This window comes from Pseudonocardia sp., assembly GCF_029263155.1.
Taxonomy (GTDB): Bacteria; Actinomycetota; Actinomycetes; order Mycobacteriales; family Pseudonocardiaceae; genus Pseudonocardia.
On record NZ_JAJCYB010000111.1, the window covers coordinates 109695 to 165463 of the forward strand.

At 74.6% G+C, this 55769-nt stretch carries 59 protein-coding genes and 1 pseudogene (1 of these 60 only partly in view); 51 read left to right on the forward strand and 9 right to left on the reverse strand.

All coding sequences use genetic code 11. The annotated features are described in order from the left end of the window. The 9 genes from rplO to Q1K26_RS23605 all read left to right on the forward strand — a co-directional run. A protein-coding gene (gene rplO / locus Q1K26_RS23565; RefSeq protein ID WP_300017147.1) for a 50S ribosomal protein L15 crosses the window boundary here: on the forward strand, positions 1-167 show its 3' end. The gene continues 289 nt to the left of window position 1, outside the view; the window shows 167 of its 456 coding nt (coding positions 290-456); its start codon lies off the left edge, out of view; the stop codon is at positions 165-167. Positions 168-314: 147 nt separating this feature from the next. Next, the gene (gene secY, locus Q1K26_RS23570; protein WP_300017150.1) at positions 315-1631 is read left to right on the forward strand and encodes a preprotein translocase subunit SecY; all 1317 of its coding nucleotides are present in this window, start codon (positions 315-317) and stop codon (positions 1629-1631) included. Positions 1632-1687: 56 nt separating this feature from the next. Further along, entirely contained in the window at positions 1688-2233 is a 546-nt protein-coding gene (locus tag Q1K26_RS23575; RefSeq protein WP_300017153.1) for an adenylate kinase, read from the forward strand. A gap of 13 nt (positions 2234-2246) precedes the next feature. Next, entirely contained in the window at positions 2247-3074 is an 828-nt protein-coding gene (map, locus tag Q1K26_RS23580; protein WP_300017156.1) for a type I methionyl aminopeptidase, read from the forward strand. 80 nt (positions 3075-3154) lie between these two features. Then, a complete protein-coding gene (locus tag Q1K26_RS23585) occupies positions 3155-4255 on the forward strand; it encodes a Re/Si-specific NAD(P)(+) transhydrogenase subunit alpha (protein ID WP_300017159.1) in 1101 nt (366 codons plus the stop codon). Then, a complete protein-coding gene (locus Q1K26_RS23590; protein ID WP_300017162.1) occupies positions 4252-4593 on the forward strand; it encodes an NAD(P) transhydrogenase subunit alpha in 342 nt (113 codons plus the stop codon). The genes Q1K26_RS23585 and Q1K26_RS23590 overlap by 4 nt, the downstream gene beginning before the upstream one ends. Continuing rightward, positions 4593-5975, forward strand: a complete 1383-nt coding sequence (locus tag Q1K26_RS23595; RefSeq protein ID WP_300017165.1) for an NAD(P)(+) transhydrogenase (Re/Si-specific) subunit beta — start codon at positions 4593-4595, stop codon at positions 5973-5975. The genes Q1K26_RS23590 and Q1K26_RS23595 overlap by 1 nt, the downstream gene beginning before the upstream one ends. 113 nt (positions 5976-6088) lie before the next feature. After that, positions 6089-7618 (forward strand): DUF4139 domain-containing protein, encoded by a 1530-nt coding sequence (locus Q1K26_RS23600; protein WP_300017168.1) that lies wholly within the window; start codon positions 6089-6091, stop codon positions 7616-7618. 95 nt (positions 7619-7713) lie between these two features. After that, positions 7714-8418 carry a class I SAM-dependent methyltransferase gene (locus Q1K26_RS23605; protein ID WP_300017171.1) on the forward strand — a complete coding sequence of 235 codons (705 nt, stop codon included), beginning with the start codon at positions 7714-7716 and terminating at the stop codon, positions 8416-8418. Here Q1K26_RS23605 and Q1K26_RS23610 read toward each other — a convergent pair. Beyond that, positions 8396-9694: an MFS transporter gene (locus Q1K26_RS23610; protein ID WP_300017173.1), complete on the reverse strand. Its 1299-nt coding sequence runs from the start codon at positions 9692-9694 to the stop codon at positions 8396-8398. The two genes, Q1K26_RS23605 and Q1K26_RS23610, sit on opposite strands and share 23 nt — an antisense overlap. Before the next feature lie 241 nt (positions 9695-9935). Here Q1K26_RS23610 and infA point away from each other — a divergent pair, with 241 nt between their 5' ends. The 10 genes and pseudogenes from infA to eccB all read left to right on the forward strand — a co-directional run bounded on the left by infA (position 9936) and on the right by eccB (position 16787). After that, a complete protein-coding gene (gene infA, locus Q1K26_RS23615; RefSeq protein ID WP_028929190.1) occupies positions 9936-10157 on the forward strand; it encodes a translation initiation factor IF-1 in 222 nt (73 codons plus the stop codon). Between the two features lie 25 nt (positions 10158-10182). Further along, positions 10183-10296 (forward strand): 50S ribosomal protein L36, encoded by a 114-nt coding sequence (gene rpmJ, locus Q1K26_RS23620; protein ID WP_214402186.1) that lies wholly within the window; start codon positions 10183-10185, stop codon positions 10294-10296. Positions 10297-10468: 172 nt separating this feature from the next. Then, entirely contained in the window at positions 10469-10849 is a 381-nt protein-coding gene (rpsM, locus tag Q1K26_RS23625; RefSeq protein ID WP_300017176.1) for a 30S ribosomal protein S13, read from the forward strand. Continuing rightward, entirely contained in the window at positions 10849-11256 is a 408-nt protein-coding gene (gene rpsK, locus Q1K26_RS23630) for a 30S ribosomal protein S11 (RefSeq protein ID WP_300017179.1), read from the forward strand. Before rpsM ends, rpsK begins: the two co-directional genes overlap by 1 nt. A gap of 15 nt (positions 11257-11271) precedes the next feature. Beyond that, positions 11272-11877 carry a 30S ribosomal protein S4 gene (gene rpsD, locus Q1K26_RS23635; RefSeq protein ID WP_300017182.1) on the forward strand — a complete coding sequence of 202 codons (606 nt, stop codon included), beginning with the start codon at positions 11272-11274 and terminating at the stop codon, positions 11875-11877. 93 nt (positions 11878-11970) lie between these two features. Continuing rightward, the gene (locus Q1K26_RS23640; RefSeq protein ID WP_300017185.1) at positions 11971-13014 is read left to right on the forward strand and encodes a DNA-directed RNA polymerase subunit alpha; all 1044 of its coding nucleotides are present in this window, start codon (positions 11971-11973) and stop codon (positions 13012-13014) included. Positions 13015-13016: 2 nt separating this feature from the next. After that, entirely contained in the window at positions 13017-13808 is a 792-nt protein-coding gene (gene rplQ / locus Q1K26_RS23645; RefSeq protein ID WP_363320528.1) for a 50S ribosomal protein L17, read from the forward strand. Positions 13809-13945: 137 nt separating this feature from the next. Further along, positions 13946-14737 (forward strand): annotated as a pseudogene (gene truA / locus Q1K26_RS23650) (tRNA pseudouridine(38-40) synthase TruA); the annotation flags it as partial. Between the two features lie 102 nt (positions 14738-14839). After that, positions 14840-15277, forward strand: a complete 438-nt coding sequence (locus Q1K26_RS23655; RefSeq protein ID WP_300017351.1) for a nucleoside deaminase — start codon at positions 14840-14842, stop codon at positions 15275-15277. Positions 15278-15326: 49 nt separating this feature from the next. Beyond that, on the forward strand, positions 15327-16787 hold the full coding sequence (gene eccB / locus Q1K26_RS23660) for a type VII secretion protein EccB (protein ID WP_300017188.1): 1461 nt from the start codon (positions 15327-15329) through the stop codon (positions 16785-16787). A 9-nt stretch (positions 16788-16796) separates the two neighbouring features. On the opposite strand, the gene mycP is transcribed toward eccB, so the two are convergent. Together mycP and eccD are read right to left on the reverse strand one after the other, a co-directional pair. Next, a complete protein-coding gene (gene mycP / locus Q1K26_RS23665) occupies positions 16797-18179 on the reverse strand; it encodes a type VII secretion-associated serine protease mycosin (protein WP_300017191.1) in 1383 nt (460 codons plus the stop codon). After that, positions 18176-19558 carry a type VII secretion integral membrane protein EccD gene (eccD, locus tag Q1K26_RS23670; protein ID WP_300017194.1) on the reverse strand — a complete coding sequence of 461 codons (1383 nt, stop codon included), beginning with the start codon at positions 19556-19558 and terminating at the stop codon, positions 18176-18178. Before eccD ends, mycP begins: the two co-directional genes overlap by 4 nt. 118 nt (positions 19559-19676) lie before the next feature. Here eccD and eccCa point away from each other — a divergent pair, with 118 nt between their 5' ends. The 9 genes from eccCa to Q1K26_RS23715 all read left to right on the forward strand — a co-directional run bounded on the left by eccCa (position 19677) and on the right by Q1K26_RS23715 (position 29083). Beyond that, on the forward strand, positions 19677-23687 hold the full coding sequence (gene eccCa, locus Q1K26_RS23675) for a type VII secretion protein EccCa (protein ID WP_300017197.1): 4011 nt from the start codon (positions 19677-19679) through the stop codon (positions 23685-23687). Next, entirely contained in the window at positions 23684-24916 is a 1233-nt protein-coding gene (locus Q1K26_RS23680; RefSeq protein WP_300017200.1) for a type VII secretion-associated protein, read from the forward strand. The genes eccCa and Q1K26_RS23680 overlap by 4 nt, the downstream gene beginning before the upstream one ends. A gap of 135 nt (positions 24917-25051) precedes the next feature. Beyond that, positions 25052-25363 (forward strand): WXG100 family type VII secretion target, encoded by a 312-nt coding sequence (locus Q1K26_RS23685; RefSeq protein WP_300017203.1) that lies wholly within the window; start codon positions 25052-25054, stop codon positions 25361-25363. 13 nt (positions 25364-25376) lie between these two features. Then, complete coding sequence (locus Q1K26_RS23690; protein ID WP_300017206.1) at positions 25377-25664, forward strand: WXG100 family type VII secretion target; 288 nt, start codon at positions 25377-25379, stop codon at positions 25662-25664. A 213-nt stretch (positions 25665-25877) separates the two neighbouring features. Further along, positions 25878-26321, forward strand: a complete 444-nt coding sequence (gene rplM, locus Q1K26_RS23695) for a 50S ribosomal protein L13 (RefSeq protein ID WP_300017209.1) — start codon at positions 25878-25880, stop codon at positions 26319-26321. A 68-nt stretch (positions 26322-26389) separates the two neighbouring features. Next, the gene (gene rpsI / locus Q1K26_RS23700; RefSeq protein ID WP_300017212.1) at positions 26390-26959 is read left to right on the forward strand and encodes a 30S ribosomal protein S9; all 570 of its coding nucleotides are present in this window, start codon (positions 26390-26392) and stop codon (positions 26957-26959) included. A gap of 3 nt (positions 26960-26962) precedes the next feature. Then, positions 26963-28309, forward strand: a complete 1347-nt coding sequence (gene glmM, locus Q1K26_RS23705) for a phosphoglucosamine mutase (RefSeq protein WP_300017215.1) — start codon at positions 26963-26965, stop codon at positions 28307-28309. Between the two features lie 79 nt (positions 28310-28388). Beyond that, on the forward strand, positions 28389-28691 hold the full coding sequence (locus tag Q1K26_RS23710; RefSeq protein ID WP_300017218.1) for a hypothetical protein: 303 nt from the start codon (positions 28389-28391) through the stop codon (positions 28689-28691). Further along, a complete protein-coding gene (locus Q1K26_RS23715; RefSeq protein ID WP_300017221.1) occupies positions 28688-29083 on the forward strand; it encodes a hypothetical protein in 396 nt (131 codons plus the stop codon). The genes Q1K26_RS23710 and Q1K26_RS23715 overlap by 4 nt, the downstream gene beginning before the upstream one ends. Positions 29084-29143: 60 nt before the next feature. On the opposite strand, the gene Q1K26_RS23720 is transcribed toward Q1K26_RS23715, so the two are convergent. After that, positions 29144-29989: an alpha/beta hydrolase gene (locus tag Q1K26_RS23720; RefSeq protein WP_300017224.1), complete on the reverse strand. Its 846-nt coding sequence runs from the start codon at positions 29987-29989 to the stop codon at positions 29144-29146. Between the two features lie 69 nt (positions 29990-30058). Here Q1K26_RS23720 and Q1K26_RS23725 point away from each other — a divergent pair, with 69 nt between their 5' ends. The 11 genes from Q1K26_RS23725 to groL all read left to right on the forward strand — a co-directional run bounded on the left by Q1K26_RS23725 (position 30059) and on the right by groL (position 39482). Next, entirely contained in the window at positions 30059-31558 is a 1500-nt protein-coding gene (locus Q1K26_RS23725; protein WP_300017226.1) for an NAD(P)H-hydrate dehydratase, read from the forward strand. A gap of 16 nt (positions 31559-31574) precedes the next feature. Further along, positions 31575-31796 carry a type II toxin-antitoxin system Phd/YefM family antitoxin gene (locus Q1K26_RS23730; RefSeq protein WP_300017229.1) on the forward strand — a complete coding sequence of 74 codons (222 nt, stop codon included), beginning with the start codon at positions 31575-31577 and terminating at the stop codon, positions 31794-31796. Then, positions 31793-32185: a type II toxin-antitoxin system VapC family toxin gene (locus Q1K26_RS23735; protein WP_300017232.1), complete on the forward strand. Its 393-nt coding sequence runs from the start codon at positions 31793-31795 to the stop codon at positions 32183-32185. Before Q1K26_RS23730 ends, Q1K26_RS23735 begins: the two co-directional genes overlap by 4 nt. A gap of 36 nt (positions 32186-32221) precedes the next feature. After that, complete coding sequence (gene alr / locus Q1K26_RS23740) at positions 32222-33364, forward strand: alanine racemase (RefSeq protein ID WP_300017236.1); 1143 nt, start codon at positions 32222-32224, stop codon at positions 33362-33364. Next, the gene (locus Q1K26_RS23745; RefSeq protein ID WP_300017239.1) at positions 33361-34497 is read left to right on the forward strand and encodes an alpha/beta hydrolase; all 1137 of its coding nucleotides are present in this window, start codon (positions 33361-33363) and stop codon (positions 34495-34497) included. Before alr ends, Q1K26_RS23745 begins: the two co-directional genes overlap by 4 nt. Positions 34498-34553: 56 nt before the next feature. Continuing rightward, a complete protein-coding gene (gene tsaE / locus Q1K26_RS23750) occupies positions 34554-34982 on the forward strand; it encodes a tRNA (adenosine(37)-N6)-threonylcarbamoyltransferase complex ATPase subunit type 1 TsaE (RefSeq protein ID WP_300017353.1) in 429 nt (142 codons plus the stop codon). A gap of 80 nt (positions 34983-35062) precedes the next feature. After that, positions 35063-35734 (forward strand): tRNA (adenosine(37)-N6)-threonylcarbamoyltransferase complex dimerization subunit type 1 TsaB, encoded by a 672-nt coding sequence (gene tsaB / locus Q1K26_RS23755; protein WP_300017242.1) that lies wholly within the window; start codon positions 35063-35065, stop codon positions 35732-35734. Positions 35735-35736: 2 nt separating this feature from the next. Then, positions 35737-36204: a ribosomal protein S18-alanine N-acetyltransferase gene (rimI, locus tag Q1K26_RS23760; protein WP_300017355.1), complete on the forward strand. Its 468-nt coding sequence runs from the start codon at positions 35737-35739 to the stop codon at positions 36202-36204. Continuing rightward, entirely contained in the window at positions 36198-37250 is a 1053-nt protein-coding gene (gene tsaD, locus Q1K26_RS23765; RefSeq protein WP_300017357.1) for a tRNA (adenosine(37)-N6)-threonylcarbamoyltransferase complex transferase subunit TsaD, read from the forward strand. Before rimI ends, tsaD begins: the two co-directional genes overlap by 7 nt. 177 nt (positions 37251-37427) lie before the next feature. Further along, positions 37428-37724, forward strand: a complete 297-nt coding sequence (gene groES, locus Q1K26_RS23770) for a co-chaperone GroES (protein WP_205347287.1) — start codon at positions 37428-37430, stop codon at positions 37722-37724. Between the two features lie 132 nt (positions 37725-37856). Then, entirely contained in the window at positions 37857-39482 is a 1626-nt protein-coding gene (gene groL / locus Q1K26_RS23775) for a chaperonin GroEL (RefSeq protein WP_300017245.1), read from the forward strand. A 130-nt stretch (positions 39483-39612) separates the two neighbouring features. Here the strand turns inward: groL and Q1K26_RS23780 are convergent, their stop codons facing one another. Further along, the gene (locus tag Q1K26_RS23780) at positions 39613-39936 is read right to left on the reverse strand and encodes a WhiB family transcriptional regulator (RefSeq protein WP_300017248.1); all 324 of its coding nucleotides are present in this window, start codon (positions 39934-39936) and stop codon (positions 39613-39615) included. A gap of 138 nt (positions 39937-40074) precedes the next feature. Here Q1K26_RS23780 and Q1K26_RS23785 point away from each other — a divergent pair, with 138 nt between their 5' ends. From Q1K26_RS23785 to Q1K26_RS23805, 5 genes are all read left to right on the forward strand, one after another. Further along, complete coding sequence (locus Q1K26_RS23785; protein ID WP_300017251.1) at positions 40075-41130, forward strand: MerR family transcriptional regulator; 1056 nt, start codon at positions 40075-40077, stop codon at positions 41128-41130. Between the two features lie 101 nt (positions 41131-41231). Next, the gene (locus Q1K26_RS23790) at positions 41232-42110 is read left to right on the forward strand and encodes a hypothetical protein (RefSeq protein ID WP_300017254.1); all 879 of its coding nucleotides are present in this window, start codon (positions 41232-41234) and stop codon (positions 42108-42110) included. Between the two features lie 165 nt (positions 42111-42275). After that, entirely contained in the window at positions 42276-42872 is a 597-nt protein-coding gene (locus Q1K26_RS23795) for a response regulator transcription factor (protein ID WP_300017257.1), read from the forward strand. 250 nt (positions 42873-43122) lie between these two features. Further along, positions 43123-43689 (forward strand): sigma-70 family RNA polymerase sigma factor, encoded by a 567-nt coding sequence (locus Q1K26_RS23800; protein ID WP_300017261.1) that lies wholly within the window; start codon positions 43123-43125, stop codon positions 43687-43689. Further along, positions 43690-44784: an anti-sigma-D factor RsdA gene (locus Q1K26_RS23805; RefSeq protein ID WP_300017264.1), complete on the forward strand. Its 1095-nt coding sequence runs from the start codon at positions 43690-43692 to the stop codon at positions 44782-44784. Positions 44785-44848: 64 nt separating this feature from the next. Here Q1K26_RS23805 and Q1K26_RS23810 read toward each other — a convergent pair whose 3' ends face one another. Beyond that, positions 44849-45235, reverse strand: a complete 387-nt coding sequence (locus Q1K26_RS23810) for a DUF5319 domain-containing protein (protein WP_300017359.1) — start codon at positions 45233-45235, stop codon at positions 44849-44851. Between the two features lie 173 nt (positions 45236-45408). Here Q1K26_RS23810 and guaB point away from each other — a divergent pair, with 173 nt between their 5' ends. The 5 genes from guaB (at position 45409) to Q1K26_RS23835 (ending at position 51302) form a co-directional block, all read left to right on the forward strand. Beyond that, positions 45409-46911, forward strand: a complete 1503-nt coding sequence (gene guaB / locus Q1K26_RS23815) for an IMP dehydrogenase (RefSeq protein ID WP_300017267.1) — start codon at positions 45409-45411, stop codon at positions 46909-46911. Between the two features lie 44 nt (positions 46912-46955). After that, positions 46956-48080, forward strand: coding sequence for a GuaB3 family IMP dehydrogenase-related protein (locus Q1K26_RS23820; RefSeq protein WP_300017270.1), 1125 nt, complete (start codon positions 46956-46958; stop codon positions 48078-48080). Positions 48081-48307: 227 nt separating this feature from the next. Continuing rightward, positions 48308-48466 (forward strand): hypothetical protein, encoded by a 159-nt coding sequence (locus tag Q1K26_RS23825; protein WP_300017273.1) that lies wholly within the window; start codon positions 48308-48310, stop codon positions 48464-48466. Positions 48467-48743: 277 nt separating this feature from the next. Then, positions 48744-50291: a glutamine-hydrolyzing GMP synthase gene (gene guaA / locus Q1K26_RS23830; RefSeq protein WP_300017276.1), complete on the forward strand. Its 1548-nt coding sequence runs from the start codon at positions 48744-48746 to the stop codon at positions 50289-50291. Between the two features lie 81 nt (positions 50292-50372). Continuing rightward, positions 50373-51302 carry a methylenetetrahydrofolate reductase gene (locus tag Q1K26_RS23835; protein ID WP_300017279.1) on the forward strand — a complete coding sequence of 310 codons (930 nt, stop codon included), beginning with the start codon at positions 50373-50375 and terminating at the stop codon, positions 51300-51302. Between the two features lie 123 nt (positions 51303-51425). On the opposite strand, the gene Q1K26_RS23840 is transcribed toward Q1K26_RS23835, so the two are convergent. Together Q1K26_RS23840 and Q1K26_RS23845 are read right to left on the reverse strand one after the other, a co-directional pair. Beyond that, positions 51426-51617 carry a hypothetical protein gene (locus tag Q1K26_RS23840; RefSeq protein WP_300017282.1) on the reverse strand — a complete coding sequence of 64 codons (192 nt, stop codon included), beginning with the start codon at positions 51615-51617 and terminating at the stop codon, positions 51426-51428. After that, positions 51610-52779: a PspC domain-containing protein gene (locus Q1K26_RS23845; RefSeq protein WP_300017285.1), complete on the reverse strand. Its 1170-nt coding sequence runs from the start codon at positions 52777-52779 to the stop codon at positions 51610-51612. Before Q1K26_RS23845 ends, Q1K26_RS23840 begins: the two co-directional genes overlap by 8 nt. A 108-nt stretch (positions 52780-52887) precedes the next feature. On the opposite strand from Q1K26_RS23845, the gene Q1K26_RS23850 reads away from it, so the two are divergent. Both Q1K26_RS23850 and Q1K26_RS23855 read left to right on the forward strand, forming a co-directional pair. After that, complete coding sequence (locus tag Q1K26_RS23850; RefSeq protein ID WP_300017288.1) at positions 52888-54102, forward strand: ATP-binding protein; 1215 nt, start codon at positions 52888-52890, stop codon at positions 54100-54102. Further along, positions 54099-54767: a response regulator transcription factor gene (locus Q1K26_RS23855; protein WP_300017291.1), complete on the forward strand. Its 669-nt coding sequence runs from the start codon at positions 54099-54101 to the stop codon at positions 54765-54767. Before Q1K26_RS23850 ends, Q1K26_RS23855 begins: the two co-directional genes overlap by 4 nt. A gap of 67 nt (positions 54768-54834) precedes the next feature. On the opposite strand, the gene Q1K26_RS23860 is transcribed toward Q1K26_RS23855, so the two are convergent. Then, positions 54835-55692, reverse strand: coding sequence for a hypothetical protein (locus Q1K26_RS23860; protein WP_300017294.1), 858 nt, complete (start codon positions 55690-55692; stop codon positions 54835-54837). Between the last annotated feature and the right edge of the window lie 77 nt (positions 55693-55769).

Below are 55769 nucleotides of genomic sequence, written 5' to 3' on the forward strand. Positions count from 1 at the left end.
GCCCCGACGAGCTCGTCGCGATCGGCGCCGTCCGGCGCAACCAGCCGGTCAAGGTGCTGGGCAACGGCGACCTCGACGGCGTCACGCTCACCGTGAGCGCGCACGCCTTCTCCGGCAGCGCCCGTGACAAGATCACGGCCGCGGGCGGGACCGTCACCGAGCTGTAGGGCGTCCGCTCGGTGCGGACCGGTGGTAGAGCACCGGTCCGTGCCGTGTGGGCGTCCACGCCGCTGTTAGAGTCGTCCCGCTCGCCTGCGCCGCCGGATCGGCGGGGCCCGATGCGGGAGGGCCACCAGTACAGGAGGGTCACACCAGTGCTCAGCGCTTTCCGGTCGGCACTCACCACGCCGGATCTCCGGAAGAAGATCCTCTTCACGCTCGGGATCGTCGCGGTCTACCGCCTCGGTGCCACCATCCCGTCGCCGGGGGTGTCCTACCCGGCCATCCAGCAGTGCATCGACCAGGCGGCGGGCGGGGCCAACTCCAGCGTCTACTCGCTGATCAACCTGTTCTCCGGTGGCGCGCTCCTGCAGCTGTCGATCTTCGCGCTGGGCATCATGCCCTACATCACGTCGAGCATCATCGTGCAGCTGCTCACCGTGGTCATCCCGCGGTTCGAGCAGCTGAAGAAGGAGGGGCAGTCGGGTCAGGCCAAGCTGACCCAGTACACCCGCTACCTCACGATCGCGCTCGCGGTCCTGCAGGCCACCGGAATCGTGGCGCTGGCCGACCGCGGCCAGCTGTTCCCGGGCTGCCCGCAGGACGTCATCCCCGGCAGCAACATCTTCGACCTCTCCCTCATCGTCGTCGTCATGACGGCGGGCACGGCCATGATCATGTGGCTGGGCGAGCAGGTCACCGAGCGCGGCGTCGGCAACGGCATGTCCCTGCTGATCTTCGCCTCGATCGCGGCCCGGATCCCGGCCGAGGGCGCCAACATCCTGAACAACCCCGAGGGCGGGCCGCTGATCTTCGCGGGCGTCTGCTTCTTCGGGCTCGCCATCATCGCGAGCGTCGTGTTCGTGGAGCAGGGGCAGCGCCGCATCCCGGTGCAGTACGCCAAGCGGATGGTCGGCCGTCGCATGTACGGCGGCACGTCGACCTACCTGCCGTTGAAGGTCAACCAGGCGGGCGTCATCCCGGTCATCTTCGGGTCGTCGCTGCTGTACCTGCCCGACCTGATCTCCCGGCTCGCCGGCACGGAATCGGGCTGGTTCCAGCAGTTCGTGCAGACCTACCTGGTCGACCAGTCCAACCCGGTGCACATCCTGCTGTACATGGCGTTGATCATCTTCTTCACGTACTTCTACGTCGGCATCACGTTCAATCCCGACGAGCGGGCCGACGAGATGAAGAAGTTCGGCGGGTTCATCCCCGGCATCCGGCCCGGACGGCCCACGGCGGAGTACCTGAACTACGTGCTCTCCCGCATCACGCTGCCGGGATCGCTGTACCTCGGCATCATCGCCGTGCTGCCCAACTTCTTCCTCGGCATCACCGGCTCGGGGCAGAACCAGAACTTCCCGTTCGGCGGCACCGCGGTGCTGATCATGGTCGGCGTCGGGCTGGACACGGTCAAGCAGATCGAGAGCCAGCTCATGCAGCGCAACTACGAAGGGTTCCTGCGCTAGCGTCCACTGCGGGGCAGCGTTGTCGTGTCACAACAGATCTGGGAAGGCGGGGTCGCGTGCGACTCGTTCTGGTCGGACCGCCGGGCGCGGGCAAGGGCACACAGGCGGAGCGGATGGCCGAGCGCCTCGACGTCCCGCACATCTCCACCGGCGACCTGTTCCGGGCCAATCTCGGCCAGGAGACGCCGCTGGGCGTCGAGGCCAAGAAGTACATGGACGCAGGTGAGTTGGTCCCCGACGAGGTGACGGTGGGGATGGTGCGTGAGCGTCTCGCCGAGCCCGACGCCGTCAAGGGCTTCATCCTCGACGGCTTCCCCCGCACCGCCCCGCAGGCGGAGGCCCTCACGGGCATCCTCACCGACCAGGGCCGCGAGCTGGACGCGGTCGTCGAGTTCGCGGTCGCCGACGAGGTGGTCGTGCAGCGGCTGCTCGGGCGCGGGCGCAGCGACGACACCGAGGACGTGATCCGTCGCCGCCAGCAGGTCTACCGCGACGACACGGCCCCGCTACTCGAGTTCTACGCCGACCGCATCGTCAGCGTAGACGCCGTGGGGTCGGTCGAGGAGATCACGGCCCGGGTGTTCGACGCCCTGGGTCGCTGAGCAGGGATCCGACGTGACACGGGTGAGGAGCGGGGTCCGCGGGCTGGTCGCCCGGCTGCGGGGCCGCGACATCGAGCTGAAGACGCCCGGCGAGCTGGAGGCGATGCGCGCCGCCGGTGCGCTGGTCGCGGCGACGCTGGCGGCGGTAACCGAGCTGGCGAAACCGGGCGTGAGCACCGGCGAGCTCGACGCCCTCGCGGAGCAGACCATCCGCGACGCCGGCGCCGTCCCCTCGTTCCTCGGCTACCACGGCTTCCCGGCGTCGATCTGCTCGTCGGTCAACGAGCAGATCGTGCACGGCATACCCGCGCCGTCGGTGGTGCTGCGGGACGGGGACCTCGTGTCCGTGGACTGCGGGGCGATCCTGGAGGGCTGGCACGGCGACGCGGCCGTCACGATCCCGATCGGGGCCGTGAGCGAGGCCGACCGCAAGCTGTCCGCGGCCTGCGAGGCGGCCCTGCACGCCGGGATCGCCGCGGTGCTGCCCGGAGGCCGGCTCTCCGACGTGTCGCACGCCGTGCAGTCGGCCTGTGAAGCGGCGGGGACCCGCGACGGCGTCGAGTACGGGATCGTCGCGGAGTACGGCGGGCACGGCATCGGCACCGAGATGCACATGGACCCGTTCCTGCCCAACCACGGCGCGCCCGGCCAGGGCCCGCGGCTGCGGCCGGGCATGGCGCTCGCGGTGGAGCCGATGCTGACCGGGGGCGACCCGGAGACGCTGGAGCTGGCCGACGGCTGGACGGTCGTCACCGCCGACGGGAGCCGGGCGGTGCACTGGGAGCACAGCGTGGCCGTCACCGAGGACGGGCCGCGGATCCTCACGCTCCCGGCACGCTGAATCGGTTGAGCCCGGGGTCGTTACCCGACACTGATCACACGGTGGGTCCGGGTGTCGGGGGGCTGGACTAGGTTCCTGCCATGACTTCAGCAACCGGGGGCACCACCGTGGGTGTGCCCCGCGAGTCCGGGGCGGGGGAGCGCCGGGTCGCGCTGGTCCCCAAGGTCGTCGAGAAGCTCTCCACGCGCGGGGTGAAGGTCGTGGTGGAGTCCGGGGCCGGGCTCGGTGCCCTGATCCCGGACGAGCTCTACACGGCGGCCGGGGCCACGATCGGCGACCCGTGGTCGGCCGACGTCGTCGCGAAGGTGGCGCCGCCGACGGCCGAGGAGATCGGGAAGCTCCGGTCGGGCAGCACGCTCATCGGGTTCCTCGCCCCGCGCACCTCGCCCGAGACCGTCGCCGAGCTGCGCTCAGCGGGTGTGCAGGCGTTCGCGATGGAGGCGATCCCGCGGATCTCGCGCGCGCAGTCGATGGACGCGCTGTCGTCGCAGGGCAACGTGGCCGGCTACAAGGCGGTGCTGCTGGCGGCCGAGCGCTCCACCCGCTTCTTCCCGATGCTCACCACGGCGGCCGGCACCGTGAAGCCGGCCCAGGCGCTGATCCTGGGCGTCGGCGTCGCGGGCCTGCAGGCGCTGGCCACCGCCAAGCGGCTCGGGGCCCGCACCACCGGGTACGACGTGCGACCCGAGGTGGCCGACCAGGTGCGCTCGCTGGGCGCACAGTGGCTCGACCTCGGCATCGAGGCGGTCGGCGAGGGCGGATACGCCCGCGAGCTCACCGAGTCCGAGCGCGCCGAACAGCAGAAGCGGTTGGAGGAGGCGATCACGGGGTTCGACATCGTGATCACCACGGCCAACGTCCCCGGGCGCAGGGCGCCCACGCTGGTCACGGCGAGAGCGGTGGAGGGGATGCGCCCGGGCAGCGTCGTCGTCGACCTCGCCGGGGAGAGCGGCGGCAACTGCGAGCTCACCGAACCCGGCGAGGTGATCGTCCGCCACGACGTCACGATCGCGTCGCCGCTGAACCTGCCGGCCACCATGCCCGAGCACGCGTCGGAGCTGTACTCGCGCAACGTCTCGGCGCTGCTGGAGCTGATGCTCGACTCCGACGGGGCGCTGGCCCCCGACTTCGACGACGAGGTGCTCGCGCAGTCCTGCGTCACCCGGGAGGAGAGCTCATGAACGGCGCGGCACTGGCCGCGGAGGCGGCGGAGGCAGGGTCGAACGGGCTGCTCGCGAACCTGGCGATCCTGGCGCTGGCCGGGTTCGTCGGTTTCGCGGTCATCTCGAAGGTGCCCAACACGCTGCACACGCCGCTGATGTCGGGCACCAACGCCATCCACGGGATCGTCCTGCTGGGCGGGTTGATCGTGCTCGGCGGCCTGGAGAACCCGTCGATCGGGGACCAGATCATCCTGGTCGTCGCCATCGCGTTCGGCATGATCAACGTGGTCGGCGGCTTCCTGGTGACCGACCGGATGCTGGGCATGTTCAAGCAGCGGAAGGACACCGACTCCTGATGGACGCGCTCGTCTACGGCCTCTACATCCTCGCGTTCGGCCTGTTCATCTACGGCCTGATGGGTCTGACCGGACCGAAGACGGCGGTGCGCGGCAACAAGATCGCCGCGGTCGGCATGGCGATCGCCGTCGGTGCCACGCTGCTGCTGGTGCAGCACAACTGGGTGCTGATCATCGTGGGCCTGGTGGTCGGCACCGTGCTCGGGGTGCCGTCGGCGCAGCGGGTGCAGATGACCGCGATCCCGCAGATGGTGGCGCTGTTCAACGGCGTCGGCGGTGGCGCGGTGGCGCTGATCGCGTGGTCGGAGTTCCGCACCACCGGGTCGTTCTCCGGGGAACCCACCTACGTCATCGTGGCCTCGCTGTTCGCGGCCATCATCGGCTCCGTGTCGTTCTGGGGCTCGATCATCGCCTTCGGCAAGCTCCAGGAGATCCTGCCGGGGCGGCCGATCGGGCTGGGCCGGGCGCAGCAGCCGGTCAACGTGCTGCTGCTGGTGGGCGCCGTGGCGTGCGCCGTCGTCGCCGGGCTGGGCGGGGCCGCCGAGATCTGGATCATCGGGGTGCTCGTCGTCGCGGCCGTGCTCGGCGTGCTCGTGGTGCTGCCGATCGGCGGAGCCGACATGCCCGTCGTCATCTCGCTGCTCAACGCGCTCACCGGGCTCTCCGCTGCGGCCGCGGGCCTCGCGCTCGACAACACGGCGATGATCGTCGGGGGCATGATCGTCGGCGCGTCCGGTTCGATCCTGACCAACCAGATGGCCGTGGCGATGAACCGCACCATCCCGGCCATCGTCGCCGGAGGGTTCGGGGGCACGGCCACGCTGCCCGGCACCGACGACGGGGTGGAGCGCGTCGTCAAGTCGACGTCGGCGGCCGACGCGGCGATCCAGATGGCCTACGCGTCGTCGGTGATCGTGGTGCCGGGCTACGGCCTGGCCGTCGCGCAGGCCCAGCACGCGGTGAAGGACATGGCGAAGCTGCTGGAGTCCAAGGGCGTGGAGGTCAAGTACGCGATCCACCCGGTGGCCGGACGCATGCCCGGGCACATGAACGTCCTGCTCGCCGAGGCCGACGTCGCCTACGACGCGCTCAAGGAGATGGACGACATCAACGACGAGTTCTCGCGCACCGACGTCACGCTCGTGATCGGGGCCAACGACGTCACCAACCCGGCGGCGCGCTCGGACTCGTCGAGCCCGATCTACGGCATGCCGATCCTCAACGTCGACGAGAGCCACTCGGTGATCGTGCTCAAGCGGTCGATGAGCAGCGGGTTCGCCGGGATCGAGAACCCGCTGTTCTACGCCGACAACACCGCGATGCTCTTCGGCGACGCGAAGAAGTCGGTCACGGAGGTCACCGAGGAGCTCAAGGCGCTGTAGCGGGTGGTCCGGCCGCGGTTTCCCGCAGCGCAGCTCCCATCGCGGCGCCAGGGCGTCGAACTCCCGCTGCGGCGCGAGAACCAGGCTGCGCGGGTGCCGCGCTACGGTGCGGCATGGATTTGCAGGCGCCGGTCGCCGCTGTCACCGTGCATCCGCAGTGGGCCAGGGTGACCCGGCGCGGGCGGATCGCAGTGCCTGCCGGTCGCTCGGAGGTCGTGGTGCCCGAGCTCACCCACGCGCTGCTGCCGGACTCGATGCGCGTCACGGCGGGTGGTGCGCGGGTGATCGGGGTCGACGTGGTCCGCCGCGAACTCGCCGAGCTTCCCGGCGGCCGGGTGCAGGCCGCAGAGATCGCGGTGCGGGACGCCGAGCGGTCGCTCGCCGCGGTCGACGGCGCCGACGCAGGCGAGGCGGCGCGCGAGGAGCTGCTGCGCAGGCTCGCGCTGCGCAGCGGCGACCGGCTCGCCGCGGCGCTGGCCGACGGGTCCGCCGAGCCCGCCCGGGCCGGCGAGATCGGTGCGGCCGTGGCGGCCCAGATCGCCGCGGTCGCGGCCACCCGCCGCGCGCACGCCGAGTCCCGCGTCGACGCCGAGCACGTGCTCGCCACCGCCCGCGCCGAGCTGGACCGGCTGCAGGGGGCGGGCCGCACCCGCCGCGAGGCGGTCGTGGGCATCGAGGCCGACGTCGCAGGCGAGGTCGAGGTCGAGCTGACCTACGTCGCGGACGGCGCGGGCTGGACCTCGGCCTACGACGCCCGCCTCGACGACGGCGGCCGCGTCACGCTCACCTGGATCGGGATGGTCACGCAGCAGACCGGGGAGGACTGGCCCGCCTGCGAGCTGACCCTGTCGACGGCGCGGCCCGCGGTCGCGGCGACGCTGCCCGAGCTGGAACCGTGGTGGATCGACCTCGCCCGGCCCGCGCCGCGGGCGGAGATGGCCTTCGCCGCGGCCGGTCCACCCCCGTCGCCCGCCGCTGCGCCTCGCCGCGCCGTGGCGCACGCCGTGGAGGCCGAACCGGAGGAGGGGCTGGTGGCCGGCAGTTGGCGGCTCGCCCGACCCACGGCCGTCGCGGCCGACGGCACGCCGCACCGCACGACGGTCACGACGGTCGAGGCCGGGTCCCGGCTCGACCACCTCACCGCGCCGGTGCTCGGGCCCGACGTGCACCTGCGGGCCACCGTCGTCAACACCAGCGGGCACGTGCTCCCCGCCGGACCGGTCTCGACGTTCCTGTCCGGCGCCTACGTGGGCACCACGAGCCTGGAGACCACCGCGCCGGGCGGCGAGATCGAGCTCGCGCTGGGCGTCGACGACCGGGTGGTGGTCGAGCGCGAGCTGGAGTCACGCACCGCACACAGGATTCGGTTCGGCTCGCAGCGCGGGGCGACGCAGCGCTGGCGCACCACGGTCACCAACCGCCGCGCAGGTGAGGCCCGGGTGGTGGTGCGTGACCGGCTGCCGGTCTCCCGGGCCGCGGAGGTGAAGGTCGTCGACATCGAGCTGGTGCCCGAGCCCGCCGAGCGCGACGAGCTGGGTCGGTGCGAGTGGGTGGCCCGGGTCCCGGCGGGTGGCACCTGGGAGGTGTCCGTCCGGTTCGGGGTGGAGCACCCCAAGGACAGCCGGGTCACCGGCTACCGGTGAGCCCGCGGCGCCACCGTGGTCGTCGCCGGCGTCGTCGACCGAACTGCCGCCCGGCCCCGCCGGGGGTGGCGGCGGACCGCCGGTACCGTGCGGCGGTGGCCGACGTGATCGATCTGGACTACGTGTCGACGCTGTACCGTACCCACGCCACGGACCTCGGCCGGCTGATCGAGCAGCAGCGGCGGTTCCGGGCGGCCACTGCGGCGATGACCCCGCAGCTCGACGACATCGAGGCGGAGATCACCTACCTGCTGCTGCGCGACACGCGCCCGGAGCGGGTGATGGAGCTGGGCACCTTCCACGGCTGGTCCACCACCTGGATCCTCAGTGCGCTGCGCGACAGCGGATCCGGGCACCTGCACTCGTTCGACCGGATCGACAACGTCGTCCGGAACGTGCCGGACGGGCTGGCCGACGGGCGGTGGACGTTCGTCCACGGCGATGTGCGGGAGCGCCTGGCGGACGTCCCGCGCGACGCGGACTACCTGTTCGTCGACGCCGCCCACACCGCGTCGTTCGCGCGCTGGTACCTCGCCGAGCTGCTCCCGCTCGTCGCCGCCGGGGCCCCGGTGAGCGTGCACGACGTGCACCACGGGCGGCGGGTGCTGCCCCTCACCGAGGGCGCGGTCCTGATGGGCTGGATGCGGGAGCGCGGAGTCACCGGGTTCACGGCGTCGCGCCGGCGGGCCCCCGCGGCGTTCGCGCAGCTCGTGGCGCTGCGCGAGGAGCTCGGCCTGCACGGGGCGCGCGGCACGACGCGCAACCCGATGCTGTGGTTCACGATGCCGGGCTCGCGCTGACCGGCGCGTCCAGCGGGTGCGCGATCTCGTCGCGGTACAGCCGCCAGCCGAGGATCGCGGCGATCGCCAGGAACACCGGGATCGCCCCGGCCAGCACGAACGTGATCGGCAGGCCCAGGGCGTCGCCGACCGGGCCCGCCAGCGCCATCGACACCGGCATGAGGGCGAGCGAGACGAAGAAGTCCAGGCTCGACACCCGCCCCAGCAGGTGCGGTGGCACCCGCCGCTGCAGCAGCGTGCCCCAGATGACCATCGCCATCGCGCCCGTGACGCCGACGACCAGCGCGGCCGCGCCCATCAGCCACAGCTGGTCGGTCAGCCCCATCAGGGCCAGCGGCGCGGATCCGGCGCCCCACAGCAGCAGCATCCACGTCAGGTAGCGGCGGGGTAGCCGTCCCGCCGACGCGATGATCGAACCGATGACGGCGCCGACGCCGTAGGAGGCGAGCACGAAGGCGTACCCGGACGGTCCCGACCCGGTCTGGTCGCGCACCGCGAACGGGATCAGCACCTCGATCGGGCCGAGGATGACCAGCACGAGCAGGGACGCGAAGGCCAGCGTGGCGAACAGCCAGCCCGTGCGCACGAAGTAGGCGAAGCCCTCGCGCAGGTCGCCGAGCACCGAGCCGGGCCCGTCACCGGTGGGGGAGGTGGGCGCGAGTTGCATCGTCAGCAGCGGGAGCAGGGCCAGGACGTAGGCCAGCGCCGCACCGAGCAGCGCCGCCCCCGGTGCGAAGGCGCCGACGAGCAGCCCGGCCAACGCCGGGCCCAGCGCCTGCTGCGCGACGGGCCGGAGCATCCCCTCCACGCCGTTGGCCGCCAGCAGCTCGTCGGCGGGCAGCATCGTCGGCAGCGCGGCGGAGTAGGCGGGGAAGAAGAACGCCTCGGCGGCGCCGACCACGAAGGCGATCACGGCCAGGTGCCACAGCTGCATCGACCCGGCGAGCGCCAGGCCGGTCGCGAGGCCGGCCGAGGCGATCCGCACGACCTCGACCGAGATCAGGACCCGCCGTCGGGGGAGGCGATCGGCGGCGACACCCCCACCGAGCACGCTGAGCACCAGCCCGAGGCTCGCCGCCGCCGCCACGAGCGAGAGCTCCGACGGCCCGCCGCCCAACGCGATCACCTGGTACACGATCGCGACCAGCCACAGGCCGCTCGCGAACAGCGAGAAGCCCATCGACACGGCGAGCAGCCGGTAGTCGCGGTGCCGGAACGGGCGCAGCGGCCGGGGCAGGGTCCGCGGGGTGGCGACTCCGGGCCGCTCGACGCTCACGGGGCAAGCACAACACCTCCCCCAGGGTTCGGGTCAAGCGAGAATCCCCGGGCCAGTACCCCATGTGCTGCCGCGTGCGCAACAGTCGTACACTGGTGTTTCGGCGCGCCCTGCGCGTCCCGGATCATGTTCCAGCCGTCGCGCCTGAGAGGGCCTCGCGGTCCCGGGTCGACGGCGTGCCTGCACGGCACCACCAGCACGGAGTTCAGAGTACGCACACCTGTCACGGATCGCGGAGGACATGGCCAAGAAGGACGGGGCGATCGAGGTCGAGGGCCGGGTCGTCGAACCCCTGCCGAACGCGATGTTCCGCGTGGAGCTGGAGAACGGTCACCGGGTCCTCGCGCACATCAGCGGAAAGATGCGGCAGCACTACATCCGGATCCTCCCCGAGGACCGGGTGGTCGTGGAGCTCTCTCCCTACGACCTCACCCGAGGCCGCATCGTCTACCGCTACAAGTGAACCGACACCACAGAGGACGACGGACGTGAAGGTCCAGCCGAGCGTCAAGAAGATCTGCGACAAGTGCAGGGTGATCCGCCGTCACGGGCGGGTCATGGTGATCTGCGAGAACCTGCGCCACAAGCAGCGCCAGGGCTGATCACCCGCAGTTCTTCCGCACGACGCAGCACCAGCACAACAGAAGGCCTGACGCACCTACCGCGCCACACGGGCGCAAGCACCCCCGGAACCAGGCCGGGGCCCGGGATCCGCGGATCCCGGGACGGTCGTCGGGCAGACCTGGCCACCAGTTCAGAGGAGAACCCCGCCGCATGGCACGACTTGCCGGCGTCGACCTTCCCCGCGACAAGCGGATGGAGATCGCGCTCACCTACATCTTCGGGATCGGTCGCACCCGTTCCCTGGAGATCCTCACCGCCACCGGGATCGACCGGGACCTGCGGTCCAAGGATCTGAGCGACGAGGACGTCGCCACCCTCCGCCAGTACATCGAGGACAACCTGCGCGTCGAGGGCGACCTGCGCCGCGAGGTGCAGGCCGACATCCGTCGCAAGATCGAGATCGGCTGCTACCAGGGGATCCGGCACCGCCGTGGCCTTCCGGTGCGCGGCCAGCGCACCAAGACCAACGCCCGCGGCCGCAAGGGACCGAAGAAGACGGTCGCCGGCAAGAAGAAGGCAGGTAAGAAGTAATGCCGCCCCGCACACGAGCGCAGGCCGGAGCCAAGAAGGTCCGCCGCAAGGAGAAGAAGAACGTCGCTCATGGGCACGCCCACATCAAGAGCACGTTCAACAACACCATCGTGACGATCACGGACCCCACCGGTGCCGTGATCGCCTGGGCCTCCGCGGGCCACGTCGGGTTCAAGGGCTCCAAGAAGTCCACGCCCTACGCCGCGCAGATGGCCGCCGAGAACTGCGCCCGCAAGGCCGCCGAGCACGGCATGAAGAAGGTCGACGTGTTCGTGAAGGGTCCCGGCTCCGGTCGCGAGACGGCGATCCGTTCACTGCAGGCCGCCGGCATGGAGGTCGGCACGATCTCCGACGTGACCCCGCAGCCGCACAACGGCTGCCGCCCGCCCAAGCGGCGCCGGGTCTAGGGGGAGAGGTAAGAGATGGCTCGCTACACCGGACCCATGACGCGCAAGTCGCGTCGTCTCAAGGTCGACCTCGTCGGCGGCGACCAGGCTTTCGAGCGTCGCCCCTACCCGCCCGGCCAGCACGGCCGGATCCGGATCAAGGAGACCGAGTACCTCCTGCAGATGCAGGAGAAGCAGAAGGCCCGATTCGCGTACGGCGTGCTGGAGAAGCAGTTCCGCCGCTACTACGAGGAGGCCAACCGTCGTGCCGGCAAGACCGGTGACAACCTGCTGCAGATCCTCGAGACCCGCCTCGACAACGTCGTGTACCGCGCGGGCCTCGCCCGGACGCGCCGCATGGCGCGCCAGCTGGTCAACCACGGCCACTTCCTCGTCAACGGCGAGAAGGTGGACATCCCCAGCTTCCGGGTGTCGCCCTACGACATCATCGACGTCAAGCCGAAGTCGATCAACACCGATCCCTTCATCATCGCCAAGGAACTGGTGGGCGACCGCCCGATCCCCGGCTGGCTGCAGGTCGTCCCCTCGACCCTGCGCATCCTGGTCCACCAGCTGCCCGAGCGTGCGCAGATCGACACGCAGGTCACCGAGCAGCTGATCGTCGAGCTCTACTCCAAGTAGTAGCGCCCGACACCCCGGCCGCCGCAGGGAGGCGGCCGGGGCTCACTGCGGCATCAAATAGCGGTTGCCGCAGGCCTGAAGGAGGCCCATCCCATGCTGATCTCTCAGCGCCCCACCCTGGCCGAGGACTCGGTCGTCGACACCCGCTCCCGGTTCGTCATCGAGCCGCTGGAGCCCGGTTTCGGCTACACGCTGGGCAACTCGCTCCGGCGCACGCTGCTGTCGTCCATCCCGGGCGCGGCGGTCACCAGCATCCGCATCGACGGCGTTCTGCACGAGTTCACCACCGTCCCGGGGGTGAAGGAGGACGTCACCGACATCATCCTGAACCTCAAGGAGCTGGTCGTGTCCTCCGAGGAGGACGAGCCGGTCACGATGTACCTGCGCAAGCAGGGCCCCGGCCCGGTCACCGCCGGTGACATCGTCCCGCCCGCGGGCGTCACCGTGCACAACCCGGACCTGCACATCGCCACGCTCAACGACAAGGGCCGCCTCGAGGTGGAGCTCGTCGTCGAGCGGGGCCGCGGGTACGTCCCCGCCATGCAGAACAAGGCCACCGGCGCCGAGATCGGCCGCATCCCGGTCGACTCGATCTACTCGCCGGTCCTCAAGGTGACCTACAAGGTCGAGGCCACCCGCGTCGAGCAGCGCACCGACTTCGACAAGCTCGTGCTCGACGTCGAGACCAAGCCCTCGATCTCCCCCCGCGACGCGCTGGCCTCGGCCGGCAAGACGCTCGTCGAGCTGTTCGGGCTCGCCCGCGAGCTCAACGTGGACGCCGAGGGCATCGAGATCGGCCCGTCGCCGCAGGAGGCCGACACCATCGCGGCCTTCGCGATGCCGATCGAGGAGCTCGACCTCACGGTCCGCTCCTACAACTGCCTCAAGCGCGAGGGCATCCACACCGTGGGTGAGCTGGTCGGCCGGTCCGAGGCCGACCTGCTCGACATCCGCAACTTCGGCGCGAAGTCGATCGACGAGGTCAAGATGAAGCTCGTCGGCCTCGGCCTCGCGCTGAAGGACAGCCCGCCCGGATTCGACCCGTCGGCCGCGGCCGCCGAGTACGGCTCCGACGGGTTCGACCCCGACACCTTCGGGGACGACGGCCAGGACTACGCAGAAACGGAGCAGCTGTAGCGATGCCTCAGCCCACCAAGGGGGCCCGCCTCGGCGGCTCGCCCGCGCACCAGCGGCACATTCTGGCGAACCTGGCCACCTCGCTGTTCGAGCACGGCCGGATCAGCACCACGGAGGCCAAGGCGCGCAAGCTGCGCCCCTACGCCGAGCGGCTGATCACCAAGGCCAAGGTCGGCGACCTGCACAACCGTCGCGAGATCCAGAAGGTCATCCGCGACAAGACGGTCGTGCACCGGCTGCTCGCCGAGATCGGCCCGTTCTTCGCCGACCGCCAGGGCGGCTACACGCGGATCACCAAGACGCTGCCGCGCAAGGGGGACAACGCCCCCATGGCCGTGATCGAGCTGGTCTCGCAGAAGACGGTCACCGACGAGGCGAACCGCGCCCGCCGGGCGGCCTCCTCGCAGGCCGCGGCGTCCGCTCCGGCCGCGGAGACGGACGCTCCGGCGGCAGAGGCCGCCGAGGAGGCTTCGGAGAAGGCGCTCGACGCCGCCGCCGAGGCTCCTGAGGGCAGCGAGACGCAGGAGAAGGCGCTCGAGGCGGCCGCGGCCGCCGAGGAGGCCGCGGAATCGGCCGACGCGCCCTACGGCGAGGGCAGCCACGCCCCGCTGGACGACCCGCAGGAGGCGCCGGAGGGCTTCGAGGTCAAGGGCAACGCCGACTCGATGCTCTACCACGTCCCCGGCTCGTCGTTCTACGACCGCACGGTGGCCGAGGTCTGGTTCGCGAGCGCGGAGGCCGCCGAGGCCGCCGGGTTCTCGCTGCCGGCCTCGCAGCAGCAGGACGAGTCCTGACCGACCCGCTCCACACCGCCGAGCCCGCCGTCCCCCCGGACGGCGGGCTCGACGCCGTTCCGGGCCCCTGCACGGCGCGACTCACACGCACGCAGAGCCCGACTCGCGCGGCCGGAGGCCCCGACTCGCGGAGGTTCCGGCTCGACATCGCCTACGACGGCACCGACTTCGCCGGGTGGGCGGTGCAGCCGGGGCTGCGCACGGTGTGCGGGGTGCTCGTCGACGCGCTCTCGACGGTGCTGCGCGAGCCCGTCGCGCTGACCGTGGCCGGGCGCACCGACGCCGGCGTGCACGCCGCCGGGCAGGTGGCGCACGCCGACCTCCCGGTCGACCTGGACGGCGGGTGGCTGGTGCGGCGGCTGGCCCGGCTGCTCCCGCCCGACGTGCGGGTCCGGGCGGTCACGCCGGTACCCGCCGAGTTCGACGCCCGGTTCTCCGCGTTGCGCCGCCACTACCGCTATCGCGTCGCCACCGCGCCGTACGGGGCCGAGCCGCTGCGGGCCCGCGACACGCTGGCCTGGCCGCACGCCCTCGACGTCGTCGCCGTGAACGCCGCATCGGCGCAGCTGCTCGGGGAGCACGACTTCGCCGCGTACTGCCGGCGCCGCGAGGGCGCCACCACCGTGCGGGCGCTGCAGGAGCTGCACTGGGACGCGGAGGCCGACGGGGTGGTCACCGCGGCCGTCGCCGCCGACGCGTTCTGCCACTCGATGGTCCGCAGCCTGGTCGGCGCCCTGCTCGACGTCGGCCGCGGCCGACGTGGCGTCGACTGGCCCGGCGGTCTGCTGGCGCGGGGCGAGCGGGCGAGCGAGGTCGCGGTGGCGCCGGCCCACGGCCTGAGCCTGGTGGCCGTGGACTACCCCGCGGACGCGCAGCTGGCGGCCCGCGCGTCGACGACGCGCCGGGTCCGGGTACCCCGCGAGAACTGACCCGTTCGCACACAGGTCCCGGTGCCGGCACATGGGGCCGGACCTGTGTGCGGGCCCCGGGAGCTGTGTGCGGGCGGCGCCTAGCATGGCCCGGTGAACGCCATGCTGGACGTCGCGATCGACGAGGCCCGGGCGGGGCTGGCCGAGGGCGGTATCCCGATCGGGGCAGCGCTGTTCTCCGTCGACGGCACGCTGCTCGGGCGGGGCCACAACCGCCGCGTGCAGGACGGGGACCCGTCGATGCACGCCGAGACCGCGGCCTTCCGCAACGCGGGCCGGCAGCGCGACTACCGCAGGACGATCATGGTGACCACGCTGTCGCCGTGCTGGTACTGCTCGGGGCTCGTGCGCCAGTTCGGGATCGGGTCCGTGCTCGTCGGCGAGGCGCGCACGTTCCACGGCGGGCACGACTGGCTCGCCGAGCACGGCGTCGCGGTCACCGTCCTCGACGACGAGCGCTGCGTCGAGCTGATGACGCAGTTCGTCGCGGCGTCCCCGGAGCTGTGGTTCGAGGACATCGGGGAGGTCCCGGCCGGGTAGTTCTCCCGAACGCCCACGGGCGGGCGGGGCGCGGGGTTAGCGTCCACCGGTGCGATCGACGGACCCCATCGCGGAGCCGGATCCCCGTCCGGCCGCCCGGGCCCCGGCCACCCGCGACCAGGCCGACGCGTACCGCTTCGGGCTGCGCCGGATGGAGTCCGCGCTGGTGCGGGGGGATCCGGTGCCCCTGCACGAGCAGGTGCGCACCCAGCGGCGGGCGGCCGTCGCCGGCACCCTGCTCGGGATGCTCGCGCTCGGCGCGGTGGCGATCTACGGGCTGATCGTGCCGAAGCCGGACTGGTCCCGGCAGGCGGTGGTCGTGGGCGCCGGATCCGGCGCGATGTACGTCGTGGCGCACGGACCCGACCGGCTCGTGCCCGTGGCCAACCTGCCCGCCGCGCGGCTGGTGCTGTCCGCCCTGCGGGCCGGTGGCGCCACCGGGGCCGAACCGGGCACCGCGCAGCCCGTCGTCGTCGACGACGCGGATCTCGACGGCGCGCCGCGCACCGCCACCGCCGCGGTGCCGGGCGCCACCGCCGTCCGGCTCGACGGGACGGTGATCGCTCCCCACTGGGCGGTCTGCGACGAGCCGGGCCCCGACGGCGGCGACCCGCGCACCACCGTGATCGGCGGGGCCGCGCTCCCGGGCACCCCGCCGTCGGCCGACGCGGTGCTGGTCACCGTCGGAGGGGGTGGCACCTGGCTGGTCACCGGCCGGCACCGGCACCGCGTCGAGGACGGCGACCGCGCGCTGCTGGCCGCGCTCGGGCTCGGCGGCCGTGATGCCCGGCCCGCGTCGGCGGCGCTGGTCAACGCGGTGCCGGAGGGCCCGCCGCTGCGCGCACCGCGGATCCCGGGGGCCGGCGCGGACGGGCCGTCCGGGGTGCCGGGACGGGTGGGGGACGTGCTGGTCGGCAGGCCGCCGGGCGCCGGTCCGCCGGTGCACTTCGTGGTGCTGCCCGACGGGGTGCAGCAGGTGCCCGAGGTGTACGCGCAGACGCTGCGCGCCGCAGGCGGCGGGATGCGCGAGGTGGGGCCCGAGGTGCTGGGGGCCGCCTCCCTCGTCGACGGCGTCGACGTGTCGGGGTGGCCGGAGCAGGTGCCGCGGGTCGTCGAGGGGCCCGGTGCCCTGTGCTGGACATGGTCCGCCGACGGCGACCCGGGCGGCGGGATCCTCGTCGGCGACGCGCTTCCGGTGCCGGTCGGCGCGGTCCCGGTCGACCTCGTGCAGGCCGACGGCACGGGGGAGCGCGCGGACGCGGTCGTGCTCGCCCCTGCGGGGGGCGGGGCCGTGCGGGCCACGGGGCCGGGCCGGGCCGCGGGCGCGGGGCCGCTGTGGCTGGTCGCGGCCACCGGCGTGGCCTACGGGGTGGCCGACGAGCCCACCGCAGCGGCACTCGGGGTGACGGCGGCCGAGCCCGCCCCCGAGGCGGCGCTGCGGCTGCTGCCGGTGGGCGGGTCGCTGGACCTCGGCCGTGCCGCGCTGGCGGTCGACGTCCCGCCTGGCTAGGACCCCCCCTCACGACGCCCGCGGACCGGCACCGGTGGGCCGCCGCCGCACCGTCGCGGCGGCGCAGGCCGCGGCGGCGAGCAGCCCGGCCACGGCCACCAGGTCCACCGGCGGTGGCGGGGGTTGGGGGGCGACCGGCGTGGTGCCGGCGAGCCTGGCCGTGGGGGGATCGGTGCGCACCGCACCGGGCGGGGTCAGCACCGCGGGCTCGGCGGTCAGCGCGGCGACCGGATCGAGCGCGCCGTGGCCGAGCCGGTCGTCGCGCCCGCCGGGCGGGCGGCGGGCGGTGGCGAGGATCCGGTCCACCACCTGAGCGGCCGTCAGCTCCGGGTACCGCTCGCGGACCAGCGCGGCGAGCCCGGCCACCCACGGCGTGGAGAAGCTGGTGCCGGAGACGGGGTCGGCGGTGACACCGCCACCCACGGCGAGCGAGCGGATCGCGGTTCCCGGACCGGCCACGTCGACCCACGGGCCCGGTACGGAGAACGGGGCGGGGGCGTCGTCGGGGCCGGTCGCGCCCACGGTGACCAGCTCGTCGTACCAGCCGGGCAGCGACACCTGGCCGGCCGCGTCCTCGTCCTCGGCGCACAGCCCGACCCCGGCGTTGCCTGCGGCCGCGACGACCACCACGTCCGCGCCGGCGGCGTAGCCCAGTGCCGCATGCAGCGCGGCACCCTGCGCCGCGGCCCGTTCCGGGGCCAGGCAGACCGCCTCGGAGACGTTGACGACGTCGGCGCCCGACCGGACGGCGAGCACGATCGCCTCGGCGAGCGTGTCGAGGTCGCCGGCCGGTCGCGGCGCGCCGTCGGGCCCCGGCACCGTGTAGGACGGGCTGGACTGGCGGATCGCGAGCAGATCGGCGCCCGGGGCGATTCCGACCACCTCGTCGTCGGCGGACCGGCTCGCCGCGAGCAGCCCCGCCACCGCCGTGCCGTGGCCGTCGCAGTCGTCGAGCCCGGAGCCGCCGGTGAGGTAGTCGCCGCCGCCGCGCAGGCGGGAGCCCAGACGGGGATGCGGGGCCACGCCGGTGTCGATCACCGCGATGAGCTGCCCCGCTCCGGTGGCGATCCGGTGGGCGGCGGCGAGCTGCAGCCGGTCGGCGGGCGACGGGCCTGCGGGGACCTCCGCGCCGCGCGGGGGTGGGTCGCAGCGGGCCGGCGCGCGCAGGCCCGCGGCGGGCCCCGGCGCCCGGCCCGCGGGTGCGGCCACCCGGACCGGCGGGGGGACCGGTGGATCCGATCCCGACGCCGTGGCGACGGCCGAGCGTGGGCCCGCGGCGGGCGCGATCCCCGCGCCGCCGGTGGGCGCGCCCGCGTATACACACGCGCCCAGCGCCACCAGCACCCCCAGCACGGCGTGCGCGGTGGTGCGCGCCGGGCGCCGCGCGGTCACAGGCCCCGGACCAGCTCGTACATGCCCATCGCGCCCAGCGCCAGCGGTACGGAGAGGGCGACGAGCACGCCCTCGACCAGATCGACGGCCCGGCGCGCGACCGGCGAGACGGCCGGTGCCGCGCCGCCGACGGTGACCGCGACCGCCGCGGCGATCAGCACGGCCGCGGCGACCGCCGCCCGTACCGCCGGGCCGCCGGCGAACGCGGCCATCGCGGCCAGCCCGATACCGGTGGCGAGGCAGGTGGCCAGCAGGGTGCGGGCGGGGGCCGGGTCGGCGAACCCGCGCGCCCGGAGCCCGAGTACGGCGACGATCACCACCGCCAGCGCGGGCCCGGCCCACCCGCCGGTGGCGGCAGCGGGTAGCGCGCCCGCGCCGGCCAGCACCGCGACCCCGCCGACCAGGCCTGCGAGGTGGCCGCGGGCCAGCGCGGAACGCGCGGCCAGCTCCGCCGGCGCCGGCGCCCCGGTACCGCCGTCGGCGTCGCGCAGCTCGCCCGCGTCGGCGGGGACGACCGGGCGGGGCAGCCCGGCGAGCCGCAGTGCCACGCGCGGCAGCAGCGGGCCCGCGACCAGCGCGAACCCGCCGACCGCCGCCGCCAGCCCGCCCACACCGACGCCCAGTCGCAGGTGCACGGCCGCGACGACGGCCACCGGCACGGCGACGACCACGGTCGCGACCAGCACCGGCTCGACGACCCGCAGCACGACCTGCGCCGCGGCGGCCGCGATGCCGGCGGCGGCGCACGCGAGCAGCAGCGACGCCCCGCCGGGAGCGCCGACGATCGCGCCCGCGGCGGCGGCGAGCGGCACGGACACCAGCGCAGCGGGGCGGGCCGCGTCCCGGTCGGACCCGCGGCGGACCAGCACCGCGGCCCTGGCCAGCCCGCCGACCGCACCGAGCAACGCGGCCACGGCCGCACCCGCCGCCCACGCCGGCGCGCCGGGAGCCGGGGACCCGACCGCGGCGAGCAGTGCCGCGGCCGCCGCCGCGAGCACGAACGTGACCGCGGTGCCCGCGTGGAGGCCGGGGCCGCGCGCGGGTGCACCCGCCGTGGCCGCCAGCGCGTCGACGGGGTCGTCGAACACGGGTGGTGGAGGGGGAGCGTCCTCCGGGCCGATCCGCAGCAGCTCCCCGTCGAGGACGCCGAGCTCGTCGAGCGTGGCACCGGGGTGCAGCCGCCCGCCGCTGACCCCGGTGATCCGCCACGGCCGGGGCCTGCGCCCCGGGGGCGGTTCCCCGAGCAGCTCCAGCACCATCGGCACGAGCTCACCGACCGGCACGTCCGCCGGGAGCGCGACGTCCACACGGTGTCGTGGGGCGAGGACGGTGACGCGGGCGTACGGGGCGGTACCTGCGGAACCGGGCGCGGTCGGCACGGGACCTCCAGGATTGTCGAATCGGCCACGCCGGGCCCGGACGGCTGCCTACTATCCCCGCGCCCGCGGCGTTCCGTGGGCGTTTCGCCAAGGTCGTCGACGGCGTGGGGGGAGATCGATGGGCAGCATCGGAATGGTCCGGCCGCGCCGCTCCGTGCTGCGCCTGCCGGCGGGCGAGCTCGCCGTCGAGCCGCCACCCGAGCCGGAGCGGATGGTGCCGGCCGGGGTGCTGCAGCGGCTGCTGCCGCTGGTGATGCTGCTCGGCTCCGTGGGGTTCATCGCCGTGCTCGGGGTGCGCAACCCGACGTCGTGGCTGTTCGGCGGGATGTTCATGATCTCGACGCTGGGCATGGTGCTGTCCGGTGGTGGGGGGCGCGGCGGCGGCAACCGAGCGGCCACCGTCGACGAGGACCGCCGCGACTACCTGCGCTACCTGGGCCAGCTGCGCCGTCGCGTGCGCGGCATCGCCGCGGACCAGCGGGCGGTGCTGGAGTTCGTGCACCCCGAGGCGGCCGCGTGGCCCGCGGTGCTCGCGGCGGGGCGGCTGTGGGAGCGGCGGCCCGGTGACCCCGACTTCGGGCAGCTGCGCATCGGGCGCGGACCCCAGCGGCTCGGCACCCGCCTGGTCGCGCCGCAGACCGGTCCGGTGGAGGGCATCGAGCCGATCACCGCGCTGGCCCTGCGCCGGTTCCTGCGGGGGCACGCCGTCGTGCCGGACCTGCCCGTCGCGCTCTCGCTGCGGTCCAGCACCACCGTGTGGCTGGAACCGGCCGCCGGGAGCGCCGACCTGCGCCCGGCCCGGGACCTCGCCCGGGCGATGGTCGCCCAGTACGCGCTGTGGCACAGCCCCGCCGAGGCCCTGCTGGCCGTGGTGGCGCCACCTGCTCGCGCCGGGGAGTGGGAGTGGGCGAAGTGGCTGCCGCACACCGCCAACCCGCGACGCAGCGACGTCGTCGGGCCGTTGCGGATGCTCACCTCCGACGCCGACGAGGTGCGCCGCTGGTGGGTCGCCGAGCTGGCCGGGCGCCCGCCGGGCGCAGGTGCGGGGGAGCCGCACCTGCTGGTGGTCGTCGACGAGGTGACCGAGGGCCCGGGGCCGTGGGCCGCCGTCGCCGGGGTCACGGTGCTGCGGGTCGGCCCGCCCCCGGGCCGGCGGGCGGCCCCGTCGGTGGTGCGCCTGCTGGTGGGTGTCGACACCCTCGCGCTGGCCGGCGGCGCGGACCGACCCGACCCGGGCGGCCGGGACGCGGACGGTCCCGACGCGGACGGTCCCGACACGGGCGGCCCGGGCGCGGGTGGCGGGCAACCGGCCGACGTCGCGGTCGGCTGTCCCGACGCCGTGCCGGTGGCCGAGGCGCTGGCGCTGGCGCGCAGGCTCGCGCGCTATCGGCCCGGCGGGGCGGGCGCGCACGCCGGCCCGCAGCGCACGGGCCTCGGCCTGCCCGCGCTGCTGGGCATGGGCGCCGGTGCGGACGGGGTGCGGGCCCTGCGCGCCCGGTGGGCCGGCAGCGACACCGACCGGATGCGGGTGCCGATCGGGCTCGACGAGACCGGCGGCGTGGTCGCCCTCGACCTCAAGGAGTCCGCGCAGGGCGGCAGCGGGCCGCACGGGCTGTGCATCGGGGCGACGGGGTCGGGGAAGAGCGAGCTGCTCCGCACGCTGGTGCTCGGGCTGGCCGCCACACACTCCTCGGAGGAGCTCAACCTGGTGCTCGTCGACTTCAAGGGCGGGGCCACCTTCCTCGGGATGTCCCGGTTGCCCCACGTGTCGGCCGTCATCACCAACCTCGCCGACGAGCTCACCCTCGTCGACCGGATGGCCGACGCGCTGGCGGGGGAGATCAACCGGCGCCAGCAGCTGCTGCGGGGCGCGGGCAACCTCACCGGGGTCGCCGACTACGCGGCCGCGCGCCGGGCGGGCGCCGACCTGCCGCCGCTGCCGGCCCTGCTCCTCGTCGTCGACGAGTTCTCCGAGCTGCTCGCCCAGCGTCCCGAGCTGCTGGAGCTGCTGGTCATGATCGGGCGGCTGGGCCGGTCGCTGGGCCTGCACCTGCTGCTGGCGTCGCAGCGGCTGGAGGAGGGGCGGCTGCGGGGGCTGGAATCGCACCTGTCCTACCGGATCGCGCTGCGCACGTTCTCCGCGGCCGAGTCCCGGGCCGTGCTGGGCGTCCCCGACGCGCACCAGCTGCCGGCCACGCCGGGCGCGGCGTTCCTCGCGACGGGCACCGAGGAGCTGATCCGGTTCCGCGCCGCGTACGTGTCCGGACCCGCGGTGGCGACGCCCGAGCGGGCCGGGCCGCCACCCGCGCGCCGGGCCCACCGGTTCGGGGCCGGGCCGGTCCGGCCGGACCCGGGCGCCGACGAACCGCCGGGCGAGGACGCCGCGGACGCGGTGGTGGCCACCGTGCTCGACACCGTTCTCGCCGCGCTCGACGGGCAGGGGCCGCCCGCGCACCGCGTGTGGCTTCCACCGCTGGGTGACCCGCCGCCGATCGACGAGCTCGTGGGCGTCCCCCGACCGCGCCCCGGACGGGGGCTCGCGGCCACCGCCGGGCGCGGCGGGGCGCTGCGGGTGCCCGTCGCGCTCGTCGACCTGCCCTACCGGCAACGCCGCGACCCCCTGCTGCTCGACGTCTCCGGCGCGGCGGGCCACCTCGCGATCGCGGGTGGCCCGCGGTCGGGCAAGTCGACGGCGCTGGCCACGGCGGTGGCCGGTCTCGCACTCACCCACACCCCCGTCGAGCTGGGGATCCACGTGCTCGACTTCGGGGGCGGCGCGCTCGTGCCGCTGTCCGCGCTGCCGCACGTCGGTACCGTGGCCGACCGCCTGCAGCCGGACCTGGTGCGGCGCACGGTCGCGGAGATCGCGGCGCTGCTCACCCGGCGGGAACGGCTGTTCCGCGACTGCGGGATCGGGTCGATCGAGGCGTTCCGGGCCCGGCGCCTCGGCGGCGAGTTCTCCGGCGAGCCCGCCACGGACGTGCTGCTCGTCGTCGACGGGTACCTGACGCTGCGCACGGAGTTCGAGGACCTGGAGGCGCGGCTGCTGCAGGTCGGGGCGCAGGGCCTCTCGTTCGGAGTGCACCTCGCGGTGGCGGCAGGCCGCTGGACCGATCTGCGGCCCGCGTTCAAGGACCTCTTCGGGAGCCGGTGGGAGCTGCGTCTGGGCGACGTGTCGGACTCCGAGATCGACCGGCGCAAGGCCGCCGCGGTGCCGGCGCGGGGCGGGCACGGGCTCGCGCCCGACGGGGCACCGATGGTGCTGGCCGCGCCGCGGCTCGGGGACGGTGACCTCGCCGGGCTCGCCGCGGAGGTGGCGGCGGCCTGGACCGGGCCGGGGTTCGAGCCGGTCCGGCTGCTGCCCGAGCGGCTCGACCACGACCGGCTGCCCGCCCCCGAACCCGGCACGGCCGGGCTGCCGCTCGGCGTCGACGAGGAGCGGCTGGCGCTGGTCCAGCTCGACGTCGCCGCCGAACCGCACCTGCTCTGCTTCGCCGACGCCGAGAGCGGCAAGACCACGCTGCTGCGGCTCGTCGCGCACGGGATCGTGGAACGCTTCCGGCCGGACGAGGCCCGGATCGTCGTCGTCGACTACCGGCGCGGGCTGCTCGGTGCGGTGCCGTCGAGCCATCTCATCGGGTACGCCAGCACGCCGGATGCGGCCGCCGACGCCGCGACCGAGATCGCCGGCTCGCTGCGTCGCAGGCTGCCCGGCACCGGTGTCACCCCGCGGGAGCTGCGGGAGCGCAGCTGGTGGACCGGCCCGGAGGTGTTCGTGCTGGTCGACGACTACGACCTCGTCGCGCCGGTGGGCGGGCACGCGGGGCCGCACCCGCTGCTCCCGCTGCTGGAGTTCCTGCCGCAGGCCAAGGACGTCGGCCTGCACGTCGTGCTCACCCGGCGCTGCGGCGGCGCGGGCCGGGCGCTGTTCGATCCGGTGCTGGGACGCCTGCGCGAGCTCGCCGCCCCCGGCCTGGTGATGAACGGCAGCCCGGACGAGGGCCAACTGGTGGGCACGGTCAAGCCCGCCCCCCAGCCCCCGGGGCGGGGCACGCTGGTCGACCGCAGGTGTGGCGTGCGCCGGATCCAGCTGGCCTGGTTGCCGCCCGAACCCGACGGCAACCCGTGATCCCGCTGACCTTCCAGGTGGGTGCCACGGCGGTCCGGGTGGCGGGTACCGGTCCGGACGGGTCCCCGCGGGTGCTGGAGCTCGCGCCCGGTGCGCCTGCCCCGCCCGGCGCGCGGCGGGTCGGCCCGGGCGGGATCCCCGCCGCGGTGGCCGCGGCCGGACACCGTGGCGGCGAGGTGGTCGTGGTGGACGTCGGCCATCGCCGTGCAGAGGTGGCGCTGGTCCGGGACGGTGCCGTCGTGGCCCGGCGCGCCGGGCCCGGCGGGGCGGCGCTCGACGCGGTGGTCGCCCGGCTGCTGCGGGCGCGCTGCCCGGAGTGGGCCGACCGGGCGGGGCGCGTGGCGCGCCGGGCCCGCGAGTCGCTCTCGCTGCTCCCGGAGACCGTGGTGGAGGTACCGGGATCACCCCACCGGGTGCGGCTCGGGTCGGTCGAGGTGCGGCACGCCCTGCGGGAACACTGGGGGGAGCTCGTGGGCGCCGTGTCGGAGCTGGCGGCGCCGGCGCGCCCGGTGCTGCTCATCGGGGGCGGGGCGCGCGACCCGCAGCTGGCCGAGCTGCTCGACGCGGCGGGGCTGCCCGACGTCACCGTCGCGCCGCGACCCGACGCCGCCGCGCTGCTCGGGGCGCAGGCGCCGCTCCCGCCACCGGTGGCGCCCCGCACGCGCTGGCTGCCCGCGGTTCCCCACCGCACCGGTCGGTGGCGTGCCGGGCTCGGCGCCGCCGTCGCCGCGGTGGCGCTGCTCGGGCTGCACGTGCTCGGCGGCACGCTCGCCCCGGCGCCCGCCCCCGTCGGCGACGACGTGCTCGCGCAGTACGGCTACCGGCTGCAGATCCCGCCCGGCTGGGCCCACACGGGGGGTCTGCCCGAGCGTCGCCGCAGCCTGCTCACCCCGCTCGGGGCGCCGGAGGGCAGCGACCTCGTCGTCGTCGAGGCCACCCCGCTGGGCTACGACTCCGCGGCGGAGCCCGAGCGCGCGGCCGCCGAGCTGCGGGCGGTGTTCGACGAGGCCGTCGCCGCGGGCGCACCGCTGGCCGGGTACGTGCCCGCCACGGGGTTCGGCGGCCGGACCGTCACCGCATACACCGAACGCCGCACCGCCACGGATGTGCGGTGGTACGTCCTGCTGGACGGGTTCACGCAGCTCAGCGTCGGGTGCCGGCACACGCCCGCGGGTGCCGGCGGGGTGCTCGACGCCTGTGAGCAGGTGGTGGCGACGCTCGACGGCTGAGCCCGCGGCCCGGCCGAGGCGTCGGCCCGGGATTCGCACCTGCAAACGGCTGTCCCGAAACGCCACGGGCGCCCGGGGTCACGTGGCACCGTCCGCGCCGTCCGGATCGACCACGACACGGAGGGCGGCAGGTACATGGAAGGTTTCCACGCAACACCCGAGGAGATGGGGAGGGCGAGCGCCTTGGCCTCCACCACCTACGACGAGGTGCGCGCCGAGCTCGGCGTCCTGCGGTCGCGGGTGGGCGACGTGGCCGCGGGATGGTCCGGCGACGCGTTCGGCCGGTTCACCGCCGTGATGCGGCAGTGGGACGACAGTGCCCGCTCGCTGACCGAGGCGTTGGACGGGATCGCCACGGCGCTGCGCACCTCCGGAGCCGCCTACCAGGCACAGGACGACGAGACGGCCCGCGGCCTGTCGTCACTGATCACCGACACACTGGGCTGAGGAGCCGAGAACAATGCCAGAGATCAAGGTGTCCTACAGCACGCTGTCCACGGCCGAGGCCGACATCAAGGCGTCGGTGGCCAGGCTCCGCCAGAGCCTGGCCGACCTCGAGTCCGGACTGGCCCCCATGGCCGCCACCTGGACCGGGGAGGCCTCGGAGTTCTACCGGGCCACGCAGCTCCAGTGGAACAAGGCGGCCGACGAGCTGTCGGTGCTGCTCGAGACGGTCGGCGGCGGTGTCGGCACTGCGCTGGTGAACTACATGAACTCCGACAACCAGGTACGCCGGATGTGGTCGTGAGGCCGCCGATCTGACCGGTGCCGGTCCGGAGGGGGGCGTTTTGACCCTCGTCCGGACCGGCGGGTACTCTCGGATCCTGATAGTGCGGCGGGAGGCGACCGCTCTCGTCCTCGGGCGGGTGGCGTCCTCCCCTCCGGGCCCGGCGCCCACCGCACCGCACCGCAGGCATCCGAGTCCGCAGTTCGGCGGGCCAGAAAGCGACGAGGTAGGTCCGTGTCCACGTACAGCCCGAAGCCCGGCGACATCACCCGCGCCTGGCACGTGATCGATGCTACGGACGTGGTGCTCGGCCGCCTCGCCACGCACGCCGCCACGTTGCTGCGCGGCAAGCACAAGCCCACCTACGCGCCGCACATGGACACCGGCGACTTCGTCGTCATCGTCAACGCCGAGAAGATCTCCGTCTCCGGCAACAAGCGCGACGCCAAGTTCGTCTACCGGCACAGCGGCTTCCCGGGCGGGCTCAAGCAGCGCTCCGTCGGCGAGATGATCGAGAAGCAGCCCGACCGGCTCGTCGAGAAGGCGGTCCAGGGCATGCTCCCCAAGAACAAGCTCGGTCGCGCGATGAGCAAGAAGCTCAAGGTCTACGCCGGTCCGGACCACCCGCACGCCGCGCAGCAGCCGGCCGCGTTCGAGATCACCCAGGTCGCTCAGTGAGCAGCCCCGATCCCGCGAGCAGCCCCGATTCCACGGGCAGCCCCGATTCCACGACCGAAGGACAGCCCGTGACCACGCCCGAGCCCGTGACCGAGGCCGAGGCCGTCGAGGAGACGCCCGTCGAGGTTCCCGTCGACGACGCCCCCGAGGCCGAGGTCGAGGTCACCTACGACGCGGACGCCGCCGCGAGCGACGAGTTCGACACCGACGTGGACGTCGACATCGCCGCCGAGGTCCCGTCCGTCTTCTCCGACCGCCCGGTGCAGACCGTCGGCCGTCGCAAGGAGGCCGTCGTCCGCGTCCGCCTCATGCCCGGCACCGGCAACTTCACGCTCAACGGCAAGTCGCTGGAGACCTACTTCCCGAACAAGCTGCACCAGCAGTTGATCCGGGAGCCGCTGGTGCTGCTGGAGAAGACCGAGCGCTTCGACATCTTCGCCAACCTGCACGGCGGCGGCACCTCGGGCCAGGCCGGTGCGCTGCGCCTGGCGATCGCGCGCGCGCTGATCGTCGTCGACTCCGAGGACCGCCCGCCGCTGAAGAAGGCCGGCTTCCTCACCCGTGACCCCCGCGTCATCGAGCGCAAGAAGTACGGTCTCAAGAAGGCCCGCAAGGCGCCTCAGTACAGCAAGCGCTGACTCTTGGGCGAACGACGTCTGTTCGGTACCGACGGCGTCCGCGGCCTGGCCAACGGCGAGCTCCTCACCCCGGAGCTCGCCGTTTCGCTGGCCGGGTCGGCCGCCCGCGTGCTCGCCGAACGCGACCGGACCCACCGTCCCGTCGCGGTGGTCGGGCGTGACCCCCGCGCGAGCGGGGAGATGCTCGAAGCGGCGGTCGTCGCCGGTCTGACCGGGGCCGGGGCCGACGCCGTCCGGGTCGGGGTGCTGCCCACGCCGGCCGTCGCGTTCCTCGTCGGCGCGCTCGGCGCCGACCTGGGCATCATGATCTCCGCGTCGCACAACCCCATGCCGGACAACGGCATCAAGCTGTTCGCCACCGGTGGCCACAAGATCCCCGACGCGCTCGAGGACGCCGTCGAGGACGGCCTGGGCGCCCACGGCGTGCGGCCGACCGGCGCGGCGATCGGCCGGGTCCGCGATCTCGACGACGCCGGCTCCCGCTACACCGCCCACCTGCTGACCAGCACGCCCGCCGGGTCCCTCGCCGGGCTGCGCGTGGTCGTCGACTGCGCGCACGGCGCCGCCTCCACGGCGGCGCCGGAGGTCTATCGCAAGGCCGGTGCCGAGGTCGTGGCGCTGCACGCCGACCCGGACGGGCTCAACATCAACGACGGCGTGGGCTCCACGCACCTCGGCCCGCTGCAGGTGGCCGTCCGCGAGCACGGCGCCGACCTCGGGATCGCCCACGACGGCGACGCCGACCGCTGCCTGGCCGTGGACGCCGCGGGTGCGGTCGTCGACGGTGACCAGATCATGGCCGTGCTCGCCGTCGCCATGCGGGATGCGGGCGAGCTCGGCCACGACACGCTCGTCACCACGGTGATGAGCAATCTCGGCCTGCACCTCGCCATGGACGCCGCCGGGGTGACCGTCCGCACCACGCAGGTCGGTGACCGCTACGTCCTGGAGGAGCTGCGGGCGGGCGGGTTCACCCTCGGCGGGGAGCAGTCCGGGCACCTCGTGCTGCCCCGGCACTCCACCACGGGCGACGGCCTGCTCACCGCCCTGCGGCTGATGGCACGCATGACGGGGACCGGGTCGTCGCTCGCGGAGCTGGCGGGGATCGTCACGCTGCTGCCGCAGGTGCTGCAGAACGTGCGGGTGCGGGACAAGGCGGCGGTCGCGGAGTCGGCCGCGGTGCGCGCCGCGGTCGAGGCGGCGCAGGCGCAGCTGGGCGGCACCGGCCGCGTGCTGCTGCGGCCGTCGGGCACCGAGCAGCTGGTGCGGGTGATGGTGGAGGCCCCCACCGAGGAGCAGGCCCGTGCCACCGCGGCGTCGCTGGCCGAGGTCGTCGCCGCCGCGCACTGACCGTCCCTCGAGACGGGCGTACCGCCACCAGTTCCGCCGTTCCGGCCCGCGGGCGGCTCCGACGCGCGACCATCGACCCATGCGGCCCGATCTCGACCTGGATCCCGAACGCCTGCACGTCCACGGCAGGCGGCTGACCGATGTGCTCGACACGCTCGTCCCCTTGCCGGTGCTCGATCCCGACCGCCGCGCCCGGCTGAGCGCCACTCCCGCCGGCCGGGCGATCCTTGCCGAGCTCGACCGGTCCGCAGCCGCGGTCGACCTGGCGGCCGACGAGCTGGCTCGCCTCGCGTCGTGGCTGGATGCGGCGGCCGCCACCACCAGCACGGCGGACTCCGACGCCGCGGGCGCCCTCCCGGCGCCGGACCGGCCGCTGCCGTGACCGACGAGGCCGTCGCGGCATGGGAGTCCGTCGGGGAGGTGCTGGCCGGCACCGCGCACCGTCTGCTCGACGCCGTGCCGGTGACCGCCCGGATCATCGCCGACGTGGAACGGGACTGGCGCGACGAGCTGGGCCGGGAGTGGGTCGAGCGGGCCCACCTCGTGCGCCGCGCCCTGGTGCGGGAGCTGGACGCGACGCTCGATGCGGCGGCGGCGGTCGCCGATGCCCTGCGACCGGGACCGGCCGACGAGGAGACCCGGGCGATCGGTGCCGCGGGGCACGGACGGCCGTCGGTTGGTGGTCCCCGCCCGGGCGGGCCGCGGCTGGGCGACACCGCCGTCGAGCGGGCCGACGACGAGCGTGGGGTGCGGATCGCCCAGCTCGGCGAGTAGCCCGACTCGCGCGCACGCAGGGCCCGACTCGCGCGCATGCAGGGCCCGACTCGCGGGGGGTCAGGGGCGGGTGGTGAGTTCCGTGCCGGAGACCTTGCCGTCGATCAGCGCGGCGGCGGCTTCCTCGCCGCACAGCTCACGGAGCAGGAATGCGGTGACCAGCGCACGGGTGAGCCGGCGGGTCCGCGAGTCGGGGCTGCCGGCGAGGATCAGGTCGGTCCAGTGCCGGCCGTCCAGGAAGCCGGTGTGGGTGGCCTTCTTCAGCGTGCGCAGCACGACGGGCCCACCCGCGGCCGCCGCCACCGGCTCCGCGTGCCCGGCGGCGGGGGCGACCGTGTCCTTGCCCGCGGTCAGGTGCAGCGTCGGCACGGTGACGGTCCGGGCGGCGTCGAGTGCCGAGGGGCGCGTCTGGGCCATCGCGACGGTGACGACGGCGGACACGCGGGGGTGTCCGGCCGCCGCGAGGATCGCGACGCCGCCGCCGATGCCGTGCCCGGCGAACGCGGTGCGGCGGGAGTCGACACTGATCCGGCCGTCTCCCAGGCGCACGCCCGCGCAGACCTCCAGCGTGGTGCGCAGGTCGGCGGCGAAGCCGGCGTGGCTGGGCAGCACGCCGCGGTGGCTGCCCGGAGCCGCGGCCACGATGCCCCAGGACGCCAGGTGGCGCAGCAGGTCGGCGTAGCGCTCGGCGGGCTGCAGCCAGTCGTGCCCGAACGCCACGGCCGGCAGCCCGAGGCCCTCCTCGGGCGCGAACACCACGCCCGGGATGCCGACCATGCCGAGGTCGCCGCGCAGCGTGGGCAGCGGTCCGGGGCGGGAGAGCTGGTCCAGGGCGTCCTTGCCGCCGCGCAGCGCGGCGAGCTGCGCGTGCACGGCCTTGGGGGACGACGTGCGGGTCCGGGTCACAGCCCAGAACCGTAGTACCGCTGATCGTCCCGCGCTGCATCCGGGCGGAACCCTCGTAGCCTCGGGCTCATGCAGGGTGTGTGGACGGCGGACGCGATCCGGGCGGCCGAGGCGGCGATGATGGTGCACGTCCCGGGCGAGACGATCATGCGGCGGGCGGCGTACGGGCTGGCCGGTCACGTGCTCGGGGCCCTGCGTGCCGGCGGTGGAGGCACGACGCCGCGTGCCGGCGGTGGAGGCACGACGCCGCACCGGGGTGCCGTGGGGCGGCGGGTCGTGCTGCTGGTGGGGGCGGGGCACAACGGTGGCGACGCGTTGTGGGCGGGCTACGAGCTGCGCCGCCGTGGCGTCGCGGTCACCGCGGTGCTGCTGGCGCCCGAGCGTGCCTACGCGCCGGGACTGGCCGCGCTGCGCCGGGCGGGCGGGCGCGTCGTCGGGGCGGCGGCGGGAGTGGCGGCGGTCCGACGCGCCGATCTGGTGGTCGACGGCATCGTCGGGATCTCCGGGCGGGGCGCGCTGCGGGCCCCGGAGGCCGTGGTCGCGGCGCAGGAGGCCGGGGTCCCCGTCGTCGCCTGCGACCTGCCCAGCGGCGTGGACACCGACACCGGCCGGGTGTACGAGCCCGCGGTGCAGGCGGACGCCACCGTCACGTTCGGGGCGCGCAAGCCCGTGCACGTCCTGGCGGCGCCCCGGTGCGGGCCGGTGCACCTGGTCGACCTCGGGCTCGGCCCGTACCTCCCGGCGCCGCACGCCCACGTGCTCGACGCGGCGGACGTGGCGGCCCGCTGGCCGCTGCCCGGGCCGTCCGACGACAAGTACAGCCAGGGGGTGGTCGGGATCGCCGCGGGCTCCGCGACCTACCCGGGTGCGGCGGTGCTCGCCGCCGGGGCCGCGGTGCTCGCGACGAGCGGGATGGTGCGCTACGCCGGGACGGGCGCGGAGGCGGTGCACGCGCGCTGGCCGGAGGTGGTCGCCACGCCGGACGTCGGGTCCGCGGGCCGGACCCAGGCGTGGGCGGTCGGGCCGGGTTCGGGCACCGACGACGCCGGCCGCACGACCGTCGAGGCGGCGTTGGCCCGCGACGTCCCGCTGTGTCTGGACGCGGACGCGATCACCCTGCTGGCGCAGCACGCCGACCTGCGCGCGGCGGTCCGCGGCCGCCCGGTGGTGCTCACCCCGCACGCCGGGGAGTTCGCGCGCCTGGCAGGCGACGTCGGGACCGACCGGGTCGGGGCCGCGCGCCGGGCGGCCGCGGAGCTGGGGGTGACGGTGCTGCTCAAGGGGCACGCCACGGTCGTCGCCGACCCGGACGGGCGGGCACTGGTGCACCCGTCGACGACGTCCTTCGCCGCCACGGCCGGATCGGGTGACGTGCTGTCCGGGATCATCGGCGCGTTGTTGGCCGCGGGCCTGGAGCCGTGGTGGGCGGCCGGGTGCGCGGCGTTCGTGCACGCGCGCGCCGCGGAGATCGCGGCGGCGGGCGTCCCGGCCCCGGCGTCGATGCTGCAGGCCGCGATCCCGGCGGCCGTTCGCGCGGTCCGGAACGAGATGGACCAGCCATCCGACTAAGTCGTACCCTTGGTCCATGCCCGAGTTCGGCGTCCACGAGGCCAAGACCCACTTCTCCAAGCTGCTGGAGCGTGCGCTCAACGGTGAGGACGTGGTGATCACCCGGTCCGGTGAGCCGCTGGTGAGGCTGGTTCCGGTGCAGCGCAGGAGGAAGCCCAACTTCGGCTACGCCCAGGGGACCATCACGATCCCCGACGACTTCGACGAGACACCCGAGGAGTTCCGGGACTACATGTGAGGGTGCTGCTCGACGCGAACGTCGTCCTGGCTCTTGCCGGTGACCCCGGCCGGCTGCGACCGGAGGTCGTCCGGCTACTCGGCGAGGGCGCGACGACACTGGTCGTGTCGGTGGTGAGTCCGTGGGAGATCGCGATCAAGTGGAAGCTCGGGAAACTGCCGCTCCCCGACCACCCGCGCCCCTGGATCGCCCGGTTCCTGCGCGAGACCGGAGCCGTCGTGCTGCCCGTCGCGCTGGAACACGTCGTTCAGGTGGCCGATGTCCCGCGCCACCACGGCGACCCGTTCGACCGGCTGCTCATCGCCCAGGCGCAGGTGGAGGGCATGCCGATCGTCACCACCGACGCCTCGTTCGCCCGCTACGACGTGGACGTGATCACAGCCCGCTGAGGTTCCGGGTCCCGGAGCGGATGCGATGATGCGGGCGTGAGTCAGTCGGGGACGGCGCGCGCCGAAGCAGTGGTGGACCTCGCCGCCGTGCGGCACAACGTCGCCGTGCTGGCCGCCTCCGCCCCGTCGGCGCAGGTCATGGCGGTGGTCAAGGCGGACGGGTACGGGCACGGCGCCGAGCCGGTCGCGCGGGCCGCGCTGGCGGCGGGTGCGTCCTGGCTGGGCGTGTGCACGATCGAGGAGGCGCTCGACCTGCGGGCCGCGGGGATCGATGCGCCGCTGCTGTCCTGGCTGCACCTGCCCGACGACGACTTCGCGGCCGCCGTGGCCGCGGGGGTCGACCTCTCGGCGGCCTCGCGCGAGCACCTGGCCGCCGTACTCGCCGGGGCGCACGCGGCCGGGCGGCCGGCCCGGCTCCACCTGAAGATCGACACCGGGCTGTCGCGCAACGGAGCCCCGCCGTCCGCCTGGGCCGACCTGCTCGACGACGCCGCGAAGGCCGCGGCCGACGGCGCGTGCGAGGTCGTGGCCGTCTGGTCCCATCTCGCCCACGCCGACGCGCCGCACCACCCCACGCTCGACCGCCAGGCGTCGCGGCTGCAGGCGGCCTGGCAGGCCGCCCGCGACCGCGGTCTCGCGCCGCTGCGCCACCTGGCCAACTCCGCGGCCACCCTCACCCGCCCCGACCTGCACCTCGACATCGTCCGGCCGGGCATCGCGGTCTACGGGCTCGATCCGCTCGACCGGCCCGTCGGCGACAGCCCGCTGCGGCCCGCGATGACGCTGCGGGCGCGGGTGGCGCTGGTCAAGCGCGTGCCGGCCGGGGAGGGCGTGTCCTACGGCCACGAGTGGACCACCTCCGAGGAGACGACGTTGGCCCTGCTCCCCATCGGCTACGCCGACGGCGTGCCCCGGCGGCTCAACGCGGGTGGCCGGATGCGCGTGCTGCTCGGCGGTCGCGTGCTCCCCGTCGTCGGCCGGGTGTGCATGGACCAGGTCGTGGTCGACTGCGGCCCCGGTGCCGACGTCGCCGTGGGCGAGCACGCCGTGCTGTTCGGGCCCGGGGACCGGGGCGAGCCCACCGCCCAGGACTGGGCCGACGAGCTCGGCACCATCCACTACGAGGTGGCCACCGGCGTGCACGGGCGCCGCGTGACCCGGACCGTGGTGGGCGCATGAAGCGGCCCGGGGTGTGGCAGACCGTCGGGGTCGCGGGCGGCGTGGTCGGGGCGGCGGCCACCGGCGTCGCGGTCGGCGCGGCCGCCCGGAAGCGCCAGAAGATCGCCGCGGACCGCCGCAGGCTGGCCACGCAGCTGTCCGAGGGCACGTCGGAGCCGGGCACGCTGCCCCCCGGTGAGCTGTCCTCGGTCACCGCCGACGACGGGGTCCGGCTCTCCTGCGAGGAGATCGACACCTCGGGCGGGCAGGCGGAGCTGACGGTCGTGCTCGTGCACGGGTTCGCGCTCGACCGCCGCACCTGGCACTTCCAGCGCCGCTCGCTCGCGGAGGTGGCCGATCCCGCGGTGCGGCTGGTGCTCTACGACCAGCGCAGCCACGGCCGCTCCGAGCGGGCGCCGCGGGAGAGCTGCACCATCGGCCAGCTCGGTGCCGACCTGGCCGCCGTGATCCGCGCGCTGGCGCCGGAGGGGCCGCTGGTGCTGGTCGGGCACTCGATGGGCGGCATGACGATCATGGCGCTGGCCGAGGACCAGCCCGACCTGTTCACCGAGCGGGTGCTGGGCGTGGCACTCGTGTCGACCTCGGCGGGCGAGGTGGCCAGCGCCGGGCTGCAGGGCGCCCTGCTCGCCCGCAACAACCCGCTCACCCGCGGTGTCGGGCTGCTCGCGCGCCTGCAGCCCAAGCTGGTGGACGTGGTCCGCGGCGTCGCGGGCGACCTGATCTGGGCCATCACCCGCAGCTTCGCCTACGGCGACCGCAACGTGGCGCCGTGGCTGGTCGACCTGGTCGACACCATGATCAGCACGAACGCGGTGGACGCGCTCACCGACTTCGTCGACACCGTCGGCAGCCACGACCGGGTGGCCGCGCTGCCGGCGCTGGCCAGCTGCGAGGTGCTGGTGGCCGCGGGCGACGCCGACCGCGTGATCCCCTACGGGCACTCCGAGCGGATCGCCGCCGAGCTGCCCCGCGCCATGCTGGTGCGCTTCCCCGGCACGGGTCACCTGCCGATGCTCGAACAGCCCGACGAGATGGACGAGGTGCTGTCCGCCCTGCTGCGCCGCAGCGCCGACCGCACGGCGCCGGACCGCGCCGAACCGGGGCGGCGGCGCCGGTTCCGGCGGCGGGCGTGAGCGGGCGGCCCCGTCCGGGGCTGACCGGCCCGGCCACCGTCGTGGAGCTTCCCGTGATGGCCGACACCGAGGCGCTGGGCGAGCGGCTGGCGGACGGGCTCGCCGCAGGCGACCTCCTCGTGCTGTCCGGCCCGCTGGGTGCGGGCAAGACCGCGTTCGTCCGCGGTCTCGCTCGCGGGCTCGGCGTGGCCGGTCCCGTCACCTCACCGACGTTCGTGATCGCACGCGAGCACCGGCCGCTGCCCGAGGGTGCCGGCGTGCCGCTGCTGCACGTCGACGCCTACCGGCTCGGCATGACCGGCGGTGACGTGGCCGCCCAGCTCGACGATCTCGACCTCGACACCGATCTGGCCGACGCCGTGGTCGCGGTCGAGTGGGGCGAGGGCGTGGCCGAGCGTCTCGCCGCCCGGCACCTGTCGGTGCGCCTGGACCGGCGGCCCGACGACGTGCGCGTGGCGACCGTCTGCTGGGTGGGGGAGGCCTGACCCGGGAACTCGCGGCGCCCGACCGGTACCGGGGCGGGGGTGGGGGGCCCGGCCCGCGGGTCCGCTCGTAGGCTTTGCCCGTGCTCGTGCTGGCTCTCGACACCGCCACCCCCGCGGTCACCGCGGGCGTCGTCGAGCTGGCCGCGACCGGCGCCCGCCTCCGCTCCTGCCGCGTCGCCCACGATCCCCGCAAGCACGGCGAGCTGCTCATGCCCGGCGTGCTCGCGGCCTGCGCCGAGGCGGGGATCGGGCTGCGCGAGGTCGACGCCGTGGTCACCGGGGCCGGTCCCGGGCCGTTCACCGGGCTGCGGGTCGGGATGGTCACGGCGGCCACCCTCGGCGACGCGCTCGGCGTGCCCGTGCACGGGGTCTGCACGCTCGACGCGATCGCCCGCGACGCCGGCCCCGTGGCGGGCGGCAACCTGCTCGTCGCCACCGACGCCCGCCGCCGCGAGGTGTACTGGGCCGCCTACGACCCGCACGCGACGCGCCTGACCGGGCCGCACGTCGAGCGGCCTGCCGCCCTGGTCGCGCGGATCGCCGAGCTGGGCGTCGTGGCCGCGGCGGGCGGATCGGCCGAGGGTCTCGGGCTGCCGGTGCGGGAGCCCGGGGCCCCGTCGCCTGCCGGGCTGGTGGCGGTGGCCGCCGACGCCCTGCGTGCGGGCACGGTGCCCGGCCCCCTGGAACCGCTCTACCTGCGTCGCCCCGACGCCGCGGAGCCCGGCCCCCGCAAGGCGGTGAGCACGCCGTGACCGTGCACACCGACGATCTGCGCGAGTCGGACGCGCCGCGGTGCGCGGAGTTGGAGAAGCTGCTGTTCCCCGGCGACGACCCGTGGAGCGAGCGCTCGTTCCGCGACGAGATCCGGATGGGACACCTCTACCGCGCGGCGCGCGACGGGGACCAGCTGGTCGGCTACGCCGGCCTGGCGTTCGTCGCGGCCCCCCCGCTCGCCGAGGCCGAGGTGCACACGATCGGCGTCGACCCCTCCCACCAGGGCCGTGGGGTCGGGCGCACGCTGCTGCGGGAACTGCTCGCCGCGGCCGACTCCGCCGCGGCCACGGTGTTCCTGGAGGTGCGCACGGACAACGCCGCCGCGCGCGGGCTCTACGAGGCCGAGGGCTTCGTCGTGGTCGGCACGCGGAGGAACTACTACCGGCCCAGTGGCGCGGACGCCCACACCATGCGCCGGGAGCCCCGGACGGGAGCGGCGCGATCGTGATCGTCCTGGGGATCGAGACGTCGTGCGACGAGACCGGTGTCGGCGTCGTGCGCACCGACGGCGGCACCGCCACCCTGCTCGCCGACGCCGTGGCCTCCTCGGTCGACGAGCATGCCCGCTTCGGCGGCGTGGTGCCCGAGGTCGCCTCGCGCGCGCACCTGCAGGCGATGGTCCCCACCGTGCACCGCGCGCTGGCCACCGCCGGCGTCGCGGCCCGCGACGTCGACGCGGTCGCCGTCACCGCCGGGCCGGGGCTGACCGGCGCCCTGCTGGTGGGGGTGGCCGCGGCCAAGGCGTACGCGGCTGCGTGGGACGTGCCGCTCTACGGCGTGAACCACCTGGCCGCGCACGTCGCGGTCGACACGCTGCAGCACGGACCGCTGCCCCCGTGCCTGGCGCTGCTGGTCTCCGGTGGGCACTCCAGCCTGCTCGACGTGCCCGACGTCGGCGGCCCGGTCACCCCGCTCGGCGCCACCATCGACGACGCCGCGGGCGAGGCGTTCGACAAGATCGCGCGGCTGCTCGGGCTGCCCTTCCCGGGCGGTCCGCACGTCGACCGGGTGGCCCGCGACGGCGACCCGCGGGCCGTCGCGTTCCCGCGCGGGCTCACCGGGCCGCGCGACGCACCCTTCGACTTCTCCTTCTCCGGCCTCAAGACCGCGGTCGCGCGCCACGTCGAGGCGCTCGAGCGCGCCGGCACCCCGATCCCGGTGGCCGATGTCGCGGCGAGCTTCCAGGAGGCCGTCGCCGACGTGCTCACCGCCAAGGCCGTGCGCGCCGCCCGCGAGCGCGGGATGGAGACGCTGCTGCTGGGCGGCGGGGTGGCGGCCAACTCCCGGCTGCGCGCCATGGCCCAGGAGCGCTGCGACGCCGTCGGCATCGCCCTGCGCGTGCCGCGGCCGGGACTGTGCACCGACAACGGGGCGATGGTCGCCGCGCTCGGCGCGCACCTGTTGGCCGCGGGCGCCACGCCGTCGGCGTTCGACCTGCCGGCCGACTCGTCGCTGCCCGTCACCGAGGTGCTGGTCGGCCCCGTCCGGTCGTGAGCCGGGCGGCGACACCCCGGGCCACCGTTGAGCGGTTGGCACTCTCATGGGTAGAGTGCCAATGCACGTTGTGTTCGACCTCGCACCCCGGCACCCGCGGCGGCGGGGAGCACCGGGTCGGGCACACGTCATTTCCGACACAGTCGAGATACACGCACACACCCCGAAGGGGAGGTCATCGTCGTGGCGAACATCAAGCCGCTCGAGGACAAGATCGTCGTCCAGGCCAGCGAGGCGGAGACCACGACCGCGTCCGGCATCGTCATCCCGGACACCGCCAAGGAGAAGCCCCAGGAGGGCAAGGTCCTGGCCGTGGGCCCCGGTCGCATCGACGACAACGGCAACCGCGTCCCGCTGGACGTGGCGGTCGGCGACGTCGTCATCTACTCGAAGTACGGCGGCACCGAGGTCAAGTACAACGGCGAGGAGTACCTCATCCTCTCCGCGCGTGACGTGCTCGCGGTGGTGAACTGATCTTGGCTGTCAACTGACGCAGGCAGTTCTGCACTACCGCCGCCCCGGTGGTCCCTCGACCGAGCGGGCCGCCGGGGCGGTTGCCATTCCTGCAGAAGTCACGGCCCGGATAGATCCCTAGAGAGGCAGGACATGCCGAAGCAGATCAGCTTCGACGAGAACACCCGCCGCGCACTGGAGCGCGGGGTGAACCAGCTCGCCGACGCGGTCAAGGTCACCCTCGGTCCGCGCGGCCGGCACGTCGTCATCGACAAGAAGTTCGGTGGGCCGACCGTCACCAACGACGGCGTCACCATCGCCCGCGAGGTCGACCTCGAGGACCCGTTCGAGAACCTCGGGGCCCAGCTCGCGAAGACCGTCGCCACCAAGACCAACGACGTCGCGGGTGACGGCACCACGACCGCGACCGTGCTCGCCCAGGCCATGGTGGCCGCGGGCCTGCGCAACGTCGCCGCCGGGGCCAACCCGATGGCGATGGGCAAGGGGATCTCCGCCGCCGCCGACGCGGTCGCCGAGTTCCTCAAGGAGAAGGCGACCCCGGTCAACGACACCGACCACATCGCCCAGGTCGGCACGATCGCCTCCCGTGAGGAGGAGATCGGCACGCTGATCTCCGACGCGCTCAAGGCGGTCGGCAAGGACGGCGTGATCACGATCGAGGAGGGGTCCACCCTCGCCACCGATCTGGAGCTCACCGAGGGCCTGCAGTTCGAGAAGGGCTATCTCTCGCCCTACTTCGTGACCGACTCCGAGTCCATGGAGGCCGTGCTGGAGGACGCCTACGTCCTGCTGCACCGTGACAAGATCAGCGCCATCGCCGATCTGCTCCCGCTGCTGGAGAAGGTGCTCGCCGACGGCAAGCCGCTGCTGATCGTGGCCGAGGACCTGGAGGGCGAGGCGCTCTCGACCCTCGTCGTCAACTCGATCCGCAAGACGATCAAGGTCGCCGCGGTCAAGTCGCCGTTCTTCGGCGACCGCCGCAAGTGGTTCATGGAGGACCTGGCCATCGCCACCGGTGGCACGGTCATCAACCCGGAGGTCGGGCTCAAGCTGTCCGAGGCCGGGCTGGACCTGCTGGGCACCGTGCGTCGCGTGGTCGTCACCAAGGACAACACCACCTTCGTCGAGGGTGGCGGCGCCAAGGAGGCCACCGACGCGCGCGTCGCGCAGCTGCGCGCCGAGATCGCCGCCGCCGACTCCGACTGGGACCGCGAAAAGCTCCAGGAGCGCCTCGCGAAGCTCTCCGGCGGTGTCGCGGTGATCAAGGTCGGCGGGGCCACCGAGACCGCGCTCAAGGAGCGCAAGCACCGCATCGAGGACGCGGTGTCGGCCACCCGGGCCGCGGTCGAGGAGGGCATCGTGCCCGGCGGCGGCTCGGCGCTGGTGCAGGCGGCCAAGGTGCTCGCGGACGGCCTGGGCCTCACCGGGGACGAGGCCACCGGCGTCGCGGTCGTGCGCAAGGCGCTCTCGGCGCCGCTGTTCTGGATCGCCGCCAACGGCGGTCTCGAGGGCGCGGTCGTCGTGGGCAAGGTCGCCGACCAGGAGTGGGGACACGGCTACAACGCCGCCACCCTCACCTACGGCGACCTGATGGCCGACGGCGTCATCGACCCGGTCAAGGTCACGCGCTCGGCCGTGGTCAACGCCGCGTCGATCGCCCGCATGGTGCTCACCACCGAGAGCGCCGTCGTCGACCAGCCGGTCGAGGACCCGCCGGCGCCCGCGGGCGGCGGCCACGGTCACGGGCACGGCCACTGAGCGACACCGTGCGCTGATCCCACCCGCACGTCGAACGGGCCACCTCCCCTCAGGGGAGGTGGCCCGTTCCGCTTCCTTCACGGGATCGGATCGGTGACGCCGCGCCGACCCCGGGGTCCGGTGAACCCGATCAGGGGCGGGCCCCCCGCATGCGCGGTTCGGCGACCTTCAGCGTCCGGTCGCGCCCCCGGATGAGGTCGTCGCGCTCGGCCTCCGACAGGCCGCCCCATACGCCGTAGGGCTCGTGCGCGGCCAGCGCGTGCCTGCGGCACTGCTCGAGCACGGGGCACGCGCGGCACACCTGCTTGGCCCGGGCCTCGCGATTGGCCCGCGCCGGGCCCCGCTCACCCTCGGGATGGAAGAAGAACGCGCTGTCCATCCCGCGGCAGGACCCGCGCATCTGCCAGTCCCAGATGTCGGTGACCGGCACCGGGAGTCTCCGCGTATCCGCCATTCCAACCTCCTTCGCCACGACCGTGGCCCCAGGTTGCCGGATACCACAGTAGAACCGCGCCAAACATTGTTCAAGGTGCGTTGGATCGCATCGCCCGGTCCGGTTGCCCTTCGCGTACCGGACACGGACGATGGGCGGATGCACCCGGATCCCGTGCCGCCCGCTGCGGGTACCGCCGGGGACGAGCCGCGGCTGACCGTCGCGGCCGCGGCGCGCAGGCTCGGGGTCGCGCCGGCCACGCTGCGGACGTGGGACCGGCGCTACGGGATGGGCCCCGGCGAGCACCGGCCGGGCCGGCACCGTCGCTACTCACCCGACGACCTCGCTCGCCTGGAGCTCATGCAGCACGCCCTGCTGCGGGGCGCCTCCCCCGCCGACGCGGCGGGCTACGCCCGGGCCGCGCGCCTGCCCCGCCCCGGGGGGGACGCCGCGGACCGGCCGCGCCCGCTGCCCGCGGTGCCGCGCGAGGAGGGCACGCCCGGTCCCGACGTCGGCGGCCCGGTGCTGCTCGCCGACGACACCGGGGACGGCCAGGCCGCCACCCGGGTCCGGGTCGGTGGCCACGTGCTGCGCCTGCCCGGGGCCGGGCGTGCGGCACGCGGGCTCGGGCGGGCCGCGCTGGCGCTGGACGCCGCCGCGGTGCGCGGGGGGTTGCGCGAGGCGGTCGAGCGGGGCGGGGTGGCCCACGCCTGGGACGAGGTCGCGCGTCCGGTGCTGGTGTCGGTGGCCCGGCGCTGGGCCGACAGCGGGGCGGGTGTCGAGATCGAGCACCTGGTGAGCGAGTGCGTGATCGGGGTGTTCGGCAGGCACGCGGCGGAGGCGCCCGCCCCGGTGAGCCCGCGCCCGGTGCTGCTCGCCGGGATGCCGGCCGAGCAGCACACGCTGCCCCTCGTCGTGCTGGCGGCGGCCCTGGCCGACCGTCGCGTGGAGAGCACGTCACTGGGGTCGAACCTGCCCCTCGACGCGCTCGTCGCCGCGGTCCGGCGCACCGCACCGGCGGCCGTCGTGCTGTGGGCGCAGATGCCCGCGACTGCCGACGTCGAGGTGCTCAGGGCGCTGCCGCGCACCCGGCCGCGGTTCCGGACCTACGTCGCGGGACCGGGATGGACGGGCGTGGCGCTGCCGCCGCGGATCACCTGGCTCGGTTCGCTGCGCGATGCGGAGCGCGAACTCGTCGCCACGGTGCTGGTCTGAGCCGCGGAGGGTCGAGCGCGCGGCTGCGGGACGCCGCGTTCGGGTCCGGGTGCCCGCCCCCCGCCGCCGGTACGACCCCGCACGAGCGGTGGTTGCGGGCGGTGGTGCTCGGCGGTCTCGGGCGGTACGCCGCCGCGACCGTCCGGCTCGGCGGTCTGCTCGCGGACCCGGCCACCCCGGCCGCGGTCGCCGCCCACGCCGGCGTGACCCTCGCCTCGCTGCGCCGCCAGCAGGGCGGCCACGCCGCCGCACGGGCCCTGGACGGCGCGGCGCTGCGTCGGGCGGTCACCGCAGGGGGCCCGGACCGGACGGATGCGGACCGGACGGACGCGGACGGCACGGACGCGGACGGCACGGACGCGCTCGCGGCCCGCGTCGACGCACTGGTCGGGCTGGCGGCCGACGCGCTCGGTCTCGGGGACCCGCTCGCGGCGGAACGCCTGCTGCGGGCGGCCGCTGCCCTCCCGCACCCGTCGTGGCGGCTGCGGGTACGGGCCGGTTGGGTGCGGGCCGAACTCGCGCTGTGCGCCGGACCTGCGGCCGGCGCCGTCGCGCCCGCGGAGGCGGCCCTGGCCGGGGCCGAGGCCGCCGGGTCGGTTCGGCACGTCCTCAAGTCGCGCCTCGTGCTGGCCGTCGCCCGAGCGGTGACTCGCCCGAACGGACGAGAACTCGCTGAGCTGGACGCAGTGGCCGACGCCGCAGCGGTCGCGGGTCTGCTGCCGCTCGTCTGGCCTGCGCGGCTCGCCGCCGCCGATCTGCTGGATCGGATGTCGCCGTCCGTGTCCATATCGTCACCGAGTGCAAACGATGAGCGGGGCAAGGCGCCGTACGAATCGGTGAACGGTGGGTCGAGCGGCGCGGCACGCCGACGACACGCCGCAGCGGTGACGGTGACCGATCTGTACCAGCTCAGCGACCCGATGGGCAGAGGCCTGATGGGGGAGTCGGTGTGGGTGCCGGCGCGGCTACCGCTACTGTAATTACTCCATTCGGAACATCGTCACCCACATGACGAGTGCCACTCGGCGCAACAGTCCCGAATGGAGGGCACGAAACGGCCCTGATCGTGTCAAGGTGGACGGGTCACCCGCCGATGAGGGGGTGACACATCACCCGGCTGCAGGAAGCTGCAGGAAGGAATCGTCGTGACGACGGTACTCATCTGCGACGATCGTCGCAGCGTCCGCGAAGGCCTGACCCGCGTGATGTCCGCGGTGCCGGGGGTGCATCGGATCGATTGCGTTGCACACGGGGACGAACTACTGGCCCGGTACTCCCGGCAGCCGGTGGACGTTGTCCTGGTCGGCACCCAGCGAGCGGTGCCCACCGGGGTGGAGGCCACGCGGCGGCTCGTCGCGGCGCACCCCCAGTCCAACGTCAGCGTCTTCGGGGCCCCCGACGACGCGGGCAGCATCGCCGCGGCCATCGCTGGCGGTGCCCGCGGCTACCTCCGCTGGGACGCCTCGCGCCCCGAGCTGGTGGCCGCACTCGCCCATACCCTCGCCAGCACGGCGGTGCCCACTCCACGGGCACCCACCGACCCCGGAGTGCAGCTCACCGAGCGCGAGCTGCAGGTGCTGCGGGGGATGAGCCAGGGCAAGAGCAACGGGCAGATCGGGCGCGAGCTCTACCTGTCCGAGGACACGGTCAAGACCCACGCCCGCCGGCTGTTCCGCAAGCTCGGTGTCCGCGACCGGGCGCAGGCCGTGGCTCACGGGTTCCGCCGTGGGCTGGTCTCCTAGAGCCCGCGAACCGGGCCCTCGAACGGCACTTCCGTCCAGCTTGAACCGGGCGGGGGTGCCGTTTCGTCGTGTCCGGGCAACTTCCCGACGGTGACAGACGTCCAACACCTACGAGGTATCCCGCGCCGGGTCACCGCGAGCCTTCGCTACGGTGGTCCGCACTGAGGACACGGTCGAACACGTTCCGTGATCACCCTCACGAACGGATGAGATCGAACTATGCTGCGTAACACCGGGACAACACAGTGCGATGAGTGAAACGACAGACGTTCCCGACGAGCTGGTCGCCCGCGCGATGACGGGCGACCGAGCTGCGGTCGGGCGCGTTCTCGCCATCATTCGGCCTCTGGTCGTGCGGTACTGCCGCGCGCGCCTGGGGCGTGAGCGTTCGTTCGCCTCGGCGGACGACGTCGCACAGGAGGTGTGTTTGGCCGTGTTGACGGCCTTGCCCGGGTACCGGGTGCAGGGGCGCCCGTTCCTTGCCTTCGTGTACGGCATCGCATCACACAAGGTGATCGATGCCCACCGTGCGGCCACCCGCAACAAGTCCGAACCCGTCGCCGACGTCCCGGATGCGGTCTCGTCCGTCGACGGCCCCGAACAGCGTGCGCTCCGTGTCGAACTCTCCGGCGAGATGGGCCGGTTGCTCGATCAGCTCCCCGACAAACAACGAGAGATACTGGTGCTGCGCATCGTGGTGGGCCTGTCCGCGGAGGAGACGGCCGAGGCGGTCGGCTCCACGCCCGGAGCGGTCCGGGTGGCCCAACACCGGGCGCTGGCCCGGCTCCGCAAGTCGATGCCCGAGGGGGTGGTCTAGATGCAGGACGAACGACGCGGTTTCGGCGAGACGAGTCCTCGCCGGCCGCGTACCAACGGCAGCCACTCCCATCGCCGCAACGGCAACCAGCCCGAGTTCGGTCGCGCCCGGCCGGTTCCGTTCTCCGAGGTCGCCGACGAACCCGTCGATCTCGTCGCGGTCCAGGCCGACGACGAGCTGATCAGCGCGCTCGCCGCCGGCATGTCGGTGTCGGCGCCCGGCGTCGGTGGGTACGACGCCGACGACCAGGTCGCCGCGCTGCTCGCCGCGTGGCGGGCCGAGGTCGACGCCGAGCCGCTACCCGAGATGATCGACCTGGACACGGCCACCGCCACGGTGCTGGCCGCGTCCCGCCCGCCCGCCCGGCGGAACCGGCACCTCGCCACGGTCGCCGCCGCGGCCGCTGTCATCGTGTTCAGCATCGGCGGGGTGTCGATCGGCGCTTCCGACGCCCGCCCCGGCGACGCCCTCTGGGACGTCTCGCGGGTGCTCTACGCCGAGCGGGCCGAGTCCGTCGAGGCGGCCGAGCGGATCGAGATCCGCATCGACGAGGCCAAGGCCGCACTCGAACGCGGCGAGCCGGCCCAGGCGGCCCAGGCGCTCGCCGCAGCCGAGGACGACCTGATCGCCGTCCGGGTCGAGGAGGGGCGGGCCGAGCTGGCCGAGGTGCAGAGCTTCCTCGAGGCCAAGGCGGCCGAGACGCCGCAGGGCCAGCGGAACGAGCCCGGCGCCCCGCTGGCCAGCGACCCGGCCCGGCCGGTCCCTCCGCGCGCGAGCACCGACACCCCCGCGAGCGAGTCCGCCACCTCGCCGTCCGATACCACCACGGTGGCCCCGTCGCCGTCGGATCCGGCGGTCAGCCCGCTCGATGCGTCGGTGTCGCCCACCACGGGTGTCGATCCCAGCGTGTCGCCGAGCGCCGAGGACGAGCCCTCGACCGGGAGCGGCGAGGGCAGCCCGGACGACACCACCGGCAGCACTTCCAGCACCACGGGCACGGCCGAGGGCTCGCCCGACGCCACGACGTCCGGCGGGGGCCAGAGCATGGGCACCCCGGAGTCCACGGCCGAGGGCTCGCCCACGCCGGCCAGCTGAGGCGCGAGACGTCGACGACCCGGCCCCGATGGGAGACCCGGGCCGTCGAACGGCACCGGTGCGCTCAGGAGTCGGACAGCACCGCGTCGGCGTACCCGCGGCAGTACTCCCACGTGACGTAGCCCGCGGGATCCGGGTCGAACGCGGGCTCGTGCGGCCGCATCTGTCCCTCGTCGAGAAGCTGCTGCAGGCTGGCCCGCAACAGGCTCCACTCGTGGAAGTGCTGCTCGCCGCAGTCGCCGCAGTCGACGACGATCCCCCGCACGCCGCGCGCCTCCAGCAGGGCCTGATACACGGCCAGGTCGGCCAGGTCGGCCACGATCTCGTCGCGCTCGGTGTCGCTGAGGACCTCGGGGTCCTCGCCCTCCGGGCTGTCCAGCGACAGCGCGGGGTCGTGCGGATCCCCGGCGAAGGGGTCCGGTGGCAGCGAGTCAGGAGGCACGGGCCCGATCGTACCCGCGGCGAGCGCGGCGGCCGCGCCGCGTGGGTGAGGCGTACGCGGCCCGTTGTGGGATTCCCCTCGCGTGACCGGCGCCCCACGGACCGGGAGCGTGGATACGATGGTCGGATCGGGGCGGCCGTGTGTCGCCGACCGCGACTGACGTCGCCGAGGAGAGGGCCCGGATGACGAGCGAGACGCCCGGACTGCCAGCCAAGTTCGCGATGCTGGGCCTGACGTTCGACGACGTGCTGCTGCTGCCGGCCGAGTCCGACGTCGTGCCCGGTGCCGTCGACACGGCAACGCAGGTGACGCGCCGGGTCCGGCTGAAGGTGCCGCTGGTGTCCTCGCCGATGGACACCGTCACCGAGTCGCGGATGGCGATCGCGATGGCCCGCGCGGGCGGGCTGGGCACCCTGCACCGCAACCTCTCGGCCGAGCAGCAGGCCGCGCAGGTGGAGGTCGTGAAGCGGTCCGAGGCGGGGATGGTCACCGATCCCGTCACCTGTGCGCCGGACGCCACCCTCGCCGACGTCGACGCGCTGTGTGCCAAGTTCCGCATCTCCGGCGTTCCGGTCACCGACGGGGGCGGGCGGCTCGTCGGCATCATCACCAACCGCGACATGCGGTTCGAGATGGACCACAGCCGTCCCGTCCACGAGGTGATGACGCACGCGCCGCTGATCACCGCGCGCCACGGCGTGTCCGCGGAGGCGGCCCTGGGCCTGCTGCGCCGGCACAAGCTGGAGAAGCTGCCGATCATCGACAACGACGGCATCCTGCGCGGGCTCATCACGATCAAGGACTTCAACAAGACCGAGAAGTACCCGCTGGCCACGAAGGACCCCGACGGGCGGCTGGTCGTGGCTGCCGCGGTGGGCGTCGGCGAGGACTCGTACAAGCGCGCGATGCTGCTGGTCGAGGCCGGCGTCGACGTGCTGATGGTCGACACCGCCCACGGCCACTCGCGGCGCGTGCTGGAGATGGTGGCCAAGCTGCGCGCCGAGGTCGGTGACGTCGACGTCGTCGGCGGCAACGTCGCCACCCGGGCGGGGGCCGCGGCGCTCGTCGAGGCCGGGGCCGACGCGGTGAAGGTCGGGGTCGGGCCGGGTTCCATCTGCACCACGCGCGTCGTCGCGGGGGTCGGGGCGCCGCAGATCACCGCGATCTACGAGGCGTCGCTGGCCTGCGCCGCGTCCGGGGTCCCGGTGATCGGCGACGGCGGCATCCAGTACTCCGGCGACATCTCGAAGGCGATCGCGGCAGGCGCCTCCACCGTGATGCTGGGCAGCCTGCTCGCCGGGACCGCCGAGTCGCCCGGTGACCTCGTCCTGCACGGTGGCAAGCAGTACAAGACCTACCGTGGCATGGGCTCGCTCGGGGCGATGGCCTCGCGCGAGGGCTCGAAGTCGTACTCGAAGGACCGCTACGCCCAGGACGACGTGCTCAGCGAGGACAAGCTGGTGCCCGAGGGCATCGAGGGCCGCATCCCGTTCCGCGGGCCGCTTGCGCAGGTGGTGCACCAGCTCACCGGCGGGCTGCGCTCGGGCATGGGCTACGCGGGCGCGCAGACGATCGCGGCGCTGCAGCAGGCGCAGCTGGTGCGGATCACCGCGGCGGGGCTCAAGGAGAGCCATCCGCACGACATCACGATGACGGTCGAGGCGCCCAACTACGCGGCTCGCTAGGGCCCGGGGCGGGTAGGGACCGACGAGGTCTCTACGCTCTCCACGTGCGCGACCTCGTGGAGATCGGGATGGGCCGGGAGGCCCGCCGCAGCTACGACCTGAGCCAGGTCGAGATCGTGCCGTCCCGGCGGACGCGCAGCTCGCAGGAGGTGTCCACCGCCTGGCAGCTCGACGCGTACCGCTTCGAGATCCCGCTCATCACCCACCCGACCGACGCGGTGGTGTCCCCGGCCAGCGCGGTCGCGGTCGGCAAGCTCGGCGGTCTGGCGGTGCTCAACGCCGAGGGGCTGTGGGCCCGGCACGCCGACGCCGAGGGCGCGCTCGCCCGGGTGCGCGACGCGGCGGAGTCCGACGACCCGACCGCCGCCGTCCGCGTGCTCCAGGAGCTGCACGCCGCACCGATCCAGCCGGCGCTGCTGTCCGAGGCACTGCGCGCGGTGCGCGAGGCGGGCGTCACCGTGGCCGCGCGCGTGTCCCCCCAGCGCGCGAGGGAGCTCACCCCCGACCTGCTCGGGGCCGGCGTCGAGATCCTGGTCGTGCAGGGCACGATCATCTCCGCCGAGCACGTGTCCGGCGGCGAGCCGCTCAACCTCAAGGAGTTCATCGCCTCCCTCGACGTGCCGGTCGTCGCAGGCGGGGTGGGCGACTACCGCACCGCGATGCACCTGATGCGCACCGGCGCGGCCGGGGTGATCGTCGGCTACGGGGAGTCCAGCGCCACCACCACCGACGAGGTGCTGGGCATCGGCGTGCCGATGGCCACCGCGATCGTCGACGCCGCCGCGGCCCGGCGCGACTACCTCGACGAGACCGGCGGCCGCTACGTCCACGTCATCGCCGACGGTGGCATGACCGGATCCGGCGACCTGGCCAAGGCCATCGCGTGCGGTGCCGACGCCGTGATGCTCGGCGAGCAGCTGGCCGAGGCGTCGGACTCGCCGGGGCAGGGGCTGTACTGGACGTCGTCGGTGGCGCACCCGTCGCTGCCGCGCTCGGACGTCAGCGGCTTCGGCACCGGCGACCGCAACCTCGAGCAGGTGCTGTTCGGGCCCGCGTCGGCGCCCTACGGGGCGGTGAACCTGTTCGGGGCGCTGCGCCGGGCGATGGCGAAGACGGGCTACTCGGACCTCAAGGAGTTCCAGCGGGTGGGGCTGACCGTCCGCGGCTGACCCGTCGCCGTCACCACCGTCGCCCTCGCCGGCGGAGAACGGTCCAGCCCGCGCCTCCGGTGCCACCTGTGTTGCGCGTGGACGACACCGTGACCCGTGCGACGATGGCGATGGCGGGGTGACCAGCCCCGCCGAGGCACTCCGACGGCTGCGGGACGCCGCGGCCGACGGCAGCCTCGACGCGTTCTGCCGGCGTCACCACGTGCGGGTCCTCACCGTGTTCGGCAGTGCCGCGCGGGGAGATCCGGGAGCGGGCGCTGGTCGGCTCGCTGGTGCTGTTCGAGAGCGTCCCCGGCGCGGTCGCGGCTGCTCAGGTCGCCGCGATCGCCGAGCGGATCGAGACCGATCCGATGCGCCGACTGGACCTGGAACTGCTGGCCCGATGACCCGTGAACTCGATTGGCGTTCGCTGCGTGCGAAGATCCGGGGGATCCGGCAGCTTCTCGACGACCTCGACGGTATGGGTCCCTTCGACCGCGAGCGTCTTCTCCGGCTGCCGGCACGCGCAACGCGCTCGTGCACGCCCATCTCGACATCGACTACGGCAAGGTCGAGATTGCCCTGGACAGGGCACCCGAGCTGTTCGGGGAGTAGGTGCGTCAGGTGGCGCGGTGGATCGCACAGCGTTCGGAGCACGGGTCGAGCGGTCGTTAGGCTGGCCCGGTGCAGCCACCCACCGTCCTCGTCGTCGACTACGGCGCCCAGTACGCGCAACTGATCGCCCGCCGGGTGCGCGAGGCGCAGGTGTACTCCGAGATCGTCCCCGGGGATGCCTCCGTCGAGGAGATCGTGGCACGCAAGCCGGCCGCGGTGATCCTGTCCGGTGGGCCGTCGAGCGTGTACGCCGACGGGGCGCCCGCCGTCGACCCCGAGCTGTTCACGGCCGGGATCCCCGTGCTCGGGCTCTGCTACGGCTTCCAGGCCATGGCCCGGGCCCTCGGCGGGGAGGTGGCGCCCGACGGCACGCGCGAGTACGGGCGCACCGAGCTGACGGTCACCGAGCCCGGCGCCCTGCACGGCGGGCTGCCCGCCCGGCACCCGGTGTGGATGAGCCACGGCGACTCGGTGGTGCGTGCGCCGGAGGGCTTCACCGTCACTGCGTCGAGCGAGCGGGCGGCGGTGGCGGCGTTCGAGGACGTCGATCGCCGCCTGGCCGGGGTCCAGTACCACCCCGAGGTGGGCCACTCGCCGCACGGCCAGGAGGTGCTGCGCCGGTTCCTGCGCGACGTCGCCGGGATCGCCCCCGGATGGACCACCTCCTCGATCATCGACGACACGGTGGCCGCGGTGCGCGCACAGGTGGGCGAGGGCCGAGCGATCTGCGGGCTGTCCGGCGGCGTGGACTCCGCGGTGGCTGCGGCCCTCGTGCAGCGGGCCATCGGCGACCGGCTGACCTGCGTGTTCGTCGACCACGGGCTGCTGCGCAGCGGCGAGCGCGAGCAGGTGGAGCGCGACTTCGTCGCCGCCACCGGGGCCAGGCTGCACACCGAGCACGTCGCCGACCGGTTCCTCGCCGCGCTGGCCGGGGTCACCGACCCGGAGGCCAAGCGCAAGACCATCGGCCGGGAGTTCATCCGGGTGTTCGAGGCGGCCACGGCCGCCGTGGCGCAGGACGAGCACGTGGGCTTCCTCGTGCAGGGCACCCTCTACCCCGACGTGGTGGAGAGCGGCGGCGGGTCGGGTACGGCCACCATCAAGAGCCACCACAACGTCGGCGGGCTACCCGACGACATCGAGTTCGCGCTGGTGGAACCGCTGCGCGCGCTGTTCAAGGACGAGGTCCGCCGCGTCGGTGCGGAGCTGGGGCTGCCGGAGACGATCGTCGGACGGCAGCCGTTCCCGGGGCCGGGTCTGGGTATCCGGATCATCGGTGAGGTCACCTTCGACCGGCTGGAGACGCTGCGCGCCGCCGACGCGATCGCCCGCGAGGAGCTCACCGCGGCCGGGCTGGACGGCGAGATCTGGCAGTGCCCGGTGGTGCTGCTCGCCGACGTCCGCAGTGTCGGGGTGCAGGGCGACGGCCGCACCTACGGGCATCCGGTCGTGCTGCGGCCGGTGTCGAGCGAGGACGCCATGACCGCCGACTGGACCCGCCTGCCCTACGACGTGCTGGAACGGATCTCGACCCGGATCACCAACGAAGTGGCCGAGGTCAACCGCGTCGTTCTCGACGTCACGAGCAAGCCGCCGGGCACCATCGAGTGGGAGTGACCCGCACGTAGGGCCTGACTCGCGCGCACGGAGGGCCCGACTCGCGCGCACGGGGGGCCCGACTCGCGGCAGGATGGGGCGGTGTCCTCGCCTGTGAACCTGCCCGTCGAGATCCCGGGTCGGCTCGCCGGCGCCCTGCGCAGCGGGCGGTTCGCCGTCACCGCGGAGATCGGGCCACCGCGCGGGGCCGATCCCGGCGCGGTCCGGGCGGCGGCCGCCGTGCTGCGCGGCCGGGTCGACGCCGCGAACGTCACCGACAACCAGGGCGCGCAGGTCCGGGTGGGCAGCCTCGCGGGCAGCGCGCTGGCGCAGGCGGCGGGCCTGGAGCCGATCATGCAGATGACCTGCCGGGACCGGAACCGGATCGCACTGCAGTCCGACCTGCTCTCCGCGGGCGCGCTCGGGGTGCCCAACCTGCTGCTGATGACCGGGGACCGGCCAGAACGCGGCGATCATCCCGACGCCACCGCCGTGTTCGACCTGACCTCGGGGTCCCTGATGGCGGCGGCCCGGGCCCTGCGCGACGACGGCGTGCTGCTGTCGGGGCGTGCGGTCGAGCCCCGGCCGCGGTTCCTGCTCGGCGCCGTCGACGCCGGGGCGGGCACCCCCGAGCGGCTGGCGCAGAAGGTCGCCGACGGCGCGGAGTTCGTCCAGACGCAGTTCGTGTTCGACGTCGGCGCGTTCGCCGCCTGGATGCGGCGCGTGCGCGATCTCGGACTCGACACCCGGTGCGGGATCCTCGCCGGCGTCGGCCCGGTCCGGTCGCTGCGCGCGCTGGACTTCATGGCCGGCATCCCCGGAGTCGTCGTCCCCCCGGAACTCGAACGTCGGCTGCGGGGCGTCGCGGCGGAGCGGGTGGCCGAGGAGGGCATGGCGGCGTGCGCGGAGACGGTGGCCGCGCTGCGCGAGATGCCGGGCGTCGCGGGGGTGCACGTGATGGCGGTGGGGTTCGAGCGCGGGGTCCCGGCGATCCTGGACGCCGCGGGGATCGGGCCCGTGCCGGTGGCCTGAACGCAGGGAGGGCATCCCTCGCACCGGTCGCCCGGTGCGAGGGATGCCCCCGGTGGCCGTCGCTCCCCAGCACGGCCCGAGCCGGTCACCGGCGCTCCCCAGCACCGGTGACCGATGGTCAGCTCATGTCCGCCTGCCGCGCAGGCTGCTCACCAGCAGGGTCAGGCCCAGCAGCGCCGCTCCGGCGGCCAGCACCCAGCGCACGTCGATCGCCGGCAGCCAGTCGACGAACGCGGCCACCGACATCAGCAGGGCCAGCACACCGGTGACCAGGGTCACCAGGTCCGGGCGGCGGCGGATCACCGGTTCAGCCACGGAGCACCTCCACGTCCCCCGCCCCGGTCGTGACGGCGACCTCCAGCGGCCGTCCGGAACGGATCCCGTCGGCGCCGAGGTCGTCGACGCGGGTGAGCTCGGCCCCCGGTCCGTCGGTCCCCTGCCCGTCGAAGCGGACCTCCCCGAGCCCGGCGGTGCCGGTGAACGTGACGTCAGCGTCGGCGGGCACCAGGACCCGCACGTCTCCGACGCCCACCTCGACCGACGTCGTGACGGGCGCGGTGCCGTCGAGGTCCAGCCCGCGCAGGTCGAGGGTGAAGTCCCCGGCCCCGTGCTCGTAGCGGGGATCCAGGCCGGTCACCGTCGCGGGGGCGAACCGGACGTCCCCGACATCGCCCGGTGGCCAGGTCTCCAGCGGCGCCGCGACGGCGCCCCAGGTCAGCAGCCCGACGACCACCGCGAACGGGACGAGCCCGCGCCCGGCGTGCAGGAACGATCCGACCAGCAGCCCCGCCCCGAGCACGGCAAGCACCACACCGAGCAGGATCGGCACGCTCGACGGCGAGAACACCCCGGTCGCGAGCAGCAGCAGTGCCGTGACTCCGCCCGCGAGCAGGGCCAGCGCCAGCGTCACCGCGGTGACGGGCAGCCGGCGCGGCGGGGGCGGCGGTGGCGCCTGGCCGGGGTCGGGCAGGTCCCACGCGAACGGAGCGGCGCCCAGCGGGTCCCACGACGGAGGCTCCTGCTCGCCCTTCACCAGCGAGACGGCGGGCGCCACGGCGGGCGCCACGGCGGGAGCCGGATCGGGTGCCGGAACGACCGAACCCCGGCTGCGGTGCAGCAGGAACAGCAGCCCCAGCGCGACGAGACCGAGCAGCAGCCCGCCGTCGGACCCGAAGAACAGGCCGGCGCCGAGCAGGCCCAGCACGGCCAGCCCCACCAGGGCGGGAACGCCCGGGCCGCGGCGCCCACCCGGTGCGTCGCCCGCATCGGGCAGCACCACCACGCCGACGAGGTAGAGCAGCAGCCCGACCCCGTAGAACGCGGTGACGGCGAACGCCACGCGCACGAGCACCGGGTCGATGTCGTAGCGGCGCGCGATCGCGAGCGCCACACCGCCGACCTTCCGTCCGTCCCGCGGCCGCGCAGGCCGCGTGTCCCACATCTCGCGGAGCGTGCCGCGCACCTCTGTCCGGTCCATGGCGTCCAGAGTGGCGTCGGAGGATGTCCCCGGCCATGAGGGATGACCCCGGGGTGCCCCCGAGTTTCCCCCGATGTCGGCATCGCGATCGCGTGTGACGATGGTCGGGTGACCACGCCTTCCATCCCCACCGCGCCGCTCGCGCGCCGCCGCAGCGGCCGCCTGGTCGCGGGCGTCGCCGGCGGGGTGGCCGACCACCTCGGCATCTCGGTGCTGTGGGTGCGGATCGCGTTCCTGGTGCTGGCCGTGCTGTTCTGGACCGGGGCCGTCGCCTACGCCCTGCTCTGGATCTTCGTGCGGCCGGAGGGGCGCGACGTCCCGCGCCGCACCTCCCCCCGGGAACGCCAGCAGGGGCTGGGCGTGGCCGCGCTGGCTGTCGCCGCCGCCCTGACCGCGGCCGCGCTGGGCAACGACGCCGTCGGCTGGATCGTGGGGCCGCTGGGCGTCGCGGCCATCGGTGCCGCGGTGGTCTGGCGCGAGGCCGACGAGGGGCAGCGCCGCCGCTGGACCCGCACCGGCACCGCGGCCGGTGGATGGACCGCCGTCCTGCGGACGCTGGCCGGGGCGCTGTTCGTCGCCGCCGGGATCACGGTGTTCCTCGTCGGCAACCTGCAGCTCGGGCAGGTGCAGTTCGCGCTGCTCGCGGTGCTGGCCACCCTCCTCGGCGTCGGGGTGCTGACGGTGCCGTGGTGGGTGCGGCTGGTCCGCGAGCTCACCGAGGAGCGCCGTGAGCGCATCGTGGACGCCGAGCGCGCCGAGATCGCCGCGCACCTGCACGACTCGGTGCTGCAGACCCTCGCCCTGATCCAGCGCCAGTCCGACCAGCCGCGCGAGGTGCAGCGCCTCGCCCGCAGCCAGGAGCGCGAGCTGCGAACCTGGCTCTACGGCGCGGGCGGCTACGGCAGACCTACCGTGGAGGAGGGGCTGGCCGACGCGCTCGCCGCCACCGCCGCGGAGGTGGAGGACACCTACGCGGTGACGGTCAAGCCGGTCGTCGTCGGCGGTGACCGCACGCTCGACGACGGCCTGCGTGCGCTCGTACTGGCCGGGCGCGAGGCGATGGTCAACGCGGCCAAGCACGCCGGCGTCGAGGAGGTGTCGGTGTTCTGCGAGGTCGAGGACGACGAGGTCAACCTGTTCGTCCGCGACCGCGGCCGGGGCTTCGACCCCGCCGACGTCCCTGCGGATCGGCACGGCCTGGCCGACTCCGTGCACGCCCGGATGGCCCGCCACGGCGGTACCGTGCGGCTGCGCAGCACCCCCGGCGAGGGCACCGAGGTGCACCTGGCCGTCCCCACCCGTCAGGAAGCGACCACGTCATGAGCGATACCGAACCCGGCACGATCTCCGTGTTCCTCGTCGACGACCACGCCCTGTTCCGCTCCGGTGTCCGCGCCGAGCTGGAGCGCAACGTGCCCGACGTGACGGTGGTGGGCGAGGCGGGCTCGGTCGACGAGGCCGTGGCCGCGATCCGGCACCTGGGCCCCGACGTCGTGCTGCTCGACGTCCACATGCCCGACGGGGGCGGGGCCGAGGTGCTGCGCAAGCTCCGTCCCGAGCTCCCCGACCTGGTGTTCCTCGCACTGTCGGTGTCCGATGCCGCCGAGGACGTCATCGCCGTGATCCGGGCGGGCGCGCGCGGCTACGTCACCAAGACGATCTCGGGACGGGAGCTGGCCGACGCGGTGCGCCGCGTGCACGGCGGGGACGCGGTCTTCTCCCCGCGGCTGGCCGGGTTCGTGCTCGACGTGTTCTCCGACAAGCCCGGCGCGTCCCCGCCGGGGGACCCGGAGCTGGACCTGCTCACCCGCCGCGAGCGGGACGTGCTGCGGCTGCTGGCCCGGGGCTACGCCTACAAGGAGATCGCGGGGGAGCTGTTCATCTCGGTCAAGACGGTGGAGACGCACGTGTCGAGCGTGCTGCGCAAGACCCAGCTGTCCAACCGCTACGAGCTGTCCCGCTGGGCGTCGGACCGCCGGTTGGTGTAGCTCGCGGGCGGCGTGGCCGCTACGAGCTGTCGCGCTGGGCTCGGACCGCCGGTTGGTGTAGCTCGGCTCAGAGCAGGCCGGAGACGGTGCGGCCGAGCGACCGCACCGGGTCGGACAGCGGGTCGGGAAGCGCGCCGCCGACGGTCTCGACCGTACCGCCGACGATCCCACCGCCCGCCTGCTCCTCCGTCGCGGAGCCGCCGCCCTGGTCGTTCCCGCTCTGGTCGTTCCCGCTCTGGTCGTCGCGGCCGGATCCGCTGTCCTGCTCGACGGGCCTCTGGTCACCCGAGTCGCGGCGGTCGTCCGCCCCGCCGGCGAGCGGCGCCGCGGAGCCCTGGGGCGTGCCCGAGCCGGCCGGGGGCGAGGTGCCCGGCACCGCGGAACCCGACGGGCCGTCGCCCGCTCCGCCGGGGCTGTCCGGGAAGGCCGTGGCCATCCACGACGTCGGTGCTGCGGCGCCCGGATCGAGCGCGTCGCTCTGCGCGGTGTTGTCGACGACGGTGGGGACGGCGCCGGCCGGGACCTGCTCGGGACCCGGGCGCCCCTGCCCGGGAAGGCCGCCCTGCTGCGCAGGGGCGTCACCGGCCGGGGTCGCGGAGTTCTGGAGGACGGTACCGGCCCCGAACACCGATCCGGCGGCGAGCAGCACCCCGGCGGCGAGCGCGCTGCGGCGCAGTGCCGTGCCCCGGCGGACCGGCGCCGCGCGCTCGTCGTCGGGGAGGCCGGGCTGCCGGTCCGACCCGGCCGGCACCGGAGGCTCGGCAGCCTGCGGCGCGCGGCCCTCCCGCCGCAGCAGGCTGTGCACCGAGACGGGTGCGGTGGCGGGCGCGGGGTCGGCAGGCGGCTCGGACGCGTAGCGACTCAGGAGATCGGCGACGGTGACGACGCCGGGCGACGCGTCGCGATCGGACAGCAGCTGAGCCACGCGCAGCATCCTCCCTTGGAGTGAACGAGTCGCGCTCTGTCTACCGGATGCGACCATCGCCCGCTGCACCGACCCCG

What these genes read in the sequence shown, in the direction of transcription:
- Q1K26_RS23595 (WP_300017165.1), top strand. Translation starts at nt 4,593, where the DNA reads ATGGACGCGCTCGTCTACGGCCTCTACATCCTCGCGTTCGGCCTGTTC.
- rpsD (WP_300017182.1), top strand. Translation starts at nt 11,272, where the DNA reads ATGGCTCGCTACACCGGACCCATGACGCGCAAGTCGCGTCGTCTCAAG.
- Q1K26_RS23655 (WP_300017351.1), top strand. Translation starts at nt 14,840, where the DNA reads ATGCTGGACGTCGCGATCGACGAGGCCCGGGCGGGGCTGGCCGAGGGC.
- eccCa (WP_300017197.1), top strand. Translation starts at nt 19,677, where the DNA reads ATGGGCAGCATCGGAATGGTCCGGCCGCGCCGCTCCGTGCTGCGCCTG.
- rpsK (WP_300017179.1), top strand. Translation starts at nt 10,849, where the DNA reads ATGCCGCCCCGCACACGAGCGCAGGCCGGAGCCAAGAAGGTCCGCCGC.
- Q1K26_RS23745 (WP_300017239.1), top strand. Translation starts at nt 33,361, where the DNA reads ATGAAGCGGCCCGGGGTGTGGCAGACCGTCGGGGTCGCGGGCGGCGTG.
- tsaE (WP_300017353.1), top strand. Translation starts at nt 34,554, where the DNA reads ATGGCCGACACCGAGGCGCTGGGCGAGCGGCTGGCGGACGGGCTCGCC.
- Q1K26_RS23710 (WP_300017218.1), top strand. Translation starts at nt 28,389, where the DNA reads ATGCGGCCCGATCTCGACCTGGATCCCGAACGCCTGCACGTCCACGGC.
- Q1K26_RS23805 (WP_300017264.1), top strand. Translation starts at nt 43,690, where the DNA reads ATGCAGGACGAACGACGCGGTTTCGGCGAGACGAGTCCTCGCCGGCCG.
- Q1K26_RS23600 (WP_300017168.1), top strand. Translation starts at nt 6,089, where the DNA reads ATGGATTTGCAGGCGCCGGTCGCCGCTGTCACCGTGCATCCGCAGTGG.
- Q1K26_RS23685 (WP_300017203.1), top strand. Translation starts at nt 25,052, where the DNA reads ATGGAAGGTTTCCACGCAACACCCGAGGAGATGGGGAGGGCGAGCGCC.
- groL (WP_300017245.1), top strand. Translation starts at nt 37,857, where the DNA reads ATGCCGAAGCAGATCAGCTTCGACGAGAACACCCGCCGCGCACTGGAG.
- infA (WP_028929190.1), top strand. Translation starts at nt 9,936, where the DNA reads ATGGCCAAGAAGGACGGGGCGATCGAGGTCGAGGGCCGGGTCGTCGAA.
- Q1K26_RS23690 (WP_300017206.1), top strand. Translation starts at nt 25,377, where the DNA reads ATGCCAGAGATCAAGGTGTCCTACAGCACGCTGTCCACGGCCGAGGCC.
- Q1K26_RS23640 (WP_300017185.1), top strand. Translation starts at nt 11,971, where the DNA reads ATGCTGATCTCTCAGCGCCCCACCCTGGCCGAGGACTCGGTCGTCGAC.
- Q1K26_RS23780 (WP_300017248.1), bottom strand. Translation starts at nt 39,936, where the DNA reads ATGGCGGATACGCGGAGACTCCCGGTGCCGGTCACCGACATCTGGGAC.
- rplQ (WP_363320528.1), top strand. Translation starts at nt 13,017, where the DNA reads ATGCCTCAGCCCACCAAGGGGGCCCGCCTCGGCGGCTCGCCCGCGCAC.
- Q1K26_RS23855 (WP_300017291.1), top strand. Translation starts at nt 54,099, where the DNA reads ATGAGCGATACCGAACCCGGCACGATCTCCGTGTTCCTCGTCGACGAC.
- Q1K26_RS23725 (WP_300017226.1), top strand. Translation starts at nt 30,059, where the DNA reads ATGCAGGGTGTGTGGACGGCGGACGCGATCCGGGCGGCCGAGGCGGCG.
- Q1K26_RS23585 (WP_300017159.1), top strand. Translation starts at nt 3,155, where the DNA reads ATGACTTCAGCAACCGGGGGCACCACCGTGGGTGTGCCCCGCGAGTCC.
- guaB (WP_300017267.1), top strand. Translation starts at nt 45,409, where the DNA reads ATGACGAGCGAGACGCCCGGACTGCCAGCCAAGTTCGCGATGCTGGGC.
- Q1K26_RS23785 (WP_300017251.1), top strand. Translation starts at nt 40,075, where the DNA reads ATGCACCCGGATCCCGTGCCGCCCGCTGCGGGTACCGCCGGGGACGAG.
- Q1K26_RS23800 (WP_300017261.1), top strand. Translation starts at nt 43,123, where the DNA reads ATGAGTGAAACGACAGACGTTCCCGACGAGCTGGTCGCCCGCGCGATG.
- Q1K26_RS23845 (WP_300017285.1), bottom strand. Translation starts at nt 52,779, where the DNA reads ATGGACCGGACAGAGGTGCGCGGCACGCTCCGCGAGATGTGGGACACG.
- rpsM (WP_300017176.1), top strand. Translation starts at nt 10,469, where the DNA reads ATGGCACGACTTGCCGGCGTCGACCTTCCCCGCGACAAGCGGATGGAG.
- Q1K26_RS23590 (WP_300017162.1), top strand. Translation starts at nt 4,252, where the DNA reads ATGAACGGCGCGGCACTGGCCGCGGAGGCGGCGGAGGCAGGGTCGAAC.
- Q1K26_RS23730 (WP_300017229.1), top strand. Translation starts at nt 31,575, where the DNA reads ATGCCCGAGTTCGGCGTCCACGAGGCCAAGACCCACTTCTCCAAGCTG.